This window comes from Halalkalicoccus subterraneus (assembly GCF_003697815.1).
In the GTDB taxonomy this organism is placed as follows: domain Archaea; phylum Halobacteriota; class Halobacteria; order Halobacteriales; family Halalkalicoccaceae; genus Halalkalicoccus; species Halalkalicoccus subterraneus.
Genome location: NZ_RDQG01000056.1, coordinates 1 through 57,671, shown reverse-complemented (window position 1 = coordinate 57,671; position 57,671 = coordinate 1). Strand labels below are relative to the sequence as shown.

General features: G+C 52.9%; 50 protein-coding genes and 3 pseudogenes (1 of these 53 running past the window's edge). 38 read left to right on the top strand and 15 right to left on the bottom strand.

Translation table 11 applies throughout. The annotated features are described in order from the left end of the window. On the bottom strand, positions 1 to 89 hold part of the coding region annotated (locus EAO80_RS13565) for a DUF4268 domain-containing protein (RefSeq protein ID WP_122090409.1) (this coding region is incomplete at its 3' end). 538 nt of the annotated region lie to the left of the window's left edge; 89 of 627 annotated nt are visible. Between the two features lie 209 nt (positions 90 to 298). Between EAO80_RS13565 and EAO80_RS13560 the strand changes: the two genes are divergently transcribed. Then, complete coding sequence (locus tag EAO80_RS13560) at positions 299 to 1,663, top strand: PD-(D/E)XK nuclease family protein (protein WP_122090408.1); 1,365 nt, start codon at positions 299 to 301, stop codon at positions 1,661 to 1,663. A gap of 279 nt (positions 1,664 to 1,942) precedes the next feature. Here EAO80_RS13560 and EAO80_RS20410 read toward each other — a convergent pair whose 3' ends face one another. Continuing rightward, positions 1,943 to 2,473 (bottom strand): hypothetical protein, encoded by a 531-nt coding sequence (locus EAO80_RS20410; protein ID WP_162994014.1) that lies wholly within the window; start codon positions 2,471 to 2,473, stop codon positions 1,943 to 1,945. A gap of 180 nt (positions 2,474 to 2,653) precedes the next feature. On the opposite strand from EAO80_RS20410, the gene EAO80_RS19835 reads away from it, so the two are divergent. From EAO80_RS19835 to EAO80_RS13550, 3 genes and pseudogenes are all read left to right on the top strand, one after another. Further along, the gene (locus EAO80_RS19835) at positions 2,654 to 3,523 is read left to right on the top strand and encodes a hypothetical protein (RefSeq protein ID WP_162994013.1); all 870 of its coding nucleotides are present in this window, start codon (positions 2,654 to 2,656) and stop codon (positions 3,521 to 3,523) included. A 122-nt stretch (positions 3,524 to 3,645) separates the two neighbouring features. After that, entirely contained in the window at positions 3,646 to 4,407 is a 762-nt protein-coding gene (locus EAO80_RS19830) for a hypothetical protein (RefSeq protein WP_162994012.1), read from the top strand. A 593-nt stretch (positions 4,408 to 5,000) separates the two neighbouring features. Beyond that, positions 5,001 to 6,308: pseudogene (locus EAO80_RS13550) on the top strand (restriction endonuclease); the annotation flags it as partial. Positions 6,309 to 6,499: 191 nt separating this feature from the next. Here EAO80_RS13550 and EAO80_RS13545 read toward each other — a convergent pair. Together EAO80_RS13545 and EAO80_RS20830 are read right to left on the bottom strand one after the other, a co-directional pair. Then, positions 6,500 to 6,802: a hypothetical protein gene (locus tag EAO80_RS13545; protein ID WP_245998627.1), complete on the bottom strand. Its 303-nt coding sequence runs from the start codon at positions 6,800 to 6,802 to the stop codon at positions 6,500 to 6,502. Positions 6,803 to 7,114: 312 nt separating this feature from the next. Continuing rightward, positions 7,115 to 8,118 (bottom strand): annotated as a pseudogene (locus EAO80_RS20830) (Cdc6/Cdc18 family protein). Positions 8,119 to 8,324: 206 nt separating this feature from the next. Between EAO80_RS20830 and EAO80_RS13535 the strand changes: the two are divergent. The 5 genes from EAO80_RS13535 to EAO80_RS13515 all read left to right on the top strand — a co-directional run bounded on the left by EAO80_RS13535 (position 8,325) and on the right by EAO80_RS13515 (position 17,955). Next, on the top strand, positions 8,325 to 10,835 hold the full coding sequence (locus EAO80_RS13535) for a DrmE family protein (protein WP_122090406.1): 2,511 nt from the start codon (positions 8,325 to 8,327) through the stop codon (positions 10,833 to 10,835). 89 nt (positions 10,836 to 10,924) lie between these two features. Beyond that, on the top strand, positions 10,925 to 14,689 hold the full coding sequence (locus tag EAO80_RS13530) for a helicase-related protein (protein WP_162994011.1): 3,765 nt from the start codon (positions 10,925 to 10,927) through the stop codon (positions 14,687 to 14,689). A 2-nt stretch (positions 14,690 to 14,691) separates the two neighbouring features. Then, complete coding sequence (locus EAO80_RS13525) at positions 14,692 to 16,605, top strand: hypothetical protein (RefSeq protein ID WP_245998626.1); 1,914 nt, start codon at positions 14,692 to 14,694, stop codon at positions 16,603 to 16,605. A gap of 7 nt (positions 16,606 to 16,612) precedes the next feature. After that, entirely contained in the window at positions 16,613 to 17,530 is a 918-nt protein-coding gene (locus EAO80_RS13520; protein WP_122090405.1) for a phospholipase D-like domain-containing protein, read from the top strand. Between the two features lie 83 nt (positions 17,531 to 17,613). After that, entirely contained in the window at positions 17,614 to 17,955 is a 342-nt protein-coding gene (locus EAO80_RS13515) for a hypothetical protein (protein WP_122090404.1), read from the top strand. 1 nt (position 17,956) lies between these two features. Here EAO80_RS13515 and EAO80_RS13510 read toward each other — a convergent pair whose 3' ends face one another. Both EAO80_RS13510 and EAO80_RS13505 read right to left on the bottom strand, forming a co-directional pair. Further along, a complete protein-coding gene (locus tag EAO80_RS13510) occupies positions 17,957 to 19,078 on the bottom strand; it encodes a DNA cytosine methyltransferase (RefSeq protein WP_122090403.1) in 1,122 nt (373 codons plus the stop codon). A 267-nt stretch (positions 19,079 to 19,345) separates the two neighbouring features. Then, the gene (locus EAO80_RS13505; protein ID WP_122090402.1) at positions 19,346 to 20,002 is read right to left on the bottom strand and encodes an HNH endonuclease signature motif containing protein; all 657 of its coding nucleotides are present in this window, start codon (positions 20,000 to 20,002) and stop codon (positions 19,346 to 19,348) included. A 194-nt stretch (positions 20,003 to 20,196) separates the two neighbouring features. On the opposite strand from EAO80_RS13505, the gene EAO80_RS13500 reads away from it, so the two are divergent. Further along, entirely contained in the window at positions 20,197 to 22,320 is a 2,124-nt protein-coding gene (locus tag EAO80_RS13500; protein ID WP_122090401.1) for an Eco57I restriction-modification methylase domain-containing protein, read from the top strand. A gap of 125 nt (positions 22,321 to 22,445) precedes the next feature. On the opposite strand, the gene EAO80_RS13495 is transcribed toward EAO80_RS13500, so the two are convergent. Further along, a complete protein-coding gene (locus EAO80_RS13495) occupies positions 22,446 to 22,682 on the bottom strand; it encodes a hypothetical protein (RefSeq protein ID WP_211330715.1) in 237 nt (78 codons plus the stop codon). A 148-nt stretch (positions 22,683 to 22,830) separates the two neighbouring features. On the opposite strand from EAO80_RS13495, the gene EAO80_RS19825 reads away from it, so the two are divergent. From EAO80_RS19825 to EAO80_RS13480, 3 genes are all read left to right on the top strand, one after another. Further along, positions 22,831 to 23,037, top strand: a complete 207-nt coding sequence (locus tag EAO80_RS19825) for a hypothetical protein (RefSeq protein ID WP_162994010.1) — start codon at positions 22,831 to 22,833, stop codon at positions 23,035 to 23,037. Beyond that, positions 23,031 to 23,798, top strand: coding sequence for a hypothetical protein (locus tag EAO80_RS13490; RefSeq protein ID WP_122090399.1), 768 nt, complete (start codon positions 23,031 to 23,033; stop codon positions 23,796 to 23,798). Before EAO80_RS19825 ends, EAO80_RS13490 begins: the two co-directional genes overlap by 7 nt. A gap of 175 nt (positions 23,799 to 23,973) precedes the next feature. Next, positions 23,974 to 24,687: a hypothetical protein gene (locus EAO80_RS13480; RefSeq protein WP_122090398.1), complete on the top strand. Its 714-nt coding sequence runs from the start codon at positions 23,974 to 23,976 to the stop codon at positions 24,685 to 24,687. A 172-nt stretch (positions 24,688 to 24,859) separates the two neighbouring features. Here EAO80_RS13480 and EAO80_RS20060 read toward each other — a convergent pair whose 3' ends face one another. Further along, positions 24,860 to 25,123: a hypothetical protein gene (locus EAO80_RS20060; RefSeq protein ID WP_211330714.1), complete on the bottom strand. Its 264-nt coding sequence runs from the start codon at positions 25,121 to 25,123 to the stop codon at positions 24,860 to 24,862. A 259-nt stretch (positions 25,124 to 25,382) separates the two neighbouring features. Between EAO80_RS20060 and EAO80_RS13475 the strand changes: the two genes are divergently transcribed. Further along, entirely contained in the window at positions 25,383 to 27,578 is a 2,196-nt protein-coding gene (locus EAO80_RS13475; protein WP_122090397.1) for a CapA family protein, read from the top strand. Positions 27,579 to 27,632: 54 nt separating this feature from the next. On the opposite strand, the gene EAO80_RS13470 is transcribed toward EAO80_RS13475, so the two are convergent. From EAO80_RS13470 to EAO80_RS13455, 4 genes are all read right to left on the bottom strand, one after another. Continuing rightward, positions 27,633 to 28,406, bottom strand: a complete 774-nt coding sequence (locus tag EAO80_RS13470) for a poly-gamma-glutamate hydrolase family protein (protein WP_211330713.1) — start codon at positions 28,404 to 28,406, stop codon at positions 27,633 to 27,635. Between the two features lie 566 nt (positions 28,407 to 28,972). Beyond that, on the bottom strand, positions 28,973 to 30,286 hold the full coding sequence (locus EAO80_RS13465; protein WP_122090395.1) for a Mur ligase family protein: 1,314 nt from the start codon (positions 30,284 to 30,286) through the stop codon (positions 28,973 to 28,975). A 1-nt stretch (position 30,287) separates the two neighbouring features. Then, complete coding sequence (locus EAO80_RS13460; RefSeq protein WP_122090394.1) at positions 30,288 to 31,448, bottom strand: poly-gamma-glutamate biosynthesis protein PgsC/CapC; 1,161 nt, start codon at positions 31,446 to 31,448, stop codon at positions 30,288 to 30,290. A gap of 258 nt (positions 31,449 to 31,706) precedes the next feature. Then, complete coding sequence (locus EAO80_RS13455) at positions 31,707 to 32,639, bottom strand: poly-gamma-glutamate hydrolase family protein (RefSeq protein WP_122090393.1); 933 nt, start codon at positions 32,637 to 32,639, stop codon at positions 31,707 to 31,709. 605 nt (positions 32,640 to 33,244) lie between these two features. Between EAO80_RS13455 and EAO80_RS13450 the strand changes: the two genes are divergently transcribed. From EAO80_RS13450 to EAO80_RS13380, 15 genes and pseudogenes are all read left to right on the top strand, one after another. Continuing rightward, entirely contained in the window at positions 33,245 to 33,631 is a 387-nt protein-coding gene (locus EAO80_RS13450) for a MarR family transcriptional regulator (RefSeq protein ID WP_122090392.1), read from the top strand. Continuing rightward, positions 33,628 to 33,978 (top strand): type II toxin-antitoxin system PemK/MazF family toxin, encoded by a 351-nt coding sequence (locus EAO80_RS20825; protein WP_122090391.1) that lies wholly within the window; start codon positions 33,628 to 33,630, stop codon positions 33,976 to 33,978. Before EAO80_RS13450 ends, EAO80_RS20825 begins: the two co-directional genes overlap by 4 nt. After that, positions 33,974 to 34,570 (top strand): annotated as a pseudogene (locus EAO80_RS13440) (M20/M25/M40 family metallo-hydrolase); the annotation flags it as partial. The gene EAO80_RS20825 and the pseudogene EAO80_RS13440, both read left to right, overlap by 5 nt. Positions 34,571 to 34,654: 84 nt before the next feature. After that, positions 34,655 to 34,831, top strand: coding sequence for a hypothetical protein (locus tag EAO80_RS19820; RefSeq protein ID WP_162994009.1), 177 nt, complete (start codon positions 34,655 to 34,657; stop codon positions 34,829 to 34,831). A gap of 725 nt (positions 34,832 to 35,556) precedes the next feature. Further along, positions 35,557 to 36,132: a hypothetical protein gene (locus EAO80_RS13430; RefSeq protein WP_122090389.1), complete on the top strand. Its 576-nt coding sequence runs from the start codon at positions 35,557 to 35,559 to the stop codon at positions 36,130 to 36,132. Continuing rightward, a complete protein-coding gene (locus EAO80_RS13425; RefSeq protein WP_122090388.1) occupies positions 36,132 to 36,866 on the top strand; it encodes a QcrA and Rieske domain-containing protein in 735 nt (244 codons plus the stop codon). Before EAO80_RS13430 ends, EAO80_RS13425 begins: the two co-directional genes overlap by 1 nt. A 1-nt stretch (position 36,867) precedes the next feature. Continuing rightward, positions 36,868 to 38,301 carry a cytochrome b gene (locus EAO80_RS13420; protein WP_211330712.1) on the top strand — a complete coding sequence of 478 codons (1,434 nt, stop codon included), beginning with the start codon at positions 36,868 to 36,870 and terminating at the stop codon, positions 38,299 to 38,301. Then, positions 38,294 to 38,491 (top strand): hypothetical protein, encoded by a 198-nt coding sequence (locus tag EAO80_RS13415; RefSeq protein ID WP_122090387.1) that lies wholly within the window; start codon positions 38,294 to 38,296, stop codon positions 38,489 to 38,491. Before EAO80_RS13420 ends, EAO80_RS13415 begins: the two co-directional genes overlap by 8 nt. After that, a complete protein-coding gene (locus tag EAO80_RS13410; RefSeq protein WP_122090386.1) occupies positions 38,488 to 41,514 on the top strand; it encodes a nitrate reductase subunit alpha in 3,027 nt (1,008 codons plus the stop codon). The genes EAO80_RS13415 and EAO80_RS13410 overlap by 4 nt, the downstream gene beginning before the upstream one ends. After that, positions 41,511 to 42,560: a nitrate reductase subunit beta gene (gene narH, locus EAO80_RS13405; RefSeq protein ID WP_122090385.1), complete on the top strand. Its 1,050-nt coding sequence runs from the start codon at positions 41,511 to 41,513 to the stop codon at positions 42,558 to 42,560. The genes EAO80_RS13410 and narH overlap by 4 nt, the downstream gene beginning before the upstream one ends. Before the next feature lie 60 nt (positions 42,561 to 42,620). After that, positions 42,621 to 43,439: an ethylbenzene dehydrogenase-related protein gene (locus EAO80_RS13400; protein WP_122090384.1), complete on the top strand. Its 819-nt coding sequence runs from the start codon at positions 42,621 to 42,623 to the stop codon at positions 43,437 to 43,439. A 2-nt stretch (positions 43,440 to 43,441) separates the two neighbouring features. After that, on the top strand, positions 43,442 to 44,164 hold the full coding sequence (locus tag EAO80_RS13395; protein WP_281273041.1) for a molecular chaperone TorD family protein: 723 nt from the start codon (positions 43,442 to 43,444) through the stop codon (positions 44,162 to 44,164). Further along, positions 44,161 to 45,123: a phosphate ABC transporter permease gene (locus EAO80_RS13390; protein WP_162994008.1), complete on the top strand. Its 963-nt coding sequence runs from the start codon at positions 44,161 to 44,163 to the stop codon at positions 45,121 to 45,123. The genes EAO80_RS13395 and EAO80_RS13390 overlap by 4 nt, the downstream gene beginning before the upstream one ends. Further along, positions 45,120 to 45,980: a HEAT repeat domain-containing protein gene (locus EAO80_RS13385; RefSeq protein ID WP_122090382.1), complete on the top strand. Its 861-nt coding sequence runs from the start codon at positions 45,120 to 45,122 to the stop codon at positions 45,978 to 45,980. Before EAO80_RS13390 ends, EAO80_RS13385 begins: the two co-directional genes overlap by 4 nt. 1 nt (position 45,981) lies before the next feature. Beyond that, positions 45,982 to 47,283, top strand: coding sequence for a P-loop NTPase (locus EAO80_RS13380; protein WP_245998624.1), 1,302 nt, complete (start codon positions 45,982 to 45,984; stop codon positions 47,281 to 47,283). 320 nt (positions 47,284 to 47,603) lie between these two features. On the opposite strand, the gene EAO80_RS13375 is transcribed toward EAO80_RS13380, so the two are convergent. Further along, complete coding sequence (locus EAO80_RS13375; RefSeq protein ID WP_122090381.1) at positions 47,604 to 47,930, bottom strand: hypothetical protein; 327 nt, start codon at positions 47,928 to 47,930, stop codon at positions 47,604 to 47,606. 861 nt (positions 47,931 to 48,791) lie between these two features. Here EAO80_RS13375 and EAO80_RS13365 point away from each other — a divergent pair. The 3 genes from EAO80_RS13365 to EAO80_RS13355 all read left to right on the top strand — a co-directional run bounded on the left by EAO80_RS13365 (position 48,792) and on the right by EAO80_RS13355 (position 53,013). Further along, complete coding sequence (locus EAO80_RS13365; RefSeq protein ID WP_245998623.1) at positions 48,792 to 51,383, top strand: penicillin acylase family protein; 2,592 nt, start codon at positions 48,792 to 48,794, stop codon at positions 51,381 to 51,383. A 317-nt stretch (positions 51,384 to 51,700) separates the two neighbouring features. Continuing rightward, the gene (locus tag EAO80_RS20405) at positions 51,701 to 51,868 is read left to right on the top strand and encodes a hypothetical protein (RefSeq protein ID WP_245998621.1); all 168 of its coding nucleotides are present in this window, start codon (positions 51,701 to 51,703) and stop codon (positions 51,866 to 51,868) included. Positions 51,869 to 52,131: 263 nt separating this feature from the next. Next, the gene (locus EAO80_RS13355; RefSeq protein WP_122090379.1) at positions 52,132 to 53,013 is read left to right on the top strand and encodes a PhzF family phenazine biosynthesis protein; all 882 of its coding nucleotides are present in this window, start codon (positions 52,132 to 52,134) and stop codon (positions 53,011 to 53,013) included. 130 nt (positions 53,014 to 53,143) lie between these two features. Here EAO80_RS13355 and EAO80_RS13350 read toward each other — a convergent pair whose 3' ends face one another. Further along, positions 53,144 to 53,752 carry a TetR/AcrR family transcriptional regulator gene (locus tag EAO80_RS13350; RefSeq protein WP_122090378.1) on the bottom strand — a complete coding sequence of 203 codons (609 nt, stop codon included), beginning with the start codon at positions 53,750 to 53,752 and terminating at the stop codon, positions 53,144 to 53,146. A 224-nt stretch (positions 53,753 to 53,976) separates the two neighbouring features. Between EAO80_RS13350 and EAO80_RS13345 the strand changes: the two genes are divergently transcribed. From EAO80_RS13345 to EAO80_RS19815, 6 genes are all read left to right on the top strand, one after another. Then, complete coding sequence (locus EAO80_RS13345) at positions 53,977 to 54,426, top strand: gas vesicle protein (protein ID WP_122090377.1); 450 nt, start codon at positions 53,977 to 53,979, stop codon at positions 54,424 to 54,426. A 99-nt stretch (positions 54,427 to 54,525) separates the two neighbouring features. Then, positions 54,526 to 54,927 (top strand): gas vesicle protein GvpK, encoded by a 402-nt coding sequence (gene gvpK, locus EAO80_RS13340; RefSeq protein WP_122090376.1) that lies wholly within the window; start codon positions 54,526 to 54,528, stop codon positions 54,925 to 54,927. Continuing rightward, entirely contained in the window at positions 54,920 to 55,693 is a 774-nt protein-coding gene (locus EAO80_RS13335) for a GvpL/GvpF family gas vesicle protein (protein ID WP_122090375.1), read from the top strand. Before gvpK ends, EAO80_RS13335 begins: the two co-directional genes overlap by 8 nt. Positions 55,694 to 55,695: 2 nt before the next feature. Further along, positions 55,696 to 55,989 (top strand): gas vesicle protein GvpJ, encoded by a 294-nt coding sequence (gene gvpJ / locus EAO80_RS13330; protein ID WP_122090374.1) that lies wholly within the window; start codon positions 55,696 to 55,698, stop codon positions 55,987 to 55,989. Between the two features lie 51 nt (positions 55,990 to 56,040). Further along, positions 56,041 to 56,316, top strand: a complete 276-nt coding sequence (locus tag EAO80_RS13325) for an ArsR/SmtB family transcription factor (RefSeq protein ID WP_394343435.1) — start codon at positions 56,041 to 56,043, stop codon at positions 56,314 to 56,316. Between the two features lie 50 nt (positions 56,317 to 56,366). Further along, a complete protein-coding gene (locus EAO80_RS19815; protein ID WP_162994006.1) occupies positions 56,367 to 56,525 on the top strand; it encodes a hypothetical protein in 159 nt (52 codons plus the stop codon). 721 nt (positions 56,526 to 57,246) lie between these two features. On the opposite strand, the gene EAO80_RS13315 is transcribed toward EAO80_RS19815, so the two are convergent. Next, positions 57,247 to 57,671: cytochrome P450 (locus EAO80_RS13315; RefSeq protein WP_122090372.1), on the bottom strand; the 425-nt coding region annotated here is incomplete at its 5' end.

The following is a 57,671-nucleotide window of genomic DNA, read 5'->3' as shown; positions in this document are numbered from 1 at the left end:
TCCAGCAACCACCGCGTGAAATCGTGTTCTTCGTGCGGCCAGACGCTTCGGAGTTCGTGTTCTTCGATGCTTCCAATGTCGGGAGTCATTTCTAGTGGCGGACTATCATGCGGAGTAATAATACTCTATGCAGGTTTGGTACCCATCAATTGCTGTATTGAGCACGACAGTACGGTCCTCAACTGCTGACAACTTGCGCAGACGTACTGAATACAGAGCGCGTCTCTCACGGAGCATCCACTCAAGAGCATATCTGGAGTAGCAATAGCTTGATTGGGCGATAGAATGAACTACACTCGTGACTCAGAACACCCTTACCCGGCGTTTTGACGAACTACATCGTCAACTAGAGCGACTTCCAGAGACAGAAGAACCGCCTCCGACGACGCTGCAGCTCCTTGGACTGAGTCGACAAGAAGGCGATTGGCAGCGTTTCCTTGCCTATTTCCTCTCGCCGAAGGAACCCCACGGGCTTGACTATGCCGCGGTAGAGCAGTTCCTACAGGGCCTGAGTAACCGAGACGATATCAACTTCGAATTCTCACGATTTGACCTCGAAGACATCAATGTGGCGACCGAAGTCCCGATTCCAAATGGTCGGCTCGACCTTCTGGTCTGGTGTAAAGAAGAGTGGTTCGTCCTCTGTGAGTTGAAGATCGACTCCACAGAGGGTGACGGACAAACACCGAAGTACGCCACTGCCGAGACGTTCAAGAACATTGACCTTGATCCCACTGCTGTCCCGGAGGATTGTCGGCACTACCTCTATGTTACACCTGATCGGTCGCTACCCAAGTCACCCGTCTTTATCGCTATAGGATGGTCGTGGATCGCCGCACAACTCCGAGTCGTTCAAGAATCGGATTATGGCAGCTATCCAGCGCGTACAACCGGGCAACTGGACGACTTCATTGACACAATCGAAACTGAACTCACGATGACTGATCACGAACGAAATGAGACTGAAAAGGCTGGCCTGTACGTTGACTACTACGACGAAATCAACGAAGCCCAGGGTGCGTTCCAGAACGAGTGGAATAATCTCATTGGTAACTGGGGGCGCCGGCTCGCTACTACCCTTAATGATGCTCAAATCGTTGAGGCCCCTGAGGGTGTCCCGCCGGCACCTGATGAGGATGTAATGTTTCAACTTCCAGACGGAGAGGGTCGCCGCCGTTACTGGCTGTGTCGCCAAGCTAACGGCAAGTGGTCATGGCTGTTCCCAACGGAGTGGTGGACCCACCTAGACCGTGGTGAACCGGTCTACCGAAACGAGAAGCCCAACGCACGTATCGGATTTCTTCACCGCCCGGAGTTCGACCGAGAGACTGTGCTTGGCGATCACGAGTTAACGTTCTACCTCCGAAATGCACCCTCCGGCAATGACGAATTCTATCCGCGATTCGCGGAACGATTCAATTCGGATGATGGAATTGCTGCTGCCCTCCCAGAGAGATCTGAACGGCGTAGTCGAAAATCGAACGTCGTCGAGGGCACCTACGAGATCGATGTTGACGAACATGACAGCCTGTTCACTGGCTATATTGCTGCATTAGCCACTGCTGTCGACGACCACATCGTGTCGAACCACTCTTTGATTGGACGGATTGATGAACTCTATGAAGAAACTCTTGCAGAGGTTCTTGATAGTGACTTTGCGTAATTAGTTCATAACCGAACCGAACAGCTGTTTTCGGCCTGTGGGTTGAACCAAGGAGATATTCTGTATTCAGTCTCTCTATGCAGCACGCTATTCTTATCACAGTCTGCAAATTTCAACAGAGTACTGATTTTACTTCTGTGATTGTGTACAAGGACTTACCATCTCTTGACGTGGCTGGCCTTGTGCAACAAAACGTCCTTGGATGCGAGGTGTTGCACAAGGCAGACTCTCTTTGAAGAGCGATTACCCGCTGTTGGTTCTAGCCAACGGATACGCTCCTCACCAGCGACCGACATCGTGCGTCTCTCGATACTGCTGGTAATACGCCTTCTCGACAGTTCGGAGATCGAACTCACCCGGATTCCGGTCATGGAGTTCAGTGAGGAGTCGCGGGTAGTCAGAGAACCGTAGTGCTCGATCCTCACCAAAGAGGGCTGCAACGATATATCGATCACCGATTGCGTAGTTCATCGGATCGTGAAACGCGAGAACGACTGTTGCGGTCGCAGGCCCGATCCCAGGGATTGACGTGAGGGTTTCCAGCTGGAGCTTCGGATCGTTGACGAGGAACGCTGCTTGGCTTATTCGTTGGACGAACGCTGCAGGAACCTCGGACATCCATTCAATGTATCGATCTCGTCGTCCGCGTTGGGCGTTTAGCTTCCACTGCATCACCTTCTCAAGCTGTTCCTGTGTTATGTAGTGCTGTTCTCCGAGGGCTGTGGTAAGAGTCTCCTCGATCTCTTTGAGATCCGGGTCGTAGTTTGCGTCGTACTGCTCACTCCATTGTTTGACCTCGTCGTGGTCCATATTCATCTTTCAGGAGCTCTTCGAATGGGCTATTGCAGTCACTCAGTATTTTGGTCCTGCGCTCGAATCTGATTGATATGATTTCCTCTGTTGATGTGGGCTCATTTGCTATTGAATCGAAGCCAGGACGAGCTGACAAGACAATTGATCTGCAGGCAATTAAATACCGATCTTAATCCGATGACAAGAGACGATTTATTGTCCGATTTATTGCTTTCAATCCTAATTACACTATCAGTGTTTAGCGCGCTACTCTATATTAATCCAGATATTTTATTCAGCCCCCTCTTCCTATCAGCATTTGATATTTTATTGAATGTAGTACTCATTGGAGCCCTAATTTTCATTTACCTTAGAATGGCATCTGCACAAAAAACTCAAGCGTCCGAAACAGTAAGACAGACCAATTTGCAGGAAGAGGTTTCTAAAATACAACAACAGCAAGCAGAGTTGATGCACTCACAACAGGAGCTATCCAAACGCACTGAACGGCCACTTCTTCAGGTGGAGGGATATCGACCCGCAGAACCCGATAACAGTCGGTATAGTACTTCTGCACTCGAGTTGAAAGTCTCTAATCTCGGCCGAACTCCCGGAATGGACTTGAAAGTTGAGTTTATCACAGGGTTTCCACGTGATGTTCCGCTATCATCTGGGAGAAATACAATATCTATTAGAAGGAAATCAGCTGATGAGCAGTGGTTTTCTGAATGGGGTGAAAACATTGAGGCTACTGAGCAGGGGGTCATCTATATCGGCGAGCCATTGATGATGGTCTGGCATAATGAGGAAAAAGCACAAACGAAGCAGAGAGCCCTAGAATTCATGAAAAGCCGTGACGATGATTTCGAAAATATTGAGTATATTAGAATAAAAGCTTCTCTTGTTTATAAGGGACTAGATGATGAATATCGGGAACCAATATTTGATTATTTAGCGTCACTAGAATCTTACGGCGGAATGCGAGCAGCATTAGAACATGGAAGGCGATACAATGATTCGATGGAATATAAAATATCTTCAGAAATACATGAGTTCGATCAGTGGTAGATCTTTATCGACTCTTTCACTACTACCAGCAATTACACAGCTATTGATAGCGAATACATCCCAAAACCTAAATTGCGAGCGGAGCAGAATGGTCTATCTACCAACTTCACCTATCTGAATTGATGAGCCGAATATTTGACACCGTTACTTCGTCCATATTCTCTGAGGCAGTTGCAGTAGTTCTCTTAGCTATATGGGGCCCGTTTGCTGCACACGTTTTGTGGGCGAGGGTGACGCGACCCAAGTTACGAATCCCTAATTCAGCAGTAGAAAAGAAGCCGATATCAATTGAGACCAATCGGTTTGATATTCCGGTCAAGAACGTAGGGAGAAGACCAGCCTATAATTGCACTGTCGAATTGTGGTTTTATGGGACCAAAGTAGACGCAGGCGAAGAACATCTCTTTCGAATGCTGACGCCACTTGGCTGGGTTGATCAATATCGAGATACCGAACATCGCTTAGAGAATTTGGATATCAGAGCGGATATCCTATCAGAGCGAACTCATCATGTTTGTATTGGTTCTCCCGATAAGGTCCACGTTGATTTCCATTTCCCTAGCTTGTCTGGTTTAGCAGACAAGACCCGATACAAACTAATTCAAGCCTCTACTGATGGTCCTACTGATCTCTTGAAGGAGAGAGATCTCTATTTTGATGAAGCAGATGATCCTATCGCAGCACCCGATCGAGTAGAGATGAGCCGACAAATCTCGACGCAGTACTTGGATGAAGAACATATTGAAGAAGCCTTTTTGCGGCTTCAGGCTGACAACGTCCAGCCAATCGAATACACTGTGTCTTTCAAAAACAGTGCAAGTGACGTTGAACTGCAGCGTAGGTCGCGTAGAGGACGATTACTTGATGCCTTCCGATTCAGATAGCACTGATTAGATTTTCACTGGTAACCGAGTCTGATATCTGTTTCCATGATCTAGTGACATATCTGTTCCCTATCCAATAATACACATACAGACAGGTCTAACAACTATCCTGCTGGAGTAAATTATCACTCATTGTATCGTTACTCTGAGTTCGAACATATCTGGTACCTCCCCTTGTTGCTTGCTCTAGCTCAGTACTCGTTCCTTCGATGGTAGCGGTATCGCCTGGATCGTCAATCATCTCATAGGCTTCCGCTGGTGTTTTCCTCACTACGTCTGTGGTTTTTCCTTCGAATCCAATATACTCGATACAGCGACAATCGTCGTAGCTAGATGACTGATTCACGTCTACACATACTACTGTGTATGATGCCCCCATGTGAGATACTCTATCACACATACTGAATAATCTTTTGTTGTAAAAATGAAATCCAAATGAGGATACCTCTATTATTACCTTTTATCGACCTACTCATCATACTAGAGAATACAAAAAAGCCAGCTGAACTACACAGTGAGATACCATACAAACCACAATTGACTGATCTCATCCTTCCACTGGCTTTTTGATCCCTTTCTGAGTGGCACTCTATATGAGCGCTGACGCGGACTTTATTGAGGTTCTCTCTGGTATTGGGTCACGTATTAACGAGGAGATGAGCGAGAAAGACGTTGAAAACGCGTTTCTCAACGAGCACTTCTACTCAACACTCGGCTACGAAGGAGCCGGATACGATCTCCGAAGCGAATGGTCGCTACCTGATCAGCGCCGACCTGATTATGTTACCTTGGACGAGAACGAGTCCGTAACAGCAGTCTACGAATTCAAAACTGCAGGTCGTGCGCTCTCCCCTCACGAGGATCAGCTGTTTCACTACGTGACAGAGCTCCAAGCCGACTACGGGGTCCTCACGAATGGAGAGGAATTTCGCTTGTATCGGCAGGATGATCGAACTCCGCTAGTCACGGTCACCCTCTCAGACGTAACGACAAGCGACGCGACCAATATTCAATCAGCGCTTCGCAAACCGGAGTGGGATATTACTGACCCCGATAGCGTTACCGAGTATCTTGGCTCACTCAATGAAGTGAGCCTCGATAGTGAGCTCGGTCGTGAGCACTTCTTCGATACCTTTCGCTTAGAGGAAGACAGTCCATTTGCTGATCTCATTGTTGCAATGACGGACCTGCTAGAGGAACTCCGCGACGAGCAGAACGCGAAGTTCGTTGCGGGAGCGTACGACTTTTGGGAGGCGAGCTATGCGAACGTCCCTAATGAGACGCCCGACTCGTGGGAGCCGTTCATCGATGGAAAGCAATCGCTCCGTGATTTCATGTTCTGTCTTGAGAGTGGGCACGCACTGTTAGCGCGCTTATTGCTTGCAAAGGCGACAGAGGATCACGATTTCTTCCCGACCAATCGGGGGCTTGAGCGCTATTTCAACGAGCTCGGTGGCGGGTTTAGTGGTACGATCGACCTCGACGCGTACCCGATTGCGGCGAACGGCATGATCGAGGAGATGCGTCGCCAGCTCGTCGAGAGCCTGTTTGAGGACGACATCTTCATCTGGTGGACCGACGGTTATGGCGAGCAGACCGCCAGTCAGCATCGCGATCAGTTCAGTCGATTTCGCGACGTTGCACAGCAGGGCAGCGACGTGACAAAGGTGAGCCCTGCAACACGTGAGCGGTTCAGTCGCGCTGTTGCTCGCGTTGCTTTTGCTGTGTTGAAGTTCGATTTCTCCCGTATCGAAGGCGACCCGCTCGGTGATCTCTACCAGCAGTATTTCGACCCAGAGACACGCAAGGCGCTTGGCGAATTCTACACACCCCAACCAGTCATCGACTACATCATGGACGGTGTGGATTACGAGTATGGCGTCTCTTCGGAGCGTATTATGTTGAGTTGCGAATGCCGGTCAAAACGTTCACGAGAAACCCAGTTCTCAGGCTTTAGGACGCCGATCTACGCCGAAAAGCAACCGATTGAACTGTCGGTTAGCTAAAACTCGTGCACAGGAACGAAAATTCAACCGAAAAACGAGTTACTGCCGAAGGCTGTCGCTCAAGAAGCTCTAACCCGGAACGGATTTCACAGGAGTGTAACCAGCTCCTCATCTAACCAGTCCAGGAACCGTGACAGCGTGATCCGCGGTTTCTCCCGCGATTCGATCACACCAATACGCTCCTGTGCCAGGAAATCCACTAACAGCCACATATTGTACACGACACAACCGAACGCGAAGTGGAACCAACGCACCTCGAATTCCGGCGACGTCGTCCACGCAGCTGCCTCTTTGATCGACGAGTAAGAGTTCTCGATAGCGCCACGATCGGTGTACTGCTCGATCTGTTCGGTTGCCCACCGACGATCAAGCGCAATCTCATCGCTCACATCAAGATTCGTCAGAAACGGCTGTGGTGACCCTTCCGGGGACACTGCAGTAGTTTACTTGGCGTATGGTATTCCGGGTCTTTCGGTGGAGACGCACCGTTGAAATACGCCTTCCCCTCCAAGATGTTTCTCTCGAACTGCTGTTCCGCATACCATTCATTGAACACACGATTCGATACCTGGTCAATAGCGTTGCTTGGGGGTGGGTCGTTCATCACATTTCGTGGGGCATCACCTACGACAATAGGCAACTGTGTGTCGTTTCCGAATCATCACCAACCAGTATGCCTGAATGTATGGCGAACTACGGTCTCACGGTTGTACTCGGTAAATCCGGGATTTCGTGTTACCTTCCGCAGTGATGAGATTGTAGTGTTCGAGCTTGGAAAGGTAGTTCCGAACCATGCGTTTGGTCTTCGGGTCTTCGGAACGGTCACAGTACAGGTCATAGAGTCGCTGTGGCTCGATTTCCCGGTTCTCTGTAATTATGTTGAACAGGATTTTCTGGTGGGTGGTGAGACGGTTCACGGTTTTCTGCCGAATTTCCGTTTTGGCTTCCGGAGTCACCTTCCGAATAATGTCCGCAGTGATACCGTCCATACGGTCGTCCTTCGCTGTTCGAGCAGCTCGTCGAAGGATCCCAATAGCGACGCGGGCATCTCCCCCGGCGTTTGCCGCGACTAACTCCAGGAGTGGTGTGTCGATGATATCTTCTGCGAGCCCCCACCGGACGCGATCGTGGAGAATAGCAACTAACTCTTCTTCGTGGTATGATTGGAAGTGGATCCGCTCACAGTCGGTGAGCCGATTGTTCAGCCGGTCATCGATCGGATCGAAAAGGCCCTCTTCGTTGTTGGCGATGAGAATCATTGTGAGATGCGGGATGCGGTACAGGTCGTATAGGAGTGATTTGTCTTCGAGTTGGTCTATTTCATCCAAGATGACGACATATGGGGTACCGTCTGCGTCACGGAGCGTTCGAGAAGAACGTCTTTCGGGGTTGATTGCCGGTGGATATCGACTGTTTGGTTAATGCCGTCAAGCAGCCGGTAGAGGGTTTTGAAGCGGCTGTGGTCTTCCCAGCAGTTGACGTACTGGTGGTTGAGTTCGACGACATTTTCGCGTAATTGTTCCACGAGGTATTGGGCGATGCAGGTTTTCCCTGCTCCGGATGGGCCGTGGAGGAAAGATGGGTCAGCGGTTCGGCCGTCAAGGATTGGTTGCAGGACGCTTGAGAGGTAATTCACCTCTGCGTCCCGGTGTTTCACCTCCTGTGGGATGAATTCGGGTTGAAGAACCCGTGCGTCTGTGATCATGAGTTTGTGTCGACAGAACTGGCCAGGGTAATAATTGGAAGGGTGTCATTTCCGAATCTTCCGAATGGTATGCGTGCACCACCCAATTCCTTTTACATGGTCCATACATACTTACCATTCAAAGTGCCACGACAGTCGGTTATGATAGGCCTCCACTACGAATTCACTCCCCGAAAAGGTAGCCTCCAATCCCGGTCAAGGATGCCATGAGCCGGTCAGATACACCTCTACAGAATCTCAATCTTATCGAATTACCCCATCTTCGCTTAGATGGCGGCAATTACGAGCTTCCAGCAACCGAAACCTTCCATACGGATCTCATTCAATCCAGCGTGGAATTAGGGAAAGACATTGGTGTTATTACACCTACACTCCACAGCGGGCTTTTGGATTACTATGCACTGGCAGCCCTCTTCCAAGACATGTCCTCGCTCACACCGGTCTTCATCATTTCACCAAACACTTCGATTCGTGATCGGTATGAGAACTTAGAGAACGGAATGCAGTACAGTACTGCAAAATGGGCGCTTGCAACGGTAAAAGCAGACAAGGAACTCAGTTACCGGACACAACATGTCCGTAGTGCTGATGCCCCACCTGGTGTCATATTCACTCGTTACAGCACTCGGATTCCAAATGACGATATCAGTGGAGATATCCGTACAGTATTTTACGATGATGCAGTAAAGTTCGAAGACGATCGCTGGGAACGCTTCCAAGAGTGGCGTTCCCGGAATGAGATCCCGAGCTCCGTATACTTCATCAGGGATCCCCTCGGGCCTGTCTACCAACGCATCAAAAATGATCTCGATGCGGTCTGGGCATGGACGCCACACGCTCTTCAGTCGGAAATCGCCAAGTCTACCGGTTCCGTAAACGAATCAGAGAAGACAATCCCAGACTGCACCAGACGGGAGCGACGGCTGATTCAACAGAAAGCGAGCGGACAGACTCACCAAATACATGCATGTACTGATGGGCCTGTTGTAGACGCCTTTGCTGACCTCTGGGACGCATTCGAAGAGTTAGAAGATGCAGCGGAAGACATCGACGAGAAGCAACTCTACGCTGCTGTAGGCGTCGCAAAACGGGCAATTAACGGCTTCACTCGTCTGCTATCGAGTTTGGAATACAGTGATAATTACCGTTCTGAGCATGGGAAAGCCACGACTCTGTCCGGGCGTATTAGCCAAGTCAAGCACATAATGGATGGGTTGAGCGGTGATGCTGCAGCAGGGCGTACCCCGGTTGAACACGTGCATTATGGACTCTGTGAACTCCGTGATGCACTGACAGAGACGAACTCCCAGAAATGGAAGCGAGGGGCGGTCCTCACCGCTATGCAGAAAGTGGTCGATGAAGACGAGAATCTCATTATAGTATTACCGGACGAACCTGCCCGCCAAGCCCTCCAAGCTGACTTACGGATCAAACGAGCAGGATTTCATTCGGAAGCGCGCCGTCATATTCATCTTCATACGCCCCGGTCACTTCCCAATGCCGAGCCCGCAGACCACTTGCTTCTCTACGGTCCACCAAAATACCAACACCGTTGGTTACTCCGTACACCCCAAGCATCACATGTCGGTGTCTTGGCTTACGAGCACGAGTTGGGGCTTCTCCACTCACAAGTCCGGTTACTCAACCAAGAGATGCGAGAATCGACTCCAAATCCAACCAGCGAAGGCCTTCAGTCACAACTACTGGAAACGATTTCTGCTCCTAGGATGTTTCCTGACAATGACACCTTTGATATCCCTGACACGCTTTCACCGACTGATTCCGGGCCGTATGATGGAGTTACTATCGATATCCCTGATCCAGGAAATGTCGAAAGCAGTTTCGACACACCGTTCGATGATTACGAATTGGTAGAGCGTGAATCTGATGATTCAATCGAGGACCTCATCAACGGAACTATTCCAGCGTTTGACTCGGACAGTGCTGTGTATGATCCGGACACAGGAAGTTCTGGAAGTAACGGTCAACGAAATCGAGCAGGAACGAATCGTCAAGTCGAAGGATGCGTAGAAGTCCGAGTCCAAGATGGGAAGGCGGTTACGCTTCAGTCGGGGGATTCGTTGGAGGTGGTCGATCCAGATGCGGGAACAACGGTGAAGAAGCCAGTAAGCTCGATACGTCCCGGAGAGCAAGTAGTCGCTATTGAGGATCAAGATGCGATTCGGGACTCTGTGGAGAAGTTACTACTAGATAGTGGGCACATTGACCTCATTGGGTACGCCCGCCTGTGGAAAAACCAACTCCACACCGAAATTGAACGGCGTGGAGACAGCCTAGACGAGTTCATTAAGCGGTTAGAGGATGAGGGTGTGAACAAGAGACGGTCAACGTACCGAGCTTGGTACTCTGGAGATATCCATCTTCCAAGGTCAAAAGACAGTCTGCATGCGTTAGCACGCGCTTATGAGATGGAGGAAGTCTTAGAAGAATTCGAAAATGTATGGACAGCAAACCACAAAATTCGGCGTATTAAGAGTGGATTTATTGATTTGCTGAAACAGAGGAGTCAAGAGGCGCTAATGCAGGATGATGGGAGTGACCCGGTTATCGATGAGGAATTAGATATCCGGTTGTCTGACCTTGATCCTACAGATGACTCTGGACGTCCATTTGTCAAGGTTCACACCGTAACTGATATCCAGGATATTGGGACAGTTCCCTTGAATTCAGTGGGCCGGTGGCAAAGTGCCGTATAGGATCGCATTTGATTCTGACCCCTTGCTCTACGAAACGCCAGGAGGATTGGTTTTATACCTGACTGAAGCAAAGGAGGATACATCCCAATATGGAACGTTCTTTTCCCCAAAAAGATGCCCCGCGGTTCACTCGCCCACCCGACGAAGCATACGACTCTGGTGACGACTCTGCGTACCCCCGCCACCAGTTGGTGAACCGTGCAATAACCGACCAACTCATCGACAGACTAACCGGTCGAGGAGAGGTCGCCAAAACGCTCTACGGAGCGCAACCATCAAACCAATATTTCGCTGGGGCGCTCGTAAGTCAGTATGAATACAGAGAAGCACAGGCAGAAGATGACACTCTCCAGAATTTTTCTGACGATCTTTCGCCGTTTACTATCGGGGTAAAATTCCGCGTTCCTGCTGATATCGAAGATGACGCGACAATCGAGGTAACACCAAAAGCGTCTGGTTATCAGAGACGGTTCCCGACACTTGACGAGCAACGAAACAAAGCTAACGACAACGAGGATGCAGATGTTCTGCTGGAAGAAACCGAACCCGACTCTGATCAGGATGATGAAGAGGTCGAATTAGAACAAATCGAGGCTGATGGGTATGAACAACTCACCAGGGTATACGAACAAATTCCGTTCAAATTCGACTCCTACAAACTCACTGGGTCGGACATCCATACCCTTCTCGAAGGGAACAGTCCCCAGAAGATAGTTCTGGATCTCGCCGACGCAACTGAACGGGCAAAGAGTGTACAGAACTCTTTCCGGGAGAGAAAAGAGGGTGTTGGGGAGGGCACCGCTAACCAAGTACCAGTACAAGCTCTCCAAAGTCAAAAGGCCTTCCAGAATTACCTGAACGAGGTTTACACTTCTACTACCATCGATCCGCTTTGGCAGGCTCGTCTGGAACTCAATGCCCGATACGATAGTCCAATTGATTCAGAAGAGGAGTACATCACAGTTACGGCTCGGCTTGTGAACACTCACGGTGAGGACTTTGAAACTTCGACTGACCCTGAGTATGAGGACTGGCGTTCAACTCTCTTCGACGTCGGCGTGAAAGCCGAATTAGATGGATGTGAGCTGGGTGCTTTCAAATCAAAAGAAATCGAAGACGAGTACCAGTACGATGGAACAATTCACGGTGTCGGTGAGAATTGCGCAGTAGAGCCCGTATTCGGTGATACTAAAAATCCGGGCCCAAGCGATGCGATAGGAGTCCGAACAGAAACCGTCCCCACATACGAGCAAGCCAAGTACCTAAGTCGAAATCCCGCGGACATTGTTGCTCCGATGGAGGTCCTTGCAGGAGCGAACGGCCGTGAGGAAGTCTTCGAGGGGCTTGAGCGTATTTCCTCGACGATGGAAGAGGCTGCTGAGGACTATCGTGCGATCAAAGATGAAATGACGGAGGGGAAATCCGTTGAAGCCGAAGATGACTTCGAAGATGCAGTAGCCGCGTTCGAGTACGAACACGAACGTTTCAAGACTGGCATCGAGTGCCTCCGAAAAGATGAACGGGCGTACAAGTCCTTCAAGCTATGCAACAAAGCATTTGCCAATCTTGGGTTTGACCGGTGGCGGATGTTCCAAATCGTCTTCATTGTCATGTCTATCCCGGATATGCTCAAACAAGCGTCCGGAGTAGACGAAGATGTCAATATTGACTTCGAGTCAGAAGGGATGACCGACAGCTTAGACGCAGCGGACATCATTTACTTCCCAACCGGTGGTGGAAAGACCGAAGCGTACCTCGGTGTAGTCACCTTCACCGCGTTCCACGATCGCCTTCGCGGGAAAGGCTACGGAATGACTGCCTTTACAAAATTCCCACTCCGGTTCCTCTCCCTACAGCAACTCCAACGTGCAGCGAACGTCTTGGCACAAGCGGAGCTCCTACGACGAGAATACGACATCGGAGGTGAAGAGTTCTCCATTGGGTACTTGGTAGGAAAACAAAACACACCAAATGCTCTCCGAGAGGAAGGGCGAAACAAACTCCGTGAAGCCCAGCAGGACGAGGAAGTGCAAGAAAACTTGCTCTATGTTGATGAGTGCCCCTTCTGTCAGAAAGAAACCGTTGAAATAACAGGTGACAGAGAGCGAGGGCGAATCATCCACCAGTGTACCAACGACGAGTGCAGTGAGACTGAACTCCCGATTTATATCACCGACCGTGAAGTCTACCGCTATTCACCAACATTTGTCGTCTCAACGATTGACAAGATCAGCATCATCGGGATGCAACGAAGAATGCGGACACTCTTTGGGCAAGCCAAGATACGATGTGAAAAACATGGGTACGCCGGTGAAAGTGAGTGCGTGGTCCAAGAAAGTGCGATTTTGGGTGATGGGCATTGCTCCGAAGAAGACTGGGAAGAAGTTGACCCAGTTGATCCCCCGTCATTACTGATCCAAGACGAACTACACCTTCTACGGGAGGAATTCGGAGCATTCGACAGTCACTACGAGACCTTCCTTCAAGCGTACAACGATCGGGTCACTGGTGGAGACTGGAACATGAAGGTCGTTGCTGCGACGGCAACGATTGAAGGCGCTGAACGGCAGGTTCGTGCTCTTTACCAGAAGCCATCTAACATCTTCCCAGAAAAAGGACCGCGACTCCGTCAATCATTCTACGCGTACGCAGACCCGATTCGAAACCAGCGACAAATGGTGGGCGCGATTCCACGGAGTGTCAGTCGGACCTACGCCATCGAGAAAGTGCATGAAGAGTACGCCAGAATTATCCAAGAGTACCGGGCGGACACAGAAAAACTGTTTCAGGATATTCAAGAAGTAAACGATACCTACAACATCGATGACGCGGCCATCCCAGGAGACCCACAGGAACGCGAGGAGGCTCTGCAGGCGGTCTTGGATGATTACGAGGTCCAAGTCTCCTACCACTACTCGAAAGACAACACAGACCTGATGATGCGCGTTCTCCGCACGATGATTAACCAGCATCTCAATGACGACACCGATCCGTATACGGAACTTCGAGGCGAGCTCCTGACAGGAGAAACCAACCTCGGTGATGTCCGAGAAATCATGCGGAGACTCCTGAATCACGATGAAGACGGAATTGACCCCGTCCATATGCTGATTGCTACTTCCATGATCAGCCACGGTGTTGACATTGGACGGCTCAACTTCATCGGATTCTTCGGGTTACCACGTCAGACAGCAGAATACATTCAATCGTACTCGCGTGTCGGTCGAGAGTGGCCAGGGACGGTGTTCATGCTTCACAACCCTGTCCGTGTACGTGACCGCTCCTACTACACTCGATTCCAGCAGTACCAAGCGTATCAGGACCTGCTGGTCGAAGCAACGCCACTGGAACGCTGGGCAGAATTCGCTATTCAGTGTACAATCCCCGGTGTCTTCTGTGCCGCTCTGCTCCAGTACTACGACTTCCAGTTAGAGGATGATTCCGGGACCTCCAAGCGGGTGTACATGTTCGACGGATTCGAGGAAGCTGCACGTAGTGGAGAACTCTCCTATGACGGGCTCTTCGAATTCGTTACTGATGCATACGGCATTGACGAGGCAGACGTCGTATCAGTAAATGACAACGACCCACGAAGTGGTGTTGAGTTATACCGGAAACAAATCAAAGAAGAATTCGATCGCCTCTGGGACGCCTGCCTCGACAAAGAAAATCGGATTCCAGACAGCCGCGCAAACGACCGGAACACGGACGAGAATAACTTCATCCCGTTAGGTGTCTTGGAACGAGACGATTCCGTTCGAACACCGATGCGGAATCTCCGAGACATTGACGAACAACTCACGATCGCCCTCGACAGCGACACCTCGCGGTTAGTGAAGGAGTACCGGAAATAACCATGTCAAGAAACTCAGAATTCGAGATGGAACGAGGGGTGGCACAAATACTCAACAGTTACGGGGCCCGCAACGTCTTTGACTTTGGTCAATTGGGGCTCACGATGCAAACCAACCCTTGGGGACGCGTCGAAGAGATTGACGATGTTGACCGTGAACGCGTTGCAAAAATCATCCAGAGTCGCATCGGTCGATACAGAAATCGAACCACAGCAGATGAATGGGAGAACATCTCAGCAGACGATATTGACCTATACCGTCCCCTGAAGATCGAAGGGAGGCTGTTCCCACTGGTGTTCTACTGTGAAAATAAAAGTTGCCGAAAAGTCCACACCGCCACTGAACCGGGATACCTCCCATCAAATGGACAGTGTCGAGCGTGCGGAGAATCAATCACTCAACTACCATTCGTCAATGTCTGTACTTGTGGGCGACTAGAGGACGCAAGTCCCAACCGCGGGTGCAGTCAACACGGGTTCGATGATATCCGCCTTAACAAGCGGGCAAGTGAACCTGCAATGTGGCGATACGAATGTAACAAGTGCGGTGACACTGTTGATGTGCTAAGCAGTTCCTGTGGCGTCTGCAATGGCATGCAAGGCCCGCTTCCGACAGCAAGTAGCCGTATCTTCTACTCAGAGAAAGCGGTTGAAGTTGATATTCCGTACATCGGAGATCAAGCAGAAGACATCCCTAAAGATGAATCGTGGGCACATGTTCTGATGGCTGCGCACTTGGGACTCGCAGATCTGGAGAGCAATACCATCGAAAATCTGGCAACCACAGAAGGGATGGTAGACAAGTACCAGAAGTGGGTCAATCGACTGGGAGAAGAAGATGCACAGGAAATGTTCGACGACATGGACCAGGATGTCCACGGAAGAGAAACCCTGGTCGCAGAAACCGAACACATCACACCTCCAGACACAGAAGGTGATGTTGAAGAAGGAACCCGAGCACTGGCCTACTCAAATATCGCCCACCAGTTGTTCACGTTTCAACGATCGACGAACGGCTACGAAGGCGATATGGACGATCTCAAAGATACTCGCCACCCCATCCCGAAGTCACTGAGTCACTTCCTACAGGACTCAGATTTCCGAGAGCGACACCCGCAGAGCGGGCGATATCGTCCCCAGCTCACAGCGTCTCACATTCGACAGGCGTGGATCGTTGACCAGTTCCCCTTACTGAACATCTTGTACGGGTACACCCGAGCAGACTCCCAGTCAAACAAAGTTGATTTGCGGAGTTTCCCCCATCCACGTGAACGGGCAACGACACCGATCTTCGCAGATCGCACACCGAGCGAAGCAATAATCTTCGAAATTGACCGTACAGCCATCATCAATTGGTTAGAGGCGAATAACGTAATCACGGCTGAACAACGTCCAGACACGTCAGACGAAGCAGCGCTGAAAGAGTGGTTCCTAAACAACATCGCAACCACAGAGTTAGACAATCCATTCACACCGATCGAACATGATATCACTCGATGGGTGTACCGATTACTCCACTCTCTCAGTCACTGTCTACTTGCCCGTGCAGGTGAGCAGTGTGGACTCGCAACTTCAAGCCTAAGCGAGCGTATCTTCCCAGTCATCCCTGCAATCGCGGTCTACGCAGCAAGCACTGAGAACTTCGCACTTGGGAGTATGTTTACACTGTTCAAAACACGCCTCCACCCGTGGGTGTCCGATGCCCGAGACTTGGCTGACCAGTGCCTGATTGACGCAACCTGCCGTGAGAACCCCGCTGGTGCAGCCTGTGACGCATGCCTCCACATCGAAGAAACCTCTTGCGAAGCGATCAATCATCATCTCGATCGGCGCATAGTTCGAAGTAAAAGTGACATCGTCGGGTTCTGGGATGAAGGCATTAGCAACGGTATCCCGGACGACATCTCCCAACTGTAGTGCTTGAATGACCACCCCGGACCTCTCTGATGGATCACCGTTGTGCCAGGATTACACCGCTGCAGCAGTGGTTCAGGATACTACTCGCCTACAGCATCTGCAGGCTGCATTTGCAGCGTTTGACCAAGAGGATGTCCAAATCACAAAGCCAGACCTAGACACTCAGTTACTGGACATCTCAGAGGCAGTTCGACCATTGAAGATGGCGGAATTTAACGCAGTGATGGTTTCGCTTGCCAACACTCATGCAGCTACTGAAACCCGAACGGCATCGGGCGGGTATAGTACGTACACCTTCAGTGTGAATCCTGATGACGCTATCCGGGTGTTGGATCAGCAAATCGTCGCTGTTCTGGCAATACAACAGTTACAACCGTCTACCCCCTCTGAAACCGATGTTAAGTTAGTAGCCACGCTACCTCGGGGGGTCAAAGACGATATCTCAGCTGATGTGGGTAGGCTCGACATTGCGCTTCGTCGAATGCTGATGGACGCATCCGACACGGTTCGAATAGCGAATCCATACTTTGATCCTGAACAGTGGATTATCGAAGATCTTGCTGCATTACCTCGTCGAGGAATTGAAACACGAATACTAACACGAGAGGTTACCGGCGTAGATGCTGATAGTCGTGCATTAGATGCGGTGACAGCAATCGTGAAGGCGCTTGATTCTGGGGAAGTCGAGAATGTTGCTATCCGAGACTTCTATGAAACATCCAATTCCGGTTATCAGACCGGTGCAGTTCACGCAAAGATAATCTCGGTGGATGGTGAGAAATGCTACATCGGTAGCGCAAATCTGACCGACTTGAACCTCCGTGGGAATTTCGAGTTTGGAGTCATTCTTGAAGGGGAAATTGTTTCCGAGGTCACCGAGGTGTTCGATGCGATTTTCTCACAATCGGACAGCGTACCTCTCTAGACGGTGTTCGATAATATCCCGTAGCGTTATACTCCCCCGCGAGTCATGTCGACAGTCTGTACGACGACGAATGGAAACCCGTTATGAACGCAGAGTCGATGGAAAAGAAAATCACCGCTTTTGCTGACCTTGCTCAGAAACGAGCGGGAGGGCAAGACGAAAATGTCGAATCTGTTGTTCGGTCTCTGACGCACGAGTCGTACCTGCTCAAACACAACACAAAAGATGTCCTGAACGAGCTGCAGCAATTAGTTGAGACATATCCCGATGAATTCTACGACGGGGACGCGAATGATCACGTGATGCAGCACATCAGTGAGATGGGGAGCGTGGACTTCTGGTACGCTTATCCGGGAGCAGCACTAGCTGCGGGGCTTGAATGGGCAATTCTGGAAGAGCTACGAACGCGACAGGAACCAGCCTAACTTAGTCTGCTGTCTGCGCCTGAGGTTCTTTGATCAGATCCTTATGCTCTGTGAGGAAGGTAGTCAGGACAGTCGCAATGAAGTCCGGCGGTACAGCGTTCCCAATTAGACGTTCTGCAGTCCCGTTCGATTCTGGGAGATCGTAGTCGTCCGGGAACGTCATAATCCGTGCTGCTTCTCGGGGACTAATCCCACGGTGTTGTTCAGGGTGGACGAATCGACCAGAACTGGGGGAAGTACACCGGCCAGTAAGTGTTGGGCCTGGCTCTTCCCAGGCCATGCGACCGTACACGTTCCCAGCACTGGCTTTGTTCTCCAAGTTCTTATGACACTCTAGCTGGTCTTCGTCGGGCAGATCCGTTCGGCTTCCTCCGTTTTGAGGGATCTGCTTCATGAATTCGATTGTCTTCTTTCGGTGATTCCGCGCTCGGTGACCATTGAATGGCAGATCACTGCGTGTTTCCCCTGCTTCTAGGGGTGGGAGGTCATCGATCGCATCGGCCACTGTCCGATACGGTTTCTTTCCTTCAGCATCAGCCTTCTCAGGTGGGGCGTGTGTAGGTTCCGGGAGTGAGACTTCCTCACTCGACACGCCCTGAATCCCAATACCGATTACTCGATCGCGGTCTTGTGGTACGCCGTAATCCGCTGTACAGAGACGTTTCAGATCGAATCCATAATTGGATTTCCGAAGGTGATACTTGAGATCCTCTAGGTATTGCTCGTTCTTCTCAGACATTAACCCGGGGACGTTCTCGAACACGACAACTTTAGGGGCTATTTTGAGAATTAGGTCGATGTAGACATTGAGCAGTTTGTTTTTCGGACCGTCTTCAAGTGGCGGTGTTGTGTCTTGGAGACTGCTGTACTTCTGGCAGGGTGGGCAACCGATGACAAGATCAATGTCTGCTGGTTTCAAGTCGTACTTGGCGCAGATCTGATTTAAGGCGTCTTCATCGGTAAGGTCGATATCAGCGGCCTCCACAGGGAGATTCTTATTGTAATGATCACAGACCTCATCATTGATTTCCGCCGCTCCTCGCAACTCTATCCCGTCAACACGGTGGATACCAAGTGACGCGCCACCGCCGCCACTGAATAAGTCAACAGCCGTCAGATCCATAGGTTCTTGATCTTCTCTATGTTTCGACGTCTTATAAACATAAGCCACATCCAAACTCACTCATTTGATGACTAACTCTCAAGATCGAACTACATGGGAAACCGGATGGCAAATGGACTGTCGAAGCGAACCAGACGTTTCTCGGTCCTCCTTGACCCGGGGTAGCCGATTGGTAAGGTGGTGAATGGTCCGTGCAGTGGATTCCCGAGAAGATGCAATCAATACCGTCCGTGATTTCGCTCAATCACTGTAGCACCCGTTAACGAGTCACTCATAGAAGCGTTCTATGTCTTCCTGTGGTGGCGTAAGCTCGGGATGGAAGGAGTCCTCAAGATGGATTTTCCGGTGACAGGACCGGCACACATTCACTATCTCTTCGGGGTAGTAACTGACGTGGTGACGAATGAGTTGATCCCACTCCAGCCGGTCGTTACAGGATTCACAGAATCGGTTCGGGTGCTGGTCTCTCTCACAGTCTTCCGAACAAAGCATCTCATTCGAACTCAAGTCCTCACCGCAGGTACGGCAGTACCCGTCGGGTCCTCCAAATGGATCCGGCACCTTCGAATTATCGGCTTCTGCGAAGCCACTTCCCATGCCAGCGTAGAAACTGATGCGTAGCGGAACTTGATGACTCATTAATCGCTCCCGTTCTTGCTTGAGAAGACATCGCCTGCCCCAATCCGGCATAGTGAGATCGATATTCCAGTAAAATAGGGGTCGAGTGTCCTCCCAAATTTTCACCTGTTGTGTTCCACGCATATCCATGAAGAACATGATACCAGGCGTCTTCTCGTAGTAGAAGAGGTTTGGTTTGTTACGGGACTCCTGATACCCTACCTGTTTTAATCGAGCACCATATTCGCAAAGTTCCTCGTAAATATTGGAGTAGATCTCATTCCCGAACTTATCTTCTGGTTCCATGTACTAACTCTGGTTTAGAGTAGCCCACAATGCCGGTTAAACCCTCACCCGGTCAAGTATGCACTCCAATTCCTACCCGGTGAGATGAGAACAATCCCGCCGCATCTCTAACCACGTGTGTCGAAGAAGATCCTTTATTCAGGACAAGTCGATTGCGTCCATTATCAGGCTAAGACGGTGTTCAACGAGTACGAATGCCACTCTTCGAGACGGTACGGTTGAATTCCGACGTGCGGAATTTCGGGGAATATTTTGCGGCACTACAGGGTGTCCTGGACGTGGTCAAATTCCACATGAGCGAGGGCATGTGGGAGTACGGTGGTGGGCTATCGCAGAGGATCAACCGCTACACGACACGCGAGTACGATGGTGTCGAGGAGTTCTTCGTTCCGTACGTCAATGATATCCTCAGTACGGTCCGTTATCTCGAGGAAGAGCACGGCGACGGGCGCCTTTTCAAGATGTTTGAGGATACGATCCTCGCGCTTGTCGTTAAGAATTACATGGAGTATGACTACGTTGTGGGGAACCCGCCCTATGTCCGTATCCAGAACCTCCCTGATGGGCAGAAGGCAATGTTGGATCAGCTCTATGAATCGACGACGGGAAACTACGATCTCTACTGTCCATTCTACGAGCGAGGGCTTGACTGGCTGAAAGAGGGGAGTGGGAAGCTGGGATTCATCACCCCGAACCAATTCATGAATACAGACTATGGTGAGGGTTTGCGGCGTGTCTTACTCAATGAGGCCCGCATCGAAGAAGTATATGATTTCCGTGATTCTGGTGTGTTTGCGGATGCGAAAAACTATCCAGCTATCGTTATCCTCGAAGAGGAATCGGATTCGAGTGAACGTGAAACCAACAGTATTCGGTGTGTTCGAGTAAAAGCTGATACGAAAGCTCCGACGAACCGTGATCTGGACACAGAAGTTGTTGAAGCAGTCCGGAATCATCGAGATGATCCTGGATATAAAGATGATTTGATTGATGTATTTGACTATCCTCAGGGGGACTTAGACGACGGGTATTGGTCGCTAATGCCGCCAGAAGAGCTGGATATTATTCACAAGATGAACGTGGCGAGTGATGGAACTGTAGGTGATGTGACTGATTCGGTATTTGTTGGGACACAAACTAGCGCGAACAATGTATTCCTCGTCACACCAGTTGATGCTGATCGGATTGGTGCTGATGACACTAATGGAACGGTAACAGTTGTTCCGAAAGGAGAGGAACAGGAGTACGAAATTGAGACGACGACACTGCGCCCGTGGTTGCAAGGCCGCGACATCAATCGATGGCGTGGGGACTGGTCCGGGGAGCACGCTATTGTACCATATACTATTGAACGCAATTCTGATGGCCGCCTCACATCAAATATCATCAGCCAAGAACAGTTAGAGAATGATCTCCCGTTAACATGGACATACCTGACGGAACATCGAGACATCTTAGAGGGTCGTGATGGTGGCCGATTTAAAGACCGGGATGATTGGTACGGGTTTGGCCGCCCACAGAATTTGACGAGGTTCGAAGATCCAAAACTTATCTGCCCTGAAATTGCAGCAGAAGCGACGTTTATGGTCGACAACGTCGGGACGTGGTACTTCAAGTCTGCATACGGTGTCCAGCTCAAAGACGAATTTAGGGATCGAACCGAGATATTCGCCGCGCTGCTAAACTCGAATGCGTTAGATTTCTATCTCAAACATTATACAACGTTGAAGGTAGATGGATATTACAAATCCACAACAAACTATCTGACTCCGCTTCCAATTTCCTGGGGTGATGATGACTGTCGTACCCAGATCCAGAATCTTATCTCAACAATTACGGCAGCGTTAGATACAAGCAGTAAAATCGAGCGATTTCCTGAGGCATACCTCGGTGAGTATGATGGTGAGTTAGAGTACATTACATACGAATGGCAGACACGCCGGTATCCTGTGAACGCTGAGGTCAATGAAGCCAATAGTGGATTCACGGTGCAGGCTGGCCGTTCAGACGTGATTGCTGACGCGGCAATGCACACTGCCGATCCAGATATGAGGAAACGCCGAGCGACATACGTATGCGAAGCTGTTAATGGGCGAAACGTTAAAAGCGGAGAAACGACGACAATTCCGATTCCGCGTAGTGACAATGGGGTTGATACACTGCTAAAGGCTCGGCAATTAGATGAAACGATCGTCTCTGAAACCGATCTTAATGATTTGGAAGAGCAGATAAATGAGATAGTGTATAATATGTTCGATATTACACTCGAGGAGCAGAGAGTGATTGAAGAATATCTAGACACATTCCGAGTATACTGATTAGGTTAATTATGAAGATCCTCGTTTAATTTCTCAAGTACCGATCCTATACTGGACTTTTAGATATTTATTATGCCTAGACCGTCCGGAGTATGCCATATCCGTTTGAAAATTCTCTTAGTAGATTATGACCTCGGGTCTTTGGTGAGTTCGTATAATCCCTCATACACCTTGCGTACGTTTCCATGCTCAACCAATCGGCCAAGTCTATCACGGACGTACTGAAGGTTATAACCCGTTTCATCAGCGGCATACGGAGCCGTAATTCGTCCTTCATTTAACATATCGAGTAACGCTTCATCTGCTGGCCCAAGATCATCTTCATTCAGCATTCGATCTCGGATAATAGTTATCTGGCTCATCTCTAAAGGGTATATGGAGTAGATATTAAACCTTAGTACCTAAGGGTTAAGTGGCTACAGCCAGTATATTTGATTGAGCACGAGCTGCCTCAGAAGGTCTCTGAGGCCGGTGTTGATGCCACCGACCTCTCGTGCTGGAGAACCAGCAATGAGCACTAGCAACTCTACCCCAGAAAACAGTATCGCCTCCGAACAAGCGAACCGAATCACCGGTCCCCACCGCGAACCCCCAACGGTCGCGAACGCCACCACCTACTGGCGCTGCGAGTCTTGCGACCGAGAATCCATTCGCGAGCAGGACCTCCACCGCGAGGCCTTCCACGCCGCGGACTGTGAGGTGGCCGACCGATGCTGACCGAAATCCCCACCGACAGTACCCAACTGTTCGCCGGCGCGCGACTCTCGAAAACCAACCCCGAGTGCACCGCCTGCAGCCGAACCCTGCGTGAAGGCGAACAGGTCACGATCTACGCCGCCCGACAAGAAGACGCCCCCACGTTCGCCATCGAACGCTGCTACTGTCGCGAGTGCACCCCCGAGGAACTCACCAACCCAACCCTGGGACTAAGCGAACACCTCCTCCAGTCTCAACTCACCCGAACGCTGGACGTTCGCACCCAAAGTGAGTTCCAGACACTCGGCGAAATCACGACACTCGATGCAAGCGCCCCGAGCCAGGGCAGTGCCGAAACCCACGACGAAGACCCCCCGACGGCACTCCTTCGAGACACCCACACGCAGAACCCCGCAAGCGCGGTCTATCATATCGACGACGGCGAGGGCCAGCCGCTGTGTAATTGTGAGACGAACGCCCAGTACACGCCAGTTCCACTCGCCCAAGCCGAGGCGAGCACGGCCCGCAAGTGCGAGAACTGCCAGATCGCCCGCCAGGGCGAACAGGCCACCAAGCCCTGTCCCCACTGTAACGTGCCGGTTGGGATGAGCGCCTGGCCCCAACACGTCCGGGCCTGTACGGGTGATCCGACCGACGCCGCCGAGCAGACCGACCCCGACGGCGATCCGGCGATCACCGACACGGACACCCAGACCCAACGCGCCACGAGTCCGGCCACACGCACGGGCGTTCGCACCCAGCTCCACCAGCGCCAGGAGTAACCCGTACCAGCAATGGGCGGGCTTTCGCACAGCGCCAGCGCTGCACGCCCATCGAGAGCCCCGCCTGTAACACCCCATACCTTGAGTGTAGTGACGCCACGCAGCTACGCCGTCGAATCGCTTGTTAGCCATGAGACGGGCCCGATCGTCTCACCCGCGACACACCACGTTTCCGATGACTGAACCCACATCCACGAGTACCGACAGTACCGCCACCGACCAGCCCGCGACCGAGACCGAAGAGTCAACGCTTGCGTCGGTCTGTGAACAGCTCGAGGCGCTCACTGATCGCGTTGCAGAACTCGAGGGCCAACTCGAACGCAAGGACGACCGGATCGAGGAGCTTGAAGCAGAGCTCACCGAGTACAAGCGCTTTGCCGGTTCGGAGTTCGCGGACGTTCGCGGCCGGATCACCGACGTCGAAGACCAGACCAAAGAGTTAGAGACAACGCTCCAGGAAACGCCCGACGCGACCACTACCGTCGACGTCGAGGAGACCGACTCCCAGACCACGACCACCGAGACACCGTTAGAACGCATCTGTACGCTTCCCGAGCACGTCACCGATCGCGAGCTCACGACCAACCAGAAACGCGCTCGCTTTATCGCACGGGACGTGACGGATTACGCTGAGAAGGCGCCTGCTGGACTCGTGCTCGATAGCCAGACGATCGCGAAGGTCATCACTGCCGCCGAAGGATCGAAGCCTCACACGCAAACTGTGGCCCGTGTCATGAACTTCCTCGAGAAGCTGGGGAAAGACGACGTTGAGCAAACCAAGCGTCGCGGGAAGAAGCTCGTCGTGGTCGACGAAGAAGCGGCCGACCGCTATCACGATCGTTGTGACCAGGATATTGAGCAACCCCCCGCAGGAGGCGTGATGTCCTGACAACGGGACAACAATAAGGCGCATAGCTGACGACAACTACCCCGGGCAAGCCGTCCCGTCCTAGTTCCAACTCCGAGCAGCCTCCTCCCGTTATAGGAGTAGTAGAGGGAGGAAAAACGGTTTCGTCGATTCTATTTTCGGAACCATATCACACCACGGTGTGATTAGATAGTTAGTCTATCTCAACCTTAAGATAGGTTGAGCCCTCTTCAGTAGAGATACCGGTCATCTCGACACTCGATGTGTTGATGAGTTGCAGGAGATCTTGATTGATCGACGAATCCGGGGCAAGGCGGACTGTTACCCGTTGTCCAGTGGCAGTTGATTTTCGATCGATAATCCGTGTTCCTGCCCCTTGCTCTACACAGCGTTCGAAATTCCGCGCGCGTACATTTTCAAACGAAACAGAGGGTAACCACTCCTGCAACCATTTCATTGGTAGTGAATTTACGCTAACCACACATATGCTTTACCAAGAAACAGAAATACTAGAATTTACTAAATATAAGAAGAACGTAGGTTTGTAGCCACTAAACTCACTCCTTTATCATTTGATATCCTAGTTATAATATAACGCAGTACATGAGACGAACGGAGGCCGTCTGATTGGGTCTATTCGACACTCAACTACAGAATCACTAGCAAAGAGATCATAGAAGCGAACTGTCTTGAATTTCCTTCTCCAGATTAGCGCTATGGGTAGTGGGTTTAATCGGAGGGCTGTTTTGGGGGGACTAGGGACTGGTCTTTTCGCTAGCACAGCAGGCTGCGTATCAGATCTTGGATTAACCGATAGAGGTGCTGACTCCGAGGAGTCACTCCCGGATTCAAATCCGGTAAGTGGTACCGTTATCACACAAGGCGGCGATCCGATTACCGACGCAACCATTACAGCAATTCGGGAGGGGGATACCACTATTGCAGACACGACGACCGATCAAGATGGATCTTTCTCGATTGACCTTCGGCGACCAGTGTGGCTCCGAATTGAGCACGAGGAGTATCTAACTGAAATGCAGGCTGTCGGTCCTGGAGAGACAGTTACCCAGACAGTGACTGAACGAGAAGGAGCAGTCTCGCTCCAATTCGCCGGCGATGTGATGTTTGGGCGGCGATTCTACGAGCCAAACCACGATTCACTCTCCCCTCGCTATCAGATTAACCCTGAAACACGGCTTGAAGACCACCGTGAAATACTGCAGGGGATCCAACCCTTTTTGGCAGCAGGCGATATTACCTCGATCAATCTCGAGACACCGCTCACGACTACTGACCTTCGTCATCCTGAGAAGACATTCTCGTACGTCAGTCATCCCGTTGCAGCCCAAGTACTTGCTGAAGCGGGTGTCGAATACACTGCACTCGGCAATAACCACGTTTTTGACGCCCTTGATATCGGATTAGAAGATACAATCGATTCGCTTGATGAGCACGACATTGCCTATTCCGGTGCGGGATTCTCTAGTGACGAGGCATGGGAGCCGGCCTACATCGAAGAGAATGGACTAACAGTCGCCTATATTTCTTGCACAACGATCGTTGGTGAGAGCGTTGACATCGATTGGTCGGCTGACCAGAGTGAGAAGAGTCGACACCGTTTCGAACACAACGGTGAACAACGGACAATTCCTGCTTCGGTTGGTGTTGCAGAGCCAACGACCGATCGTCTTCAAACAGCCGTTCAACAAGCAACGGAGAACGCTGATGCCGTCGTTGTCCAGATCCACGGTGGCGATGAGTATGTACGCGATCCCGATGAGCGAATCCGAACACTAAGCGAAGAAGCAATTGAGGCTGGCGCTGATTTAGTCGTTAATCACCATCCTCACGTAACCGGTGGAATCGAACCATATGAGGATGGGACAATCGCATGGAGCGTAGGTAACTTCGTCTTTGATCAAGAACTCTGGGAAACGCTTGACTCCTATGTCTTTACTGCTCACGTGACTGCAGATGGTGTCGTCGAGACATCGATCGAACCCCTCCTTCTGGAGGGCTATCTCCCGAAAGGTATTATCGGACGTCCGCGAGATCACGTTCTCCAAACTACCGCCGGTCATTCTCCAGACACTGTAGGTCTATCCGAGCATCAACTATGGACGACAGGTCCAGCCCACGTCTCTGACGAGACTCCCAGTACTAACCAGGAACAGCGGTCGTTCGAGGGGACCGAAGCAATCTATACTCAGGAGCAGGGTTGGATCGAAGAAATGTCAATATCGAGTGGAGACGCTCAACTCGGTCGTGATCGCCTTCTTACGGGTGATTTTGAGGACACAACTATCGACGGACAACGTTTTGAAGGTCCCCTGTGGCGTTATGGGCGGGAATCAGACCCCACAATAACGCCAAATACCGGTCACAACGGCCATGCTGGTGCCCGGTTAACTCGTCATGAGGGTAATGAGGATCGAGCACTCTTGTCTCCCCGATACCGCCTCCCGGTTCTGGAGAATGAACAGGGGTATACACTCAATCTACTCTATCAGTATTCCGAGAACGCGAACTTCGAAATTCTCGTTTCCTGGTATGGTGAGAGCCGGGGTAATTCCTTTACAACTGAATCACTCGAACCGGATTCGAGCACTGGAGAGTGGCACCGACTCGTCTGGCATCTCGATCCGCCAACAAACGCCGAATTCATTGATATGTTCTTCTTCTTGGAGCCACCGGAAGAAGGCGGCGTTCGTGAAGTCCTCCTCGACGATATTCGACTGATTGAGTGGGCTGACCCTTCTATTTCCGGTGGCCATCAGTACGATCACCTCTATCTGGACGGAGAAATAACAGCTGACCTCAAGGCCAATCAGCCCTCGGTCGAATCTAATCAGGAAATCAGTTGGTCGCCACTTGCCGAAGAAACGAGCAATCCGGATTCAAGCAGCGAATAAAAAACGGAGTGAAACTAACTCCGTTCGAGTACCGAGTGGAGGAAGATCTTGTCCTCAGACACGCGAGTCAAGGACATCCGCAACTGCCGTAGCAACTTCCTCACCGTGTTCCGCACGCGTTGTTTCGTCCTGGCCAATCCAGACGCCACACCGAGTTGCAAGACGGTTGGCGAGCGTATTATCGCCATCAACACGATGCTCTCCGGTTCCAAGGACTGCACGCTGCTGTGCATCCTTTTCTTCGAGAACGCTGTTTATTGCGTCGCGGATTTCTACCCGGAAGCTTTCCGGTGCCTGTCCACCGATTTGGACGTTCTGGGTACAGGTTCCATGGAACGCGACAGCGTATTCGTACTCCGTCTCTGCCATCTCGGCAAGGAACGGGTACGAGGTATACGACATGTTGTAGGACGGCACGTACCAGCGGATGAATGCACCGCCACCCTTTCGATAGCCCTTGGTCCCCCATAGGGAGACGCCCTCACCAAGGAGACTCGAGACGTGTTCGGCCTGACGATCCGTCTCAGGTTGAACGTCTCCACCGTGTGGTGCAAGGATGATCGCATTCGAACCGGCTTGATCACCGAATTCGATATATTCGTTTTGCTCGCGTGCCTCACTCTCGTCGAGCTCAGGATGGACGACCATCGGATCGACTTCGATGGCCGTCTCGTCCTCGTCGTTGATCGGTGCATCTTGCTGTGGACGCGGGCAGAACAACCGACGATCACCCGTCTGGACCCACGAGGTATTTGCGATGTCGAGCCGGGCACGTCCGGCATCGTTCGATCGAACAAGTTGCTCGCCTTCGTTTTTCTCTTCACGCACCGTATAGACGGCGTACTCGTTTTTCGTGTCCTCGTCGGTACGTCGAAGGCGGATTTGTTCACCAATCGTTCGACCGACCTCACCGAGCAGGTCGCTATCAGCGGAGACGTATGTGAACGTCTCTGTATTGAACTGTTCGTCATCAATCGGATAGCCAAGTGTCGCGCTTGTCTGACTACCCGATCGATCGATCGCTCGAGAGTTGACTGACTGTACTGATTCGTCACGAGCGGAGGATTCGTAGGCATTGACTGCCCCACCCAGTAAAACGGGTGTTGCAACTAACCCCCCGAGGAATCCGCGTCGTGACTGCTTTGAATTGGTCGTATCTTTTGCCATTATATGCGTTATGTGACTGTTTCGTTTGCTCGCTCGATTCGATCCCGTCTTCAAGAGAGCCCCATCGCACAGCACCCTCTCTGCGTAAAACGGGCTAGTGAGGGGGCGGAATCCCTCTCAGATCGCACCCACTCACTGTTACCGGAGACAACCCCTTATTGGGGGGATATATGCCGATCTCTCACGGACCGTCTCCGAGACGGTGGTCCTTCCGAGGGTAGATACCATCACTCTCCGTCGGGATCAGATTTGTTCTCGGCTTGGGGAGATGGTACTGGAGGTCCCGGAAGCTCCTCTCTAGGATACCCACCATCAGTGATAGTGGTGGCCGTATCTCCAACCGTCTGTTGGGACTGAACATCGAGTTGGGTAATACTCTCGCGACGGTCGATCTCAGTTTCGAACTCGCGCATGAATTCCGCGACTGTATTGCCCATCAGAAATGCGGGATATCCAGTCTCAAGCAGCGCATCCAATACTTCTCCAGCACTCTCAACATCGGTATTGTGGATCTCAACCGGGAACTGGGCTTTTCGTTTGAATACCTCAGTCGTCTCGCCACCAACATGCACCGTCTCGAATGCACGCTCGTTCTCCTCGTAGAGCTCGTTGAGATAGTGCAAGAACGAAACCGTCCTTCCACGTCTATCACCCCGCAAGTAGAGAAACGGTGTAACAGGTGTTTCCTCTGTAGCCTCGTTTTCACCCAGGAGAGCCTGACGGACCATCTCGGTCGACTGCACGTCATTGACCTCTGCAGCATTGTACACTTTCCCGTTTGGAAGGTCCGTCCATTCGACACGCATCTCATCACGATATGCTTCCAATGAATCCTCTGTGAGGGGCGCTTCACCGATCGCCGCAAGCACGTGATTCAGTGCATAAATCGATTCGATTCCCGGAATGGATTCGTATTCTTCAGGGACAGTGACATGCGAAACGGTCGCTCCACGCCGATGGATTTCTTCTTCAAGATACGATCGGAGATGTAGATCCCGTTCAGCATTTACGACATGCGTTCCTGCTGGAATCGCACGGACGAGTCCTCGAGCAACCTGATAGCGGTCACTACCAAGCGTCGAAAGATGGTCCTCTCGAACGTTGCTCAGAACGACGACGCGAGCATCTGTAAACGACTGATTGACCATCCGGGTCGTGTATGATGAGATCGCCTGATTCTCGACGACCATTGCGTCCTCAGGGGTATGCTTTCGAAGTTCACGTTCGTTCTCGTATAACGTGACACGATTGCCTCGTTTGATGTCGTACGTCTCTCCCCCATGTTCCGTGACTGGTCGGTTGCCCGTGATCTTCGCGAACGTATTGTAATCACGCGATTGGAGGATTTCGTAGAGCCACTGTGTGAGGCTGGATTTCCCTCTCGTACCTGAAACAACGATTTTCGGGTCGATTTCATCAAGCCGGCTTTGGTGGTGGCGTCCACGAGTGCAGCTCGTCGTAATGGTTTCAATAAGATTCACGATTCGCTGTCGGAGCGGTTCGGTGGTTGATTCGGATTGATTGAGGTTTCTAGATGCCATCTCAAATGTTCACCCCTCGGCTATGGTGCCGTGCAACCGGACGGCGTCGTTGTTCGAGTCGATACATTGCATAGCAAGCCCCGATAACGCTCCCTCCAAGGACCGCTATATGGATCGAGGAAACCGTTGCAAGCGCGCCAACCTCAGTCGGTTCGACAAGTGCACGAGTGATCGCGATTAATGCACTGAACAATCCTGCTGCGAGTGCAGCCGATTCGAGACGCTCAGCCGGTGCGACCATGTGATAATTGTAGGCCCCCACTCCTGCCAGAATCGCTGTGAAATACAGGAGAAATCCAGTGACAGTACTGAGTACAGCCGCAACAACACTGACGTAGAGCATTGATACAACAAGTCCGAGGCTAAGGAGCACACGGCCATACAAGAGTGTCTGTCGATGAATTAGATTGATCGCACCATAGACAACCACAAGTCCACCGAGATATACTGGGATTGTCCACACGTTGGTCAATGCCAGCACAACCAATAGTGGAACAGCGATCAGACCACCAGTTCGAACACCCCACCGTGAATGGGCACTCTCGGAAGCAATCAACCCCGCTAACAGCAAAAGAACGGTTGGCTCCCGAGGCAAGAAGGTTGCTGAGGCAACCGCACCCCGAACAGCCCCGTTGAACTGAGCAATATCGGAGCTGGGTGTGAATAGAATTGATGTCAGTCCAGGACTCACTGATGTTGCGAGCGTCGGATTGACAAGGGCTGCACCAAAGATCATCAGGCCTCCGAGAACACCGAAGCTGACCGCGATATCAGTGAGACGATCTTCTGTACCGATTTTGTGGAAATTATAGGCTGCAATCCCAGGAAGAATTGTCCCAATAAAGGCTATTTCAGCAAGACTATCGAAGAGCGGCCAGATCTCAAAAATGACTGTTGCAACCAATGGGACAGTAACTCCGACCCCTAGACTGGCCAGGAGTAGTTGTCGCCCATGAATCAATGTCCGACTACGGATTAGCCCAACGCCAATATACGCTACTAACGTACTGAGAATAAACACTGGTAATGCTGCAATCGTATAGAGCGAGTAAACAGCTAACAGTGGAACTACAATAACACCCCCTACACGTAGTCCAGTTCGCTGTACAATCCCGATTCCAAGCAGTAGTCCAAGAATTGTAATTGCAACCGCAGCGATCATTCTGTTGTCGCCCTGCGAGATGGTACGCTTGGTCTGAAATAATACATTGGCCCATTGCCACTAATCATGTTCCCTTCCCCTTAAACATCGTATTGGATTCCTACTCTTTGAGTTCCCTTAGTCACCGGGGTTTCTATCACTGAATGTAGGTTGGATAACACCACAGCTAGTCAGATGGTAAGTAATAACACGCGTAGAAATTCATCTAAAAATATTTTTGCGGCGAAAATACTACAATATTATATTTGAACTAGGTCGTTACAGGACCCGATCTCTATATACTTTGACAACTGCTGTCGCAATTGTTTTCCAATCGGTGGTCCGTGCCTCCCACCCTTGTTCTATTTGGATTCCATCTCCGTCTTTAGTGAGCCAATTGACGAAGTTCTCGGAGGAAGTACCCGAGTAAGGACTATCACTATCAGCAAGAGTGATATCATACTTCCCATTAGTCAGTGAGTCTATTTCATCACGCATTCTCTTCTTGAGATCATTGTCCGCATTACCACCAATCACGACTCCTGAGCGGGAAAACCCATGGAAACTCACTGCGTGCGTAAATTCTCGATCGCCAATACTGTCTAGCTTCGGGAACGACCGTCTATCAATCGCTGTTGACGTAATGTGCCATCGGTCATACGCTCCTCCTCCACTGTTGTAACCTGCACATGACCATTCAGTTACGTCTAATGCAGTAGCAACGTATGCTGATTGCGCATCAGTTCGGTATTCGATCCAGCCCCCATGAGGTGCACACGCAACTAGGTCTGACTGCTCCTCATTATCAACGAGTATCTCGACGTATTCATCGTTTTTGTCCGCCATCTCTCTCGTCTCATATTCTGGATGGGGTGCATTCGGATCAACAAATCCAGATGAATTGTTCGTAAAGTCAAGCCGGTCTAATCCGTCTTTACTCATCTCGACTGTAGTCGATTCAAGATTGGTCTCCGTAACTGTATACAACCCGGATTCGTATTTTGTCTCATCATTCTGTCCTCCGACACGTATCTGTCCATTTATTGGTATCTTCAGCGCGGAATGGAGATCCTCGCTGATTATGCAGCGTTCTTGTTGACCCCGCAAGTCACGGTTGTTCTGGCGTACTGTAACAGAGTCTACTGCCTTTGCTCTAGTTGCAAAAGCATTCGAACCAACTGTGAGACCTATTCCTCCTCCTACTGCTTTCATCACCTGCCGCCGTGAGATCGTATTCTTATTAGCCACTTAGAATATCACTATTAGAATACATAAAATTATTTACAACATATATATTATAATGCTGGCTTTCCCAAACGAACGAGGTAAGACATCTCTTCTCAAACTGCTCAAAGAAGTTCTAAAAGGGCGGAATCAAGTAGACGAAGGCTGTAGGAAGAAATCATACCTTCATAGGTCAAAGGCGACTATGCGCTACCACGATCGTTGTGATCGGGATATCGAGCAACCCCCCGCAGAGAGCGTGATGTCCTAACAACGGACCAAGAGGAAGGCGCATAGTTCGAACCAACTACCCCGGATAAGCCCTCCTCTCCTAGTCACAACTCCGAGCAGCCTTACCCTGGTGTAGTAGTAGTGGCGGAGGTCGAAACGATTTTGTTGGTTCTGCCTTCGGAAGTATATCACACCACGGTGTAATCAGTCAGACACTGCCTTGTGCAATGAATCCTCTTCGTATGATCGAAAGTTGCACAAGGCCGTCTAGCAATCGATTCCCATCAACACTTTCGAAGCCATCGACACCTACAGTCCGAACGTTCATATCGATTCAACGACTATCAATAGAGAGAACAGCAATGTCGATCGACCGCGAGACGTTCGAGCGGGCGACTGAGGACGAGCTGAGAGACGTCTCGGTTCCAGACCAAGTTCTCGCCTTCCTTACTGCTCACCGAGATCGAGCGTTCAAGGCCACAGAGATCGCTCGACAGCTCGATCTCGAACCGGATACAGTAAGCACAGCGCTGACTCGTCTGAAATCCCGAGAGCTCGTCGAACACAAGTCCGCCTACTGGGCACTGACAAACGACACAGAGCGATTACAGCATTCAGCGGGCTATGAGCGTGCAACCCAATTGTTCAACGACCAACTCGGAGCAGAAGCAACAGACGACTGGGAAGCACACGCACCGGCCGAACCACATCCAAGCCTCCAGTCAGACAACAATACCGACTCCTCGTGACTGAGTCACCCTCATCCCCTCTCTATGAGCCGGGCGACGTCGTCTATGGGGCCGACCCATTCAAAGGATCAGAAACGGCTCGCCCCTGGCTCATTCTGTCGAATCATGAGGGTAAACCGTTCTACGGTGAGCAGTATATTGCACTGACTCTCACGACACGATCGTGGTTAGATGGATTGATCGAGATCCCCGATATGGCCTGGATTCGCGGTGGAACACCTCGCTCTAGTCGGATCGTCCCCTGGGGTGTTCAGTCACTTGCGCAAGATGATCTCGACCATTGGCAAGGACGCCTCTCAACAGCTCTTACGGATCGTGCTCGGGAAACGCTCACCAGACATCTATAGCGCGTCATCAGCACACGCCGGCAAAGCACCACATGAAGGATGGAATGCACTCCAAGCGGCGGCGACCGCTATTCAGAATCTCTATGCGATTCCGCGCCACGGAGACAGTGTAACGCGAATCAATGTTGGGCAAGTTCACTCACCAAACGCACAAAACGTCATCTCTGACCATGCTTTGATGCGCGTCGAAGTACGCGGTGAAACCGCTAATCTAAATGACTATATGCTTGCTTCTGTCGACCGTATCATCGAACACGCTGCCGGAATGCATGGCGTTGACTATACGACGAGCCTGTATGGGAAGACGACGACCTTTACCGCCGATGATCAGCTCGTCACAACGGTTGCTGACGCCGCTCAATCAACTGATGCTGTCACGACCGTAACTGACCGAGAGGACTTCGGCGCTAGCGAGGATGCGTCCTATCTCATCAAACGCGTTCAATCCGACGGTGGACAGGCGACCTATCTTGGAATCGGCGCCAGCAATCCGTCCGGACACCACACCTCGCGATTCGATATCGATGAAGAGTCGCTTGAGATCGGAGTCAATATAGTCGTCAATACGATCAAACGCCTTTCTGACGTGTAAGTGACAGGATGCTCTATGAGAGTCGCAACTATTTGAACGCGACGGGATCAAGAATGTGAAAGTAATCGACTACTGGACCGATTAGTGGCTATTGACCTACTACAGACCACGTTAGAACGGATCTGTACGCTTCCCGAGTACGTCTCCGATCGCGAACTCACCACCAACCAGAAACGCGCTCGATTCATCGCACAGGACGTGAAGGACTACGCCGAGAAGGCACCTGCTGGGCTCGTACTCGATAGCCAAACGATCACGTAGCATCACTCCGCGGAAGGGTCGAAGCCTCCCACCTAAACTGTGGCTCATGTCATGGACTTCCTCGCAAAACTCGGGAAGGACGACGTCGAACAGACGAAATGACGTGGCAAGAAGCTCGTCGTTATCGAGAAGGAAGCAGCTGACCGATATCACGATCGTTGTGACCGGGATACTGAGCACGCCCCCGAAGAGAGCAGGATGTCCTACCAACGGGATAACAACAAGGAGCAGAGTTCGAACCAACCACCCCACGCACGCCCCCCGCTCCTAGTCACAATTCCGAGCAGCCTTCCCTTGGTGTAGTAGTAGTGGAGGGAGTAGAAACGATTTCTCTGGTTCTACCTTCGGAACCATATCACACCACGGTGTGATCAGTCAGACAATGCCTTGTGCAACGTCGAGACCTTCTCGACGAGTTATGTTGCACAAGGCCCCAGTTTCTGAAACACTCCTAACATAGTTGCGTTCATACTATTCCGCCGGTACGTACCGGGCGTCAGAAGCACGAATATATCTTACAACATTCCGAATCGAGCCATTCACTAGTACAACTACGGCGGTCGGTTTCGGTTATGAAGAATTTGGAATACAATTCTCTCATCCTTATTTTTCTCGACTTAAAGGACCAAATATGTTCGGGGAAAAGCTTAACTGATTGAACTTTCCTTTGAAGATATGCAAAAGCAGTGATCGAAGCGAGGCTCGGTAATGATCCCTAATAAGCCATGGACCGTCGCACGATTGTCATAGTCGGTATCCTCCTTGCAGTCCTGATCCCAATGTGGTTCATTGGGTTACAGGGCGAGCCGCCGTCCGAGGAGATCGAAATCGATCACAGCGTCAGTGAGCTTCGACCGCTGGATGGGATCGTCGATACACCCAATAAGCTCTCTCCGAGTCAGGTGGGCGTGATCGTGTGGGTCGCACTCTTTGGTCTCGTCGGAGTGACGGCGTTCTTCCACCGTTTTATGGACCAAGCCGCCAGACCTACCGCCGAGACCGATACGATTATCACTGACGGTAGCGGTTTCATGGCTCCTTGGATTGAGACCGAGGACCGCTGGATCACTGCGTATCACCCTTCGAGTGACGCTATCGAGGGGCTGATCGCGATGGGCGGATTAACCGTCCTAACGATCATCTTTGCTGCGCTTTTCATGGGTGAATATCTTACGCTGGCACGGACCCAGTATTTTGGCCTTTATGCGTTTGGCATGTTCATGTCACTCACCGGATTGACTGTTTCCTACTACGCTTGGTTCATGCCACACGTTGAGGTGGCCGAACGGAGGGATCACTGATGGAGGAACACACACAACGCAAGATCCTCTCGCGGTCGTATCCGACAGTAGACTCCGGGGAGCATTCGGAGGCCAACACGGGTGATAGCAGCGAAGCCCCTGTCGACGACTGTCCATGTTCTAGGACAGAGACAGCTGAAGCGCCGAGCATCTACAAGGAGTTCTGGCGTGACAACCGGGCGATGATGGAACGACGGGATTATGCGAAAGTGCTGGCGACCATCAGCGGTCTGACCGCCGTCGGCACCCTCGCTGTACCACTCGCGGGTCTGACCCGGGTCTTTGAGCGTTCCTATACCGGGCCCGTCTTCTCCGATGGTGTCGCCCTCGTCGATAGCGAGGGCGAACGGATCGAGGAAGGCCGCTTGGCCGAGGGCGAACAACTGACCGTCTTTCCGGAGCCACGACCGGGTATTGATCAGGCACCGACGCTGCTCGTACGTTTCCCGACGGAGGCCTATGGTGGCGCGACCAAACTCGCGTATACCACCGCCGGCTACGCTGCCTACTCAAAGGTCTGTACGCATGCAGGCTGTATGGTTGCTGACCGTGATGGTGATACGCTGGTCTGTCCCTGTCACTCGGGTCGCTTCGATCCACTTTCAGGCGCCAGCGTGACCGGTGGCCCGCCGCCACGCCCGCTCCCACAGCTCCCGATCACCGTTTCAGGCGGCGGGGAACTAATCGCCGTCGGGGATTTTGATGGCTCTGTCGGGGCAGGAGGGGATGAGTAAGATGGGACGACTCAACCGTCTCTATGGTTGGTTCGATAATCGACTCAATCTCAGCAAGGACCAGGCGTTCCTTGGAAAGGCCTTCCCCGCAGAGGATTCGTACCTGCTCGGGGAAATTGCTGCCTTTTGTTTCTCGTTGCTGGTACTGACGGGCATCTTCCTTGGCTTCTTCTTCGAGCCGAGTACCTCGGACGTCGTATACGAGGGTAGCATCGCCGAGTACCAAGGCGAGGAGATTCCTGAGGCGTTCGTCAGTGTCCTCAACATCACCTATGACGTGCCCTTCGGCATGTTTATTCGGCGAATGCACCACTGGGCGGCTCACTTATTCGTTGCCTCAATCGGATTGCACATGTTACGAGTGTTCTTCACGGGTGCGTATCGCAATCCCCGCGAGATCAATTGGCTCGTTGGGACTGCTCTCGCCGGTCTTGCAATGGGAGCGGCCTACACTGGCTACGTGTTGCCCTTCGACGAGTTCGCCACCACTGCCGCAGGCATCGGTTACAACATCGCCACGTCGATACCGTTGATTGGCGACGCTATCGGTCAGATCGTCTTCGGAGGTGATTTCCCCTCAACTGCAACCGTGCCCAGACTTTTCTTCCTCCACGTCCTCGTGATACCTCTGGCAATCGCCGGTTTACTAGGCGTACATTTCTTCATTTTGATACGCCAGAAGCATACGGAGGCCCCACGTGACGAAGATGTGCGTGGACGCGAGCACGTCGACCGGGACGACGATAGCGTCGTGGTTGGCCTGCCGATGGTACCCAATCAGGCCGCGATCAGTGCCGTCGTCTTCTTCCTGACGCTGGCAGTGCTCTCGTTGCTGGCCGGGTTCCTTCCCGTCCACAACATCGCCGAGTACGGCCCGAACGACCCAGCGAGTACGCCCTCACTGGTCATGCCCGACTGGTTCCTGATGTGGGGGTACGGCTTCCTGAAACTGACACCGTCCTGGATGAGTTTTGACCTGCTTGGGATCCACATCAGTTCCGAGTTCATTGGTGGGCTGCTGTTGCCTGGACTGGTGTTCGTCGCCGTCGCCGTCTGGCCGTTCATCGACTACGAGTCGGAACCGACCCACTTCGGAGCTAACCCCCTAGAGCGGCCCTTCCCTACTGCGGTCGGCATCGCTGGGATCGTCTTTGTGATGCTGGCCTCGATTGCCGGCATGGACGTCATCGTTGCCGATCTCGTTGGGTCGACGACGGCCGCAATCAGGCCGTATCTGACTGCGATGCTGATTATCGGTCCCATCCTCGCCGGCCTCGCAACCTACGCCGTCCTCGGTGGCTTCGACGATAGCGGATGGGCCGGCAGTTTGGCCATTGGTGATGGGGGCAGTGAACGGGGTCGCGTCGACACGTCGAACGAGACACAGCCGACCACCAACGAGGACGACCACCGATCGGAGGACACCCATGAGTAACCACTACGAGGACCGGAAGCGAACACTGTCCGAACGCAGGTACCGCTGGGTGGATCGAGCGAGTAAACTACTCGGAGTCGTCCTGATCGGCGCCGGCCTTCACGTTGGTGGCGCGACCGCGATCGGTCTCACCTTCGCGGCGCTAGGGGTCGTCTCCGGACTGCTAACTGTGTTTATTGATCAACAATGAGTGACAGTAACGACTTCCATGACAACTCGGAATCGGCTACCAGTGGTACCGACACGACACGCCGAGACTTCCTAAAAGGGATCGGTCTTGGTACGGCGCTGGGGGTTACCGGCGTCGGTCTCGCCCAGCAAGGGGAGATGGAGACACTCCAGGTCGTTGACGATCCGATCGGCGACTACCCCTACCGCGACTGGGAGGACCTCTACCGTGAGCAGTGGGACTGGGACTCGACGGCCCGCTCGACCCATAGCGTCAACTGCACCGGTAGTTGTTCGTGGGAGGTCTACGTTCGCAATGGCCAAGTCTGGCGTGAATCGCAGGCCGGCGACTACCCCCAGTTCGACGAGAGCGCACCGGATCCCAACCCACGTGGATGCCAGAAAGGTGCCTGCTACTCCGACTACGTTAACGCCGATCATCGCGTACTCCACCCCTTGCGCCGCACCGGCGAGCGCGGGGAAGGCAAGTGGGAACGGATCTCCTGGGACGAGGCGCTGACCGAAATTGCCGAGGAAGTGGTGAACACGGTCCAGGCAGGGGAGTACGACGGTATCAACGGCTTTACTCCTATTCCCGCGATGAGCCCAGTCTCATTTGCCTCTGGGAGCCGCCTGCTTGACCTACTGGGGGGTGTGACGCTGTCCTTTTACGACTGGTACTCCGACCTGCCGCCGGGCGAGCCCATTACATGGGGCACCCAGACGGACAACGCCGAGAGTGCCGACTGGTATCACGCTGACTACATCATCGCTTGGGGTTCGAACATCAACGTCACGCGCATCCCCGACGCGAAGTACTTCCTCGAGGCGGCCTACAACGACACGAAACGTGTTGGCGTCTTCACGGACTACTCCCAGACGGCGATCCACTGTGACGACTGGCTGAGCCCCGAACCCGGTAGCGACCCCGCGTTGGCGCTGGGCATGGCCCGGACGATCGTCGAGGAGGGTCTCTACGACGAAGCCCACCTGAAAGAACAGAGCGACATGCCGTTGCTAGTCCGAGAGGATACCGGCAAGTTCCTGCGGGCCGCCGAGGTCGACGGTCTCGGTGGAGGGGTCGATGACCCCGAGAAGGTCTTTGTGATGCAGGATGGTGGCGGTGGTCTGCGGACCGCGCCGGCATCTCTAGGTGATCGGGACGGCCAGCACGACGACACGGCGACCATTGAACTCAACTTCGATCCGCAGCTCTCGGTCGATACGTCGGTCTCGACGACCGACGGCCAAGTGTCGGTCCGTTCGGTCTGGGAGAACCTCCAGGACGAACTCGCCCAGTACACGCCCGAGTACGTCAACGAGGTCACCGGCGTCGGCCGCGAAACCCACCAGGAGGTCGCTCGCGAGTTCGCGAATGTCGAACGGGGGAAAATCATCCACGGCAAGGGCGTCAACGACTGGTACCACAATGATCTGGGCAACCGTGCAATCCAGTTACTCGTGACGCTGACGGGTAATCTCGGCCGGCAGGGCACCGGCTTCGACCACTACGTCGGGCAGGAGAAGATCTGGACGTATAACGGCTGGCGGAACCTCTCGTATCCGACCGGCAACGTCCGCGCCGTTCCGACGACGTTGTGGACGTACTTCCACTGTAACATTCTCGAGAACGTCGACGAGGGGACGGCGGAGCTGATTCAGGAGTCAATCGACCGTGGCTGGATGCCGGTATACCCCGCCGAACGAGAGGGCGGCTCCCGTCCCGATCCCAGTGTCCTGTTTATGTGGCGAGGGAACTACTTCAACCAGTCCAAGGGCAACGTCGCCATAGAGGAGCAGCTGTGGCCGAAGCTCGATCTGATCGTCGACATCAATTTCCGGATGGACTCCTCGGCGCTGTACTCCGACATCGTCCTGCCAACGGCCAGTCATTATGAAAAGTACGACCTTTCGATGACGGATATGCACAGCTACGTCCATCCGTTCACGCCGGCAGTCGAACCGCTGGGTGAATCGAAGACCGACTGGCAGATCTTCCGTGAGTTGGCCGCAAAGATACAGGAAGTCGCCCAGAATCGCGGAGTCGAGCCAGTAGCGGATCGCGATTACGATCGCGAGATTGACCTGCAGAGCGTCCACGATGACTTCGTTCGCGACTGGGAAACCGGTGAGGAGGGTGCGCTGGCCGACGATCGCGCCGCCTGTGAGTTCATCCTCGAACATTCCGAGGAGACCAACCCTGAGGACTCTGACGAGCAAATCACCTTCGAAGACATCGATGAGCAGCCCCAGCGTTTCCTCGCGGTCGGTGACCACTGGACCTCGGACATAGAGGAGGGCGAACCGTTCACCGCCTGGCAGCGGTATGTCCAGGATAAACAGCCTTGGCCGACCTTTACCGGCCGCCAGCAGTACTACGTCGATCACGACTGGTTTCTCGACCTCAACGAGCAGCTGCCGACTCACAAGGAGTCGCCGACGCTGCAGGACCGCGAGGAGTACCCCCTGCGGTACAACACGCCTCATGGCCGGTGGTCAATCCACTCGACCTGGCGGGATTCGACGAAAATGCTCCGGCTTCAGCGGGGCGAACCCGTCGTTTACCTCAACCCCGAGGACATGGACGAACGGGACATCCAAGACGGGGACACCGTCCGACTGTACAACGACGTCGGCGAACTGGAGATTCAGGCCAAGCGCTATCCCAGTAGCGAACCCGGTACGGCTCGGATGTACTTCGCTTGGGAGCGGTTCCAGTTCCCCGATCGCAACAACTTCAACTCACTCGTGTCCATGTACATGAAACCTACTCAGCTCGTTCAGTACCCCGAAGACACCGGCGAACACCTCTCCTTCCGTCCGAACTACTGGGGCCCGACCGGCGTCAATAGTGACGTCCGCGTCGAGGTCGAACGGGTCGGGGAGAGCGCCGACGCCGATGCCGACGAGGAATCCGAACGGCCGGCCGTCACCGGCGAAGACGATGGTACCGAAAACGAAACCGGCGACGACAATGCGACTACCGATGGATCGAACAATCTGATCGATGGAATCGGCGGCCTAAAGGGAGGTGACGGCCGATGAGTCAGGCCGGTAATGGCACTGAAGTCGGTCTCGCCGATGGCATCGATCACCAGGTCGCGATGGTGATGGATCTGAACAAGTGCATCGGCTGTCAGACTTGCACCATCGCCTGCAAGACCAATTGGACCGACGGCGGCGGCCGGGAGTACATGTACTGGAACAACGTCGAGACCAAGCCCGGTTCGGGCTACCCACGGGACTGGGAGGAGATGGGCGGTGGCTGGGACGAAGAGGGCGAGGAACGCACGCCCGGCGAGTTACAGAATAAAGAAGAGTACGGCCGCGCCTGGAATTTCAATCACGAGCAGGTGATGTACGAAGGCAGCGACGAGCCCTTGCGGCCGATGGAACAGCCCGACTGGGGACCGAACTTCGACGAGGACGAGGGTGCCGGCGAGTACCCCAACTCCTATTACTTCTATCTCCCCAGGATCTGCAATCACTGCACTCACCCTTCCTGCGTTGAGGCCTGTCCGCGCTCAGCGCTGTACAAACGAGAGGAGGACGGCATTGTCCTCGTTGACCAAGACCGCTGCCGTGGTTATCGCTACTGCGTCGAGGGGTGTCCCTACAGGAAAGTCTACTACAATGCGATGAAGAAGACCTCCGAGAAATGTATCTTCTGCTACCCGCGTATCGAGGGCGAGGGGCCGGAGGGTGAGGTCATGCCACCGTCCTGTGCGGAGGATTGTCCACCTCAACTCCGCCTAGTCGGCTACCTTGACGACGAGGAGGGTCCGATTCACAAGCTCGTTAACGAGCACGAGGTCGCCGTGCGCCTTCATCCCGAATACCGCACGGAACCGAACGTCTATTACATTCCGCCATTCGCACCGCCACAGCACTCCGAGAGCGGTGAGTCAATTGAGTCCGAACGTATCCCCCGGAGCTACCTCGAAGAGCTGTTCGGTCCCGACGTCCACGAGGCACTGAACACGATCGAACGAGAGCGAGCGAAAGTCGAACGCGGTGAAGAAAGCGAGGTCATGGAGATGTTGACGACGACCGACACTGCGGATCAGTACCGTCTGGAGGTGTTCGACTGATGGGATCCGGTACTCGGCCGACGTGCCCGACGGTGACAATACCAGGCTGGGGGAGGGCAGATGGACCGTAGACCGATGTTCCTGGCGGCACTACTTGCCGTCAGTATCGTGGTAACGACGCTTGCCGTACCAACACTGGTGTCGGCCCGGCCGGCCTACGAAATCCCGGTTACAAACGTGGATAACGGTGCCACGCTGGATGCGGTCGACGGCGAGAGGTGGGACCAAGCTCCGTCCGCCGGCGTCTCTCTCAGCAGTTCCGGTGCGGCTGTCCCCGGTGGTGATAACAGTACGATCGACGAGGTACGCGTCGCCAGCGCGCGGACCGATGAGCGGCTGTACATTCGTCTGTCCTGGGACGATCCGACGAGAGATACCAGCGCCGACAACGTACGCCAGTTTGCCGATGCAGTCGCAATCCAAGTACCCGTCAACGAGAGCGCGCGACCACCGATTGCCATGGGTAGCACTGACAATCAGGTTAACGTCTGGTACTGGAGCGGACTGAACGACAGTCAGGAACTCCTGGCCGGGGGACCAGGAACGACTACAACCCTTGATGACCGCAACTTAGAGAGCGATGCGACGTACCGCGACGGTCGCTGGCAGGTGGTGTTGTCGCGACCGCTGGACGGAGCGGGCGATAACCGGACATCCTTCTCTGCGGAGCAAGACGTTGACGCCGCCGTCGCGGTCTGGAACGGATCGGACATGGAGCGCTCTGGTGCGAAAGCGACCAGCGAATGGCACTACCTTGCGCTCGGTCCGGGCCCGCAGGGTCCGCCCTACGAGATGATCCTCTGGCTCGTTGCCGGCCTTGGGATCGTTTTCACGACGCTGGTGACTATCGAGGGCGTCCGCCGAACGAGGGGTGAGTGACCGTGGCGACCGACGATGATGAACGGATCGAATCCGTGACTAGGACGAACGATCTGGTCAAGAACCTCGATGTGGATGCTGGCGCTCGCGGTGCTATCTACGCACTGATGGCTCAGCTGTTTACCGAAGCCGACGAGGAGCTGTACGCTGTGCTGTCCGCTGGCGAGATCACTGCCGAGTGCGACGCACTCCTCAACCGGACTACCCTCGACGTCGAGCCACCGGACCTTACCGTTGAGGAAGATCGAGAGGATCTCTCGGCGCGGTACAATGACCTGTTCGTCGTCGGCTACTCAGAGGTCGTCGATAAGACAGACGGGACCGTTCACAACGAAGGTCCTCCAGTCTCGCTATACGAGACCGATTACCGGCCGAACGTCTCCTGGAACGACGTCAACCTCGATCTGGCGCGAGCCTACGAGTACTTCGGCTGTGAGGTCGACCAAGAGGTGCGTCGCAACCACGACCACCTACGACTCGAACTGGAGTTCATGGGATATCTCTGTCGTCGCGAGGCCGCCGTCGACCCCAACGTCGCGGCTGCACGTTTGGACTTCCACGACCGTCATCTCCGGGTATTTGCTGAGGGACTGGTTGAGACACTTGGATCGGAACCGGGTACCGGCCTTTATGGCCGGCTCGGTGGCTTTTTGGATCGATTCACGAGCGCCGACCTAGAGGATCTGGCTGCCCGTAAGGATAATGAGGAGGTCGAAGGAACGTGAGCAACGAATCCTCGAGTGAGCGACCGACAGCAAGCGAGGGGGAAGGACCGAGCGGGGATACCCGTCCGATGGCCCGCCTCGATTGGGACTGGACACGTCTTGCCGTCAGTCGTGACCAAATCGTCTTTGCAGCCGGTGTCGTCGCGCTCGTGATGGTTGCATCTACGACGACGATCGACGTCGTTCGGAACCTACCCTATCGACCACTCGTCATCCCGGAGATCGTTCGCTCGCTCACGGTCAATGGAACGCCGGCTGTCGTCGCAGTCACACTCGTCGTGATCGCACTGGCGACGCGACAGGACGATATTCGCGTTGGGCTCCTCTTCGCTGGCGTATTCGGTCTGTTGGCGACGATCAGCGAGAGCGCGACCCTGCCGGCAGTCGCTGCCGTCATCGGCGGCGGCACCCTCGCATTGTTTGGGGGCCTCGGTCGACCGGCGACCTATCGCGAGGGGAGTCGGGCTGCTGTTGGAACTCTCATAATCACCGGTGTTGCCGTCTCGCTCGCAAGCAACGTCGGACTAATCGAAGTTGGCTTCCGTGGTTTCGGTGGTCTCCTTGCGCTTGCGGGCCTTGCAGCTCTCGGAGTCCTTGCGGAAGGCGACTGGGTCGCACTTGTCGCCGGCGTCCTAGCGTTTGCCTTCGTCGTCTACGCGAGCGTGACACGACCGTTCGTCGTCGGGAGCGGCCTGTTGGTAGGATTCGCCGTCGTCGACGTACCTCATCTGCTGGTCGCGCTCGCCCTCGGCGGCGGGACGGCCACAGCGGTCAGCGGTCTCCGTCGCCGTGAACACAGTCTGTCGATCGGTGCCGGTCTTCTACTGTTCGTTGGCGTCCCGGCGACGCTGCCGCGAGCGACGGCGGTGTTGCTGGGTGCGACGCTGGCACTCGTTTCGACCGAACGACTCATCGGCAAGGATTCACATGATCGGAACACCAAGGAGGTCCTAAAGTGAGAGATCCCGAGGAAGCGACCGACGGCCCGACGGACCCTCGCGTCCATCCGGAACAGAGCCCGGGATTCGGCGAGGAGCCTAAGGGGTTAGAGGATATCGAGGTGAGCCGGGACGTGACATTAGGCGAGGCGACGCCGCGGGAACTTCAGGCGACGGACTTAGGGCCGGTCGCCGAGCACTCCGCGGTGGACCTGATCGAAGATCTGGCGTCGAGCGACGTCGTCGAACGTCGACGTGCAGCGCTTGCGCTGGGCGAGGAACGACCGGCAGAGGGCGTTCTGGACGCCCTTATTGAGATCGGGCTGGCGGATGAGGATAGTGACGTCCGGCAATTCACTGTCGAGTCGCTTGGCAACCTTGCCGGTGACGGCGCGAGCGAAGAGACAAGCGAACACGCCGGTAAGGCCGCCCGACAGATGCTCGCTGACAAGGACCCTTGGGTCCGTGCAGAGGCGACCGTGGCGCTGGATCGTATCGACCGGACCGCATACGAGGAATACCTCGAAGCGTTACTCGAGGACGACCACCACGCTGTCCGGCGGAACGCAGCTATCTCCCTGTTCAAGATTCGTGGTGAGGACACCCTAGAGACGATGCTTGACCTCTCATACGACGACAGCGAGCGAATGCGAGAGTGGGCCGCCCACTTGCTGGCCGGGATCGACGATGAGCGTGCGGAACAGCGACTGGAGGAGATTGCCGCCAACAAGGACGAACCGAAGGTTGTCCGGAGCACTGCGGCGCGGTCACTGGACATCGACGCCGGCAAGTTCCGGCGACAGTTCACCGGTGGCTTGGAGAACGACAGCGCGGACCTGCCCGGCGAGAGCCGACTTAATCGACGACCGGATCTCTAATATGGTACAGGACGATCGACACGCCGACGATAGAGACGAACAAGAGAGCGAAGATACGTCAGCGATCGACATGGACGAGGTTGAGGCAGCGTTGCGGAAGGTCCGTGACCCAGAGGCTGAGATGACTGTCTTTGAGGCTGGTCTGATCGAGGACATCCGGGCGAACGACGGCCACCTCACTATCGATGTCGACCTAAGTGACTTCCCTCCTCAAGAGACCCAGTCGGTAACGATGACGTTGATGCAGGCGGTCTCCGAGGTGCCTAGCGTTGAACGTGCCCATGTCGAGCACGTCCAACCGCGACCGAAGATGGAGGGGCGGGCGGTTGGCATCGGTACCGCGGATCGCGTAATCGCCGTCGCCAGCGCGAAGGGTGGTGTCGGGAAGACCACTGTCGCGACCTCACTGGCTTGTGCGTTCGCGACGGAGGATCAGAATGTCGGTCTGTTTGACGCCGACATTCACGGCCCGAATGTTCCAGAACTGCTGTCGATCAGCGGACCGGTCCATTCCGACAAGGATGGCAATCCGATCCCGGTCGACGCCGACGGCCTTGAGGTGATGAGCGTTGGGCTGCTGTCCTCAAGTGCACCATTGGCCTGGCGTGGAGCGATGGCCCATGATGCCCTCTCGGAACTGTTCGAGGAAACTGCCTGGTCGGATCCGGACACCGTCGTGCTGGACCTGCCCCCGGGAACCGGTGACGTTGCATTGACGACACTGCAGGACGTCCCCGTCGACGGTGTCGTCTTCGTCACCACCCCATTCCACGCCGCAGTATCCGATACTCACCGCTCCCTCCAGTTGTTCGAGGAGAACGACGTCCCAGTGCTCGGAGTCGTCGCGAACATGGGTGAGTTCGTCTGCGAGGGGTGTGGTCACCCTCACGAGTTATTTGAGGGTTCGGATCTAATAGAGGCCCTAGAGGTGCCCGTGCTGGCGGAGATCCCCTTCACGTCCGAGATGCAGGAGACACCTCGGCCGACACACGGAGGGGTGACCGAATATGCGCGGGAACTCAGAATTGCTGTGCAGAACCGGATCAAAGAAATCTGGAACGTGGACGTGCCCGAGCGGGGTATCGATCTACGTGATGTACCGCCAGAGGAGCGCCGCGAACGCGTGAAGAAAGGATTCGAGAACGTAGCGTCCGGTGAATGGTTCTTCATTATCAGCGACCGCGACCCGACACCAGTGCGAGAGTACCTACTTGAGATAGTCGACAAGGAGGGCGGACTGGAGTCATTTCAAGTGAAAAGGCAGAACCCGGAAACCTGGATGGCACGGACGCAGCGGTCCTAGGGAGAAAGATATGATGAGATCTCCCGTACTTTCCCGTCTCGAAGTACCGCTTGAACATTCCATACTGATTCCAATAGCCGTGACGATGACGATGTCTGCCTATCGTTCTCTCTCTCTCTACGAGTATGGGAATCCGGTTCTCAGCTGGAGTAGTCCAGGGAGCAAAAACAGCTGGTTCACCCGTCACAACACTGTGACTGCTGAACGAGTCTTGAGTCAGCAGATCGAAATGAATCAGTTAGTCCTTTTCCGAACGAGGCAGGGATCTATCTCAACACTGTCGCCACCCAACTGCATAACTCGAGGTGACAGACAAGGATTCAGTCGAGACGTCTCTCTAAACGGCGTGTCTTCTTACTTTCGTTGCCATGGATATTCTCGACGAGATCCACCTCGATCCGGCGTTCGATCCCGAAGAAACCGTAATCTGCCGATAGGGCAAACGTTGGGTACATGCTTCGATGAAGACGGTCAAAAAATAGCGCCGAAGGATTTTTTGCGAATGCAGTTGAGGTAATAGTTGCCGGATTGTACATTAGAGGCGGCAATCTGGTATTGATGGCATGCCCGTCCGCCATGTCTTGCCCCACCAGATACTCCCTGATGAGATCGTGATGAATGGGCAGTTGGGCCCCCACCTCGCCCATTTGGAATCAACTAACACTGGATCGCACTCGTTCTCTCTCGCCTTGTGCAACGGTCACCTCTCAGGGACGATTATTGTTGCACAAGGGACTACCACACCGTGCTATCACCAGTAGTATCTGATTATCACTACGGATTTATACCCTGACACATGTAGGCCAGTGTCGCTCTTGTTTCCTATGGGAGGGGTGAGTCCACAATGCCCATGGATAGCAGGTGGACTCACCCACGACTGAGGCCTTTAGACACTTCGTTGTGCTATCGCCGAGGGGTGGTACGCGATAACACACAGGAGGAGTGTTATCTCCGTCTCTATTCAATAGGGATGCCGTCCCACGCAGTCTTTTATACGGAAACACGTTAACAATCAGACACTCATAGTTAACTAGCACTGTGTCAGCGTCATTGACGGGACGTGCTCAATGACGCCGAGAGGATACTGACGTCATCAGTAATAGTCAGACAATCGCGAAGGCCATCACAGCACCAGAGGGAACGAAGTCTCACACGCAAGCGGTGGTCTGGGCCATGGATCTCCTTGAGAAGTTGGGAAGACAACGTCGAGCGCACGAAACGGTGTGGCAAGAAGCTCGTTGTCGTTGATGAGGAGGCAGCCGACTGCTATCACAATCGTTGATACTCCGGTCTCAACGATGTTTCTCATACTCGTAGGGTTTGCAGTTATCGGCAGTCGGCTTGCGATTTGGCTCCGACGGATTCAATAAAGAATGACTCTCCAAGAGTTATCTTCCTGTTAAATAATTCCAACACTCCGACAGTATAGATATGATTATTGTGACCATTTAATGAACAAATGATACGAAGAATCTATTTGTAGATAGCGTAAGTTGTTTCTCCCACACATGGCAGATGATAACTCATCCCATCGCGGAGAAGAACCAGATCAACTCGGCACGTGGCCACTCTCACGGCGTGAATTCGGCGGACTTACCGCCGGTGCTCTTGGCGCAATCCAACTTAGTGGGCTCGCCGCTGCTGCCACCAAAAAAGCGCCAGAACAACGAGAATCAGCCTCGTATGAAGTCGCGGGATTAAAAGAATCCGCAGAGATCCTCGTCGATCAGTGGGGTGTTCCCCATATGTATGCCGAGGATGTAGAGGATATCGCGTTTGTACAGGGGTTCAACGCTGCACGTGATCGCCTCTGGCAGATCGATCTTTGGCGTCGGCGTTCGTCGGGCGAACTATCGGAGGTATTCGGTGATGAATGGATCGAACACGATCGTGGTGCGCGCCTCTTCAGTTATCGCGGCGATATCGATGAGGAGTGGGAGGCCTATGGACCCGATGCAGAAACGATCGCTACTGGGTTTGCCAACGGCGTTAACGCGTTTATCGATCAAACCAAAGAAGATCCTGATTTGTTACCGGTCGAGTTTCAAGCACTCGATTACGAACCACGGCGCTGGAAACCAGAAGACATCGTTCGAATGCGCGTCCATGCAATCACGCTCAACGTTTCGAGTGAAGTTGAGCGAGCGATCACGCTCCGAGAATTCGACGAGGATGTTGAACGGGTCCGCCAGTGGCTTGACCCCGAAGATTGGGAAATCGAAATCCCGGATGGACTTGATCTTGAGCTGATCCCCGAAGACGTTCTTGATGTCTTTGAGGCGGCAACCATGTCACATACGAGTGTTTCGTTCGACGAGGACGACATTCGTAATCCTGAGGTTCTCGATGATCTCTCGGTCCTCACGAACGGTGACGGTTCTAGTGGCAAAGAAACGTCTGACAAATCGGATTGGGCAGACGAGAAAGAGGAGATACCATCTGCAAGTAACAACTGGGTGGTCGGGCCTGAACTCACCGAAACAGGGCGACCGATTCTCGCGAACGACCCGCACCGTGCCCATAACGTTCCCTCACTACGATATATCGCGCATATCAGTTCCCCTGAGTTCGACGTCATTGGAGCGGGCGAGCCGGGGCTTCCGGGGATTTCGATTGGTCACAATGGAAATACAGCGTTCGGACTCACGATCTTCTATATCGACCAACAAGATCTGTATGTCTATGAGACGAACCCGGATGATCCAAACGAGTACCGCTACGAGGATGATTGGGAGTCCATGGAGGTGGAAACGGAAACCTTCGAGATCAGAGACGGCGATGATCAAGAAGTCGAATTGAAATTCACTCAACATGGGCCGGTGATCTACGAGGATCACGACGAGAACATCGCGTTCGCGGTCCGAACTGTCTGGACAGATCCCGGAACGACGGCTTACTTCGGCGGGATCGGATATATGCGTGCTGAGAATATTGACGAATTCCAAGACGCGATGGAGGGCGAACTCACAGCGGGCATGCAGGGATGGGGTGCGCCGCCGGAGAACCAAGTCGCTGCCGACACGGACGGAAACATCGGATGGTTTCCAGGTGGGAGAACACCCGTTCGACCTAACTGGGACGGGTTGCTTCCAGTCCCCGGGGACGGCCGCTATGAGTGGGATGGATATCAACATCAATCCAATCTACCGCGGGAGGTCAATCCTGACCGAGGCTGGCTCGCAACAGCGAACCACTTCAATCTCCCTGACGATTACCCAGTAGACGATCCGCCAATTGGCTTTGAGTGGGTAGCACCATATCGGTACCAGCGAATCGCAGAAGTTCTTAGCGAATTTGACGAGGAGAATAAACACTCGCTTCAGGATTCGACTGACCTGCAGACGGACTTTCTCTCAATTCCTATTCGGATCATTACCGAAGCGCTTGCTGAAACCGACCCGAATGAGGATCGGTTGGTCGAAGCTCGCGACTGGCTTACAGCATGGGATGCTGTTCTGGATGCTGATTCAGGCGAAGCAGCCTTGGCAGAAGTCTGGTTCGAGAAGCACCTTCAAGAAGCAGTTACCATTGAACTTATCGGGAAAGAGGCGTTTGACCACATCGGAACGGGTGATATTCGCGTACTGCTTGAGGCAATTGAGGAGCCCGAGCAGCGCTTCGGCAGTGATCCTGTTGCTACTCGTGATGAGTTGTTACTCTCAACCCTCTCTGACGCACTTGATGAGGTTGAGGAGTTACTTGGCGAGAATCGAGATAAGTGGGCATGGGGCGATTTGAAGAAGGCCTTCTTTGAGCATGCGATGTCGTCCGGCGTTGATGAAGACGCTGCTGAAACGTTAAATGTTGGACCAGAGCCAATGGGTGGAAGCGGGTACACAGTGTGGAACGCAAACTACAACGATGAGTTCCAGTTGACCTCCGGTGCATCATGGCGGATGGTTATCGACGTCGGCGGATGGGATAATTCACTAGCGATGAGTGTGCCCGGTCAGTCCGGTGATCCTGAAAGCCCGTTCTACGACAACCTACTTGATATGTTCGTCAATGGTGAGTACTTCCCACTACTCTACACCCGTGAGGCCGTTGAAGACGCCTGTACGAAGACAATCGAATTAGCTCCACAAGCGGAGGATGATTGAGCTAGGATAGCGCAGAGGAGAGTTATAGATTTTCAGTAATAACTAGTTGAAGTGGACGTAATGATTTTGTCAATATAATATACTGTAACAATCGCACGGATGAATGTCAGTCAGGGCCTGCATCTGTGTACTCTCAGAGCATGTTACTGATCGTGAGCCCACGGCCAACCAGAAGTGCGCTCGCTTCTGTTGCACGTAATGTTCACGATTACGCCGAGACGGGACCTGCTGGGCTCGTACTCGATAGCCAGACGATCGCGAAGGTTCTCACCGCGGCTGAAGGCTCGAAGCTACACACTCAGACTGTGGCCCGTATCATGGATTTCCTCGAGAAGCTGGGGAAAGACGATGTCGAGCAGACGAAACAATGTGGGAAGAAACTCGTCGTTATCGAGGAGGAAGCAGCCGACCGCTATCACGATCGTTGTGATCGGGATCTCGAGCACTCCCGCAGAGAACGTGATATCCTACCAACAGGGGCATAGTCCGAGCTACCCTCACTAGGCACGCCCTCCTCTCCTAGTGACAACTCCGAGTAATTTCTCCCTGATGATCTCTCGGAATCGGAGATGGACTTCCTATCGTTCTGGTACTGTGTAGCTGACGCTGTCTCTCCTCTTCGAAACGCGCACCCCTCGGCGTGGAACTTCGAACTCACGCGTTTCGAACACAGCACCTTACGAAAGCGAGGATAACTGTCTTGCTCACTATAGTATCCTTATTCGCGTGCAAGACGTAGATCAATGAGATGGCCACTAACCCGGTCCATATCGTCGATGTATTCGCACAGGGAACATACACAGGTAATCAACTGGCAGTCGTTCGTGAGGCTGCCAATCTTTCCACCGACGAGATGCTTGCGTTCACCCGCGAGACGAACTTCTCCGAAGCCACTTTCATCGAATCAGCCGACACAACCGTCGGTGAATATGACGTTCGAATCTTTGACCCCGCCGAGGAAATCCCGTTTGCTGGCCATCCAACACTGGGTACAGCGTTCGTAATTCGTGAGTATCTCACAGACGATCGTCCAGATCAACTCACACTCAACCTTGGCGTGGGCGAAATCCCTGTTTGGGTCGAAGCAGACGGCGATGATGAGATCTACTGGATGAAACAGATCCAGCCCTCTTTTGAAGAAGAGTTCGCACCGAATCTAATCGCAGATATCCTTGGGCTCAATCAATCTGATATCGACGAGTATCCAATCACACTCGTCTCGACAGGCCTTCCAACCGTTATTGTCCCGTTGACCTCTCTCGATGCCGTTCAGCGAGCCGAGACGCAACTAGACCGATACTACAGTGATCTTATCGATCCGATCGGCAATGTGAACCTCCTCGTGTTCGCTCCTGAGACGTACGGCAATAACGACCTGAACGTCCGCGTGTTTGCCGATTGTGGGGGCGTCCCGGAAGACCCTGCGACTGGTTCCTCGAATGGATGTCTTGCCGCTTACCTCGTTCAGTACGATTATTTTGATGCTGATAGGATCGAGGTGACTGTCGAACAGGGATACGAGATAAATCGTCCCTCACTCCTCCAGCTCCGAGCATCCCAATCAGCAGACGATATCGAGATTGAAGTCGGTGGGCGCGTACTGCCGGTTTTGAGTGGGCACCTCCAGTAACTCTACACGCTTCTTAAGACGGTTCTACTGTGCGTCCTCTTCATGCTATACCAAGCAGAAACGTACAGTAGCATCCCCAGTAGACTCAGTTGATAATAGATCCCATTTTAACGCATTATACTCATTATTCCTAGACGATAATACGCTGCTCAAGATATTCATTAAGTTCTGCTCGGACAGCATCCACAGCGATCGCGTCAGTTGTTGCGTAGCGCTCTATGGCTCCTGCAATCGTCGTCAAGATGTATTCACTAACTTGCTCGACAGCCAGATCCTGCATAACACCTTGATCAATTCCCGCTTGCAAAATTGATTGCAATTGCTCCTTCAGTGCAGCATCGATATCGACGATTCGTTCTCGATAGGCTGCATTGGAGACGGCTTGGGCTCGTATCTCGACGTAGGCTCCTAATGGAAGAGTCGTCTCTTGAGGATCGGCATCCGTTGACGCAAAAATCTGATCGATAAACAGTCGAAGGTCAGCAACTGGATCCATCTTGGATTCTACCTTGAATCCTTCTTGGATATCTTCCAGTACACGTTCAAGAAACGCAAGCAGGAGTTCGTCTTTGTTCTCATAGTGATAGTATATCGAGGATTTGTTAATATCGGTAAAGTCGGCAATCCGCTGAATCGAGAGCCCGGCATAGCCATACTGATAGAGAGCTTTATACGTCGCCCAGAGGATCTGATCTGGTGTCGTTACCGGATCCCCATCGAAGGGAACGAACTGTGCCATAGAGTACGTTCAGTGATACGCTAATTACTACTTTACCCTTCGGAGGTACATCTTCGCTGCACCTATCTCCCCCACCTAGGAGTCTATAACCTGACATCCCTTGAAGGGAACTCGGTAAGCAGAGTACTTATTGTCTACCGAACGTTCGTTTGGTATATGAGGCTCCGCAACCAGGTCGTGCACGAAGGGACGGACCACCAAACGACGCGGCAGGGAGATCAGTAATGAGCGTCGAACCGACCAGAGATCAGCAGTTAGACGATGGTCTTGCAGGTGCTATCGATCGAATCCTCGATAAGGGGTTAGTCATTAATGCTGACGTTGTTATTGATGTCGCTGGGACAGAACTGCTCGGCATCAAGATTCGTGCCGCATTAGCCTCGTTCGAGACAGCAGCTGAGTATGGCCTTGAATTTCCCGCTGGCACGGAAGAAACACGAGCATTCGCCGAAGCGAAAGCGCGCAATGAGGCATGCCTTCAGTGTGGAAAGCGCGTCGAAAAAGAGGTCCTTCTTACCGACGAGTGTCCCTGGTGTGGTTGGCAAAGTGCTCGAGCACAGCGCTTAGACGACCAAGCAGACTCCCCGAGTGAACCTAATTCTCTTGAGTCCTCGCCTGACCACACAATGGAGGTCGTTACCGACGAGCTGGAAGTCGATAATGATCACGACTAGTCTACAAACAAGTAGAGTGAGGAAAACTGTGTTTACTAACGCCGCTGGATTGAAACGACGGTACAGATCAGACAGCCCACCACAAGAGGCCGATGCCCGATGACGGTGGAGGTCGACGAGGAAGAACTCGAACAGGGGTTGCTGGGGCTTATTATGGCCGTTGTCGAGATTCTCAAGGAGGTCATCGACGAACAAGCGCTCAATTTGGTCGAAAAAGGCGTTCTCGACGATGAAGCGGCCGAACAGCTCGGGCAGTCACTGATGGATCTGGATGAAACCATCCGGCAGATCGAAGACGAACATGACCTCGACGAGACGGCTTCTGAAACCAAAAAACAGCTCGACCGAACTGTCGATGACGTCCTCAATACTGCAATCAATCCCAACGCATGGGTTGAGGAGATCGCAGAACAAGAGCGAGCGCAAGGACCGATGATCGACTCCACTGACTCTCAATCTGGGTCTACTCTCGATACCTCGGAGGCCGATCGGAATGAGTGATAGTCTGTATGCCTATTGTTTCGCTGATATCGATACTGAGATCGAAGACGGGCACTCATTCGGAAGCGGAGTCGATGAGGAACCGGTCTTAGTACTCATCGAAGACGGAGTGGGGGCAGTCGTCCATGAGTGCCCAGATGAAGCATACGATACTGACGAGAGAGAGCAGGCCGAGAGGTGGATCAAACAGCACAACGAGACCATCGAACGTGTAGCAGCCGAACTTGGACCGGCTCTTCCGATGACTTTCGATACGATCTTCGAAAGCGAACATGCCATCCGCCGTTTTCTTGTGACCCATATCGAGCAAATTTCTGAGAGATTAGAGATGCTGGCCGGAATGGACGAATACGGCGTACGTATCTATTGTGAAGAAGAGCTGTTGATTGACGAAGCTACACAGCCGACCGAAACCGAAGACGCTGGTGGCGCAGCGTTTTTCGAAGAGATGAAACGGGATAAACAGCGCAAACAGGAGATAGCTGCGAACATCAAAGACCGGTTCCAGTTGTACTTCCAGCGGATTGATTCAGCCGTTATTGAGGCCACTGAAGAAGATCTCGATGAAGAGCCCGACAAAGAGCGAGGACGCAATGTCCTCACGGTGTCCTGTCTCGTTTCCGATCAGGAGATACAGGGACTAAAGCAGGAATTAGATGAGATCAACGATGAGGATGGCGTTGAAGTCGTGTTCACTGGTCCTTGGCTCCCATATTCGTTTGTCGGAGCCTTGGGAAATACTGTAGCCAGCACCGAGGATAGGTAGAAATGGAACCAAAAGACGAATCCGTCGAAGAAGGTGTTGCTGGCCTCCTCAACCGGGCCCTGAACAAGGGCGCGATTCTCAATGCAGATCTCCTAATCACGGTGAATGACATTCCACTTGTCGCTGTGCGCCTCCAGGCAGCGATCGCTAATATGGAACTCATGGTCAAATACGGTATCATGACCGACTGGGATCCAGCAGTGCGCCATATTGATGATGAGTATCTTGCTCAGCACGGGAGAGATCCGACTCTCGATGGCACCACTTCTGAAGAAGGAAATCACCAGAATGGCTGATTCGCGAGAATAATAATTGTGGAGAAGAGTTTAGTCTATCTCCTTGCCGGGATGCAAGGAGGAGCGAATAGAATCAGTATACTTCGGTCGCTTCGTGAGCAACCCAAAAATGCTAATCAACTCGCTACTGAATTAGATCTGAATTATAAGACTGTTCGTCACCATCTTGGACTTCTGACGGATCATGGGCTCGTCACAACAACTAATAATCAGTATGGTAAACTATATTTTACAACTGATGAATTTGCCGGTCATCAGGAAACGTTCGAACGGATTACAGCGGATGTTGATAGTGGTAACTCTCGAGATAACGAGAAACACATGTAATCTACTGTGTCGAAGAGGATTCTTATAATCAAACAACTGAATGTTCGATTATGGTCGATAACCACAGGTCTGAAAGAAAACTGGGGCGGCAGAAGGCCGGTATGATTGTGAACGCCGACGCGGGCCTCGCTGGCGGGCAGTGTGCTCGTGATATAGCTGCGCGTGGCCACGAGGTCGGCGTCCTCGAAACCGAGTCTAAAATCGTGTGAGTACTATATTTAATACGGAGTAGTATCGTATCTAACTGCAGGGTATGTGCCTGATCTGAAGAGAAGTGCAGGACTGAGGCCATAGTTGACTCCAGCACTCCTCACAGCACTCAGGCATGCATGCCCTCCTGTAGACTAAACGGTCAGTCACGCCTGAGCAGCTACCACTAGCGCCGGAGAGAATATATGCTATTGTATTTAGAGCCATTTGTATAATAGAAAGAACGTATTAACACTCTATAATTCTATACTAAAGTGGTGGGATAGTAGTGCATAAATAAATATATTATCGTACTGGTAACTAATAAGTAGTCTATACAATTGTTTCATGGGAGGGGCAACCCTCCCGGTCCCGACCACGGCCTCAGGGTCGGGACCTCATTCATGCTCACTCTGATTAGAGAGAGGTAGATGCAAGGAGGCCTCTGCGACTAGTAGGAAACGAACTCACGCCTGTACCCACTCAACAGTTTCCTCAAGATCGTCCTTGCAGATGTACTCCGAGAGCACGTTATCGGTTAAGACGTAGTAGTCGGCATCGGTCGCACATGGGCGCGGCATATTGCGCTCGAGTCCAAAGACGAGATCGACATCCGATTAATCGAGACGTTTGGTTCCCTCTACATCACTCTCAATGGACCACATAGTTCTTCTAGATCTCTGAGAAAAACGTCTGTTCTGTCTTAGAGGAAGAGATTACTGTATAGCACCTTTTGTCTGTTTACCGCTCAATAACCTCGACAAGCAGCTCTTTTCGAGGTTGAGCAGTAATCGCAATTGCCCGTTCAAACTCTTCTGTTACTGGTCGAAATTCCCACTCACGAAGAATCATCGCAAGCGCTGTTTTGAGTTCAGCTTTTGCGAACGTTTCTCCAATACAGACATTTGGTCCACCACCAAATGGACAATATGCGAAGTTCGGGTTTTCCGCTTCGATAGCAGACGTCCCTCGCCATCGATCTGGATTAAATGTATCCGGATCCGTATACCACCGCTCATCGCGTTGTACGGCAAATACAGGAAGAACTACCGTTGCATTTGTGGGGATATCGGCCGTGGTGAATCGCCAGACGTAGTTTGATTTCACTGGTTCACGGTCTGCCTGATGTTGTGGACGGCACACATCAAGACGAGTTCTCGGAACTC

Coding starts and splice junctions, on each gene's coding strand:
- EAO80_RS20410 (WP_162994014.1), bottom strand. CDS start 2,473: ATGGACCACGACGAGGTCAAACAATGGAGTGAGCAGTACGACGCAAAC.
- EAO80_RS19835 (WP_162994013.1), top strand. CDS start 2,654: ATGACAAGAGACGATTTATTGTCCGATTTATTGCTTTCAATCCTAATT.
- EAO80_RS19830 (WP_162994012.1), top strand. CDS start 3,646: ATGAGCCGAATATTTGACACCGTTACTTCGTCCATATTCTCTGAGGCA.
- EAO80_RS13535 (WP_122090406.1), top strand. CDS start 8,325: ATGAGCCGGTCAGATACACCTCTACAGAATCTCAATCTTATCGAATTA.
- EAO80_RS13530 (WP_162994011.1), top strand. CDS start 10,925: ATGGAACGTTCTTTTCCCCAAAAAGATGCCCCGCGGTTCACTCGCCCA.
- EAO80_RS13525 (WP_245998626.1), top strand. CDS start 14,692: ATGTCAAGAAACTCAGAATTCGAGATGGAACGAGGGGTGGCACAAATA.
- EAO80_RS13520 (WP_122090405.1), top strand. CDS start 16,613: ATGACCACCCCGGACCTCTCTGATGGATCACCGTTGTGCCAGGATTAC.
- EAO80_RS13515 (WP_122090404.1), top strand. CDS start 17,614: ATGAACGCAGAGTCGATGGAAAAGAAAATCACCGCTTTTGCTGACCTT.
- EAO80_RS13510 (WP_122090403.1), bottom strand. CDS start 19,078: ATGGATCTGACGGCTGTTGACTTATTCAGTGGCGGCGGTGGCGCGTCA.
- EAO80_RS13505 (WP_122090402.1), bottom strand. CDS start 20,002: ATGGAACCAGAAGATAAGTTCGGGAATGAGATCTACTCCAATATTTAC.
- EAO80_RS13500 (WP_122090401.1), top strand. CDS start 20,197: ATGCCACTCTTCGAGACGGTACGGTTGAATTCCGACGTGCGGAATTTC.
- EAO80_RS13495 (WP_211330715.1), bottom strand. CDS start 22,682: ATGAGCCAGATAACTATTATCCGAGATCGAATGCTGAATGAAGATGAT.
- EAO80_RS19825 (WP_162994010.1), top strand. CDS start 22,831: ATGAGCACTAGCAACTCTACCCCAGAAAACAGTATCGCCTCCGAACAA.
- EAO80_RS13490 (WP_122090399.1), top strand. CDS start 23,031: ATGCTGACCGAAATCCCCACCGACAGTACCCAACTGTTCGCCGGCGCG.
- EAO80_RS13480 (WP_122090398.1), top strand. CDS start 23,974: ATGACTGAACCCACATCCACGAGTACCGACAGTACCGCCACCGACCAG.
- EAO80_RS20060 (WP_211330714.1), bottom strand. CDS start 25,123: ATGAAATGGTTGCAGGAGTGGTTACCCTCTGTTTCGTTTGAAAATGTA.
- EAO80_RS13475 (WP_122090397.1), top strand. CDS start 25,383: ATGGGTAGTGGGTTTAATCGGAGGGCTGTTTTGGGGGGACTAGGGACT.
- EAO80_RS13465 (WP_122090395.1), bottom strand. CDS start 30,286: ATGGCATCTAGAAACCTCAATCAATCCGAATCAACCACCGAACCGCTC.
- EAO80_RS13460 (WP_122090394.1), bottom strand. CDS start 31,448: ATGATCGCTGCGGTTGCAATTACAATTCTTGGACTACTGCTTGGAATC.
- EAO80_RS13455 (WP_122090393.1), bottom strand. CDS start 32,639: ATGAAAGCAGTAGGAGGAGGAATAGGTCTCACAGTTGGTTCGAATGCT.
- EAO80_RS13450 (WP_122090392.1), top strand. CDS start 33,245: ATGTCGATCGACCGCGAGACGTTCGAGCGGGCGACTGAGGACGAGCTG.
- EAO80_RS13430 (WP_122090389.1), top strand. CDS start 35,557: ATGGACCGTCGCACGATTGTCATAGTCGGTATCCTCCTTGCAGTCCTG.
- EAO80_RS13425 (WP_122090388.1), top strand. CDS start 36,132: ATGGAGGAACACACACAACGCAAGATCCTCTCGCGGTCGTATCCGACA.
- EAO80_RS13420 (WP_211330712.1), top strand. CDS start 36,868: ATGGGACGACTCAACCGTCTCTATGGTTGGTTCGATAATCGACTCAAT.
- EAO80_RS13415 (WP_122090387.1), top strand. CDS start 38,294: ATGAGTAACCACTACGAGGACCGGAAGCGAACACTGTCCGAACGCAGG.
- EAO80_RS13410 (WP_122090386.1), top strand. CDS start 38,488: ATGAGTGACAGTAACGACTTCCATGACAACTCGGAATCGGCTACCAGT.
- narH (WP_122090385.1), top strand. CDS start 41,511: ATGAGTCAGGCCGGTAATGGCACTGAAGTCGGTCTCGCCGATGGCATC.
- EAO80_RS13400 (WP_122090384.1), top strand. CDS start 42,621: ATGGACCGTAGACCGATGTTCCTGGCGGCACTACTTGCCGTCAGTATC.
- EAO80_RS13380 (WP_245998624.1), top strand. CDS start 45,982: ATGGTACAGGACGATCGACACGCCGACGATAGAGACGAACAAGAGAGC.
- EAO80_RS13375 (WP_122090381.1), bottom strand. CDS start 47,930: ATGGGCGAGGTGGGGGCCCAACTGCCCATTCATCACGATCTCATCAGG.
- EAO80_RS13365 (WP_245998623.1), top strand. CDS start 48,792: ATGGCAGATGATAACTCATCCCATCGCGGAGAAGAACCAGATCAACTC.
- EAO80_RS20405 (WP_245998621.1), top strand. CDS start 51,701: ATGGATTTCCTCGAGAAGCTGGGGAAAGACGATGTCGAGCAGACGAAA.
- EAO80_RS13355 (WP_122090379.1), top strand. CDS start 52,132: ATGGCCACTAACCCGGTCCATATCGTCGATGTATTCGCACAGGGAACA.
- EAO80_RS13350 (WP_122090378.1), bottom strand. CDS start 53,752: ATGGCACAGTTCGTTCCCTTCGATGGGGATCCGGTAACGACACCAGAT.
- EAO80_RS13345 (WP_122090377.1), top strand. CDS start 53,977: ATGAGCGTCGAACCGACCAGAGATCAGCAGTTAGACGATGGTCTTGCA.
- gvpK (WP_122090376.1), top strand. CDS start 54,526: ATGACGGTGGAGGTCGACGAGGAAGAACTCGAACAGGGGTTGCTGGGG.
- EAO80_RS13335 (WP_122090375.1), top strand. CDS start 54,920: ATGAGTGATAGTCTGTATGCCTATTGTTTCGCTGATATCGATACTGAG.
- gvpJ (WP_122090374.1), top strand. CDS start 55,696: ATGGAACCAAAAGACGAATCCGTCGAAGAAGGTGTTGCTGGCCTCCTC.
- EAO80_RS13325 (WP_394343435.1), top strand. CDS start 56,041: ATGCAAGGAGGAGCGAATAGAATCAGTATACTTCGGTCGCTTCGTGAG.
- EAO80_RS19815 (WP_162994006.1), top strand. CDS start 56,367: ATGGTCGATAACCACAGGTCTGAAAGAAAACTGGGGCGGCAGAAGGCC.